Genomic DNA, 57,671 nt, shown 5'->3' with positions numbered 1-57,671 from the left:
TGTGGGCCATATCGACGACATCGCCGTCGGCGAGGCACTCAAGGGCCTGCATCGACGTTGTGAGGATGTGCGGTATTTGGGATCGTGGCCGAGAGGGACCACAGCAGCCGCCGGCGCCAATCCGCCGGTGTTGGACGAGGCGTCGGGATGGCTCGCCGAGACACGGGAAGGGAAGCTGCGATGAGTGGGCGCCTTGTCTTGGTCCGGCACGGGCAGTCCTACGGAAACGTCGAACGTCGACTGGACACCAAACCGCCGGGCGCGGCGCTGACCGAACTCGGATTACAGCAGGCGCGCCTGTTCGCCAAGCGGTATGAGGAGCATGCGCCGGCGATCCTGGTGCATTCGGTGGCAGTGCGCGCCGTGCAGACAGCCGCGAAAATCGCCGAACACCTTGGCGTACAAGCAGAACAGATCGAAGGTCTGCACGAGGTTCAGGCCGGCGAGCTGGAGGACCACACCGATCTGGAGTCGTTCGCCGTCTTTGATCGCACGTATGAGCGTTGGCATTTCGGTGATCTCGACGCCCGGATGCCCGGCGGAGAGTCAGCGCAGGACGTGTTCGACAGGTATCTGCCCGCGGTCGCCGAGCTGCGGCTACGGCACTTGGAGAACGACGCGTCGACCGGCGATGTGGTCATCGTGAGTCACGGGGCGGCGATTCGTCTGGTGGCCGCGACCCTTGCCGGGGTGGATCCGGGCTTTGCGGTGAACCGTCACCTGGGCAACGCGGAAGCCGTTGTGCTGGCGCCGATTACGGACGGACGGTGGAGTTGCGTGCATTGGGGAGATGCGGCAGCGCCGTTCCCGCACCAGGAGGCCGCCAGCGCCGAGGAACTGGCGCAGTCGGCCGACCCGATGGGTTAGACCGCCAGCGGAATTTCGCCCGCGCAATCGCATTGTGCGGCAATACAATCGATGACCAGGCTGTGACGTAGCAGGTACTGACCGTCGCAGTCACGGTCCGTGCACTCGGCATGACGCGAGGAATGCACGATCAGTGTGCCGTGACAGTGGTCGATATCTCGGATGCAATCACGGCATGCCACACCGCAGCTGATGGCGTGCCGCCAGTCCGGTGTTTTCTTCATACAAGTGTTGTAGCACCGGATGCCGACAAGTCCGCGTAACCGCGCGGGGTCTGGCCTTATCTTTTGGCTTCCGCGTCACTTGCGGCGCAGGCGTGCGCCGAGATTGGTCTTGGCCAGGTCGATGAGCTCGTCGCCACGTCCGGACAGCAGGGTTCGGGTGGCCCACAGTGAGAATCCCGCAACTTGTGCGGCGGTGATGGTCGGTGGAATCGACAGTTCTTGACGGGCGGTGACCACCTCCACGAGTACGGGCCCCGGGTGGCTGAACGCTTCCGATAACGCGGCATCCAGCTGATCCGGGCGTTCGACCCGGATACCGTGGATCCCGAGTGCCCTCGCGACATCGGCGAACACCGGATTATCCAGGGCCGTACCGTAATTCACGATGCCCGCCGCCTTCATCTCCAGCTCCACGAAGCTGAGCGCGCCGTTGTTGAAGACGATCATCTTGACGGGCAGCTGCGACTGGGTCAGCGTGATGAGATCCCCCAGCATCATCGTCAGTCCGCCGTCGCCGGAAAGGGTGACAATCTGACGGTCGCGATGTGACGCCTGTGCGCCGATTGCCTGCGGCACCGCGTTGGCCATGCTGCCGTGATTGAACGAGCCGAGTAGGCGACGCCGGCCGTTCATCGAGAGATATCGCGCCGCCCAGATGACGGGGGTTCCGACATCGGCGATGAAGACGGCATCATCGGCCGCCAACTCGTTGATGCTGCGGGCGACGAGTTCCGGGCGCACCGGCGATTGATTGCGGTCGTCCACCGCCAATCGATCGAGCTGAGCCCTCGTGCGCGTGTAGTTCTCCCGCGCACGATCCAGATGCCTGCTGTCCGAATGCGGTGGCAAGACCGAGTTGAGGTGCTGAAGAGTCTCTTTCACCGCACCGACGAGAGGGACGTCGACCCGAACACGCCGGCCGATGTGCTCGCCGCGGATATCGAGCTGGATGACGGTGGCCTTCGGCGGATAGAACTGGCGATACGGGAAATCGGTCCCGAGCATCAGCAGCACCTCGGTGTCCTCGAGGGCGTCGTACCCGGAGCGAAATCCGAGCAGGCCTGTCATGCCGACGTCGAACGGATTGTCATGCTCGACGAATTCTTTGCCGCGCAAGGTATGCACGATGGGCGCCTGCAGGATGCGCGCGGTGGCCAGCAGCTCCTCGTGTGCTCCCTCGCATCCCGCTCCGGCCAGAATGGTGACCGCATGTGATCCGTTCAGCACCCGCACCGCGCGCTCCAGGGAGGCTGTATCGGGTAAACGGGTGCCGATGCCGGCCCCGATGGGGGCTGATGGAGGCGCTATATCGGTCTTGGCGCTGAGGATGTCGCCGGGGATTGTCAGGACTGCGACACCGCGTTGGTCGAGGGCGGCGCGGATGGCGATGTCGAGGACGTACGGCAACTGTTCGACACTGCCGACCAACTCGCTGTACACGCTGCATTCGGAGAACAGGTCCTGCGGGTGGGTCTCCTGGAAGTAGCCACTACCGATCTCGGCACTGGGGATGTGCGACGCGATCGCGAGCACGGGGACCCGGCTGCGATGGGCATCGAAGAGGCCGTTGATCAGATGGAGGTTGCCGGGGCCGCAGCTGGCGGCGCACACCGCGAGGTTTCCGGTCAGAGCCGCCTCGGCCCCGGCCGCGAATGCAGCGGACTCCTCGTGTCGTACGTGGACCCACTCCACGGTGCCATCGCGACGCAATGCCTCGGTGAAGCCGTTCAGGGAATCGCCGGGCAATCCATAAATACGTTGAACACCAGCAGCTTTCACTGTTTCGAGAATGAGCTGAGAGACGGTGCGTGCCATGGTGTGCTCCGAATCGGTCGAGCCGCGTCGGCGGCTGGGATGGATCGGCTCTTCAGTATCGGATGCTAGCGAGCCGGATGACGTGATGCCTTCGCGCCTTTACGTCTCGATACGGCCGCCGAGTTGGTGCACCACGGAATAAAGGTTGGCCACGCCCCAGTGTTCGACGATCCGTCCGTCCCGCACCCGCATCGCGTCGACGGTGTCGAACTGGACGGCGCGGCCCGTCGGTTCGATGCCGAGGAACGCACCGTGATGCGTTCCGTGGTAGGTCTTGAAGGTAGTGACCACATCGCCATCGACTGTCTGCCAATGAATCTCGGGGCGGAAGTCGGGAAATGCGTCGCGCAGCCGCCGATAGAGCACCCGGACGCCTTGTTTGTCAGGGGTCGTTCCCGGTTGCGGGGTGTGGTCCACGAAATCATCCGCGAACAGCGTCTCCAGTAGTGCAAAGTCGCCCTGCCCCTGTACCTGTTCGGTGTTGCGCCGGACGATCTCCTTGGCCCGCTCACGCGCGTCGTTGTCGCTCATGTGTCCGCTCCTGTTCGTAGGCCCGACTGTGGTCGCCCGCACCATTACAACCGGACTGTGGTCCGGATATTCCGAAACGCGTCAGTTGAGGGGACGGGCGGACGGCTCCCGTGTCGGCACGGCGGCCCGTTGATGCACTGGTATTGCGATACAATCTGAATAGCACTACAATTTGTGCTGGCGTAGCGACACCGCGATGCGATACGAGGGAGTGGACAATGGGCAGTCTGCGCGACGATCCGAGATTTGCGGGGACAGTGGAAGAGCGCCGGAGGCGTGACCGCCGGTACGACTTCCTGCTGAAGCTGCACGGAAAGAACGGCAAGAAGGCGCTGCAGATCGCGGAGGCGCCGCGTAAGGATGACGGCTACTTCGGGCTCGATTCACTCAGCTTCAAGGTCTACGAAAACGTCATGGTGGCCGGCATGGGAGCACTGTCCGGGCTGTTCATCTCCGTGCTCGACCCCGACGGTGCCTATGGCGTCGGCCAGCACACCACGTACTACTACGACACGGTGGGGCGAGTCCGCCGGAGCCTGCTGTTCTTCGCGGGAGCCGTCGCGGGAGACACCGAGGCGGCAGTCAAGGTCGGGCGGGACCTGTTTCGCAAGCACTCGCACATCAACGGCGAGATACCATCCACAGGTGAGCTGTTCCGGGCCAATCATGTTGAAACACTGAAGTTCACGTATGTGGTCGGGTGGCCGCACCTGTGGCGCGCCTATAAGAAGTTCGGCGACCCGAACGCGACGTACGAGGACGAGTGCCAGTTCTACGAGGAGCAGGTACGGGTCTGCGAGCTGATGGGAATGCCCGCGGGAGAACTGCCCACGACGCCGGAGGAGGTCGAGGCGTGGGTTCAGAACGCGGAGAAGAACCTGATGGCGTTCACGCGGCCGGCTCAGGAACTCACTGACTTCCTGACGCACAATCCGTGGACGCCGTTGTATCCCAACGCGATTCTGGGGACCGGGATAAAACTGGCGATCTGGGCGGCGATCCCGCTGCTTACCCCTTACGTCCGGGAGATCTGTGGATTGACGACGATGCGGGTGCGGCCCGCCATCGGCACGCTCGCGATCAAGGGTGCGGTGCGTGCCCTGCGGAATCCGATTGTCGAGAAGCTGATCTTGCCGTGGTTCGGATACGAGATGTGGGGCTATATGCACAACGCGATTCGCCATGCGCCGGACGGTGGGACGGTGCCCTTCGACCATCACGTGGGTCTGAAACTGCAGCAGGGCAAGGGCGGAACGTTGGGCGAGAGCGCATGCCCCATGCATGCCCTTGCCGCGGCACAGCCGGCAGAGGCGACGGTATGACGCGTATTGACATCATGGCGAACGAGAGGCTGCTCGACGATCGTCATCACCTGCATGAGTTCCAGGAACTGTGGGCCGACGGCCCGGTGGCGTTCGTCTTCTTACGCCAGTTCGGCAGCTCCTTTGCCGTCCGCCAAGCTCAGTCGCTCAATAGGCATCACGATGAAATCATCGCTGCCGGAGCGCAAGTGGTGTTCATCGGACTGGGAACCTCCATCCAGGGCTTCACCTTCCGCAAGCGCACCCAGACGAGGTCTTTGGTGCTGACCACGCACGATCAGACGCTGTATCGAACGATGGGGCTGTGGCGGTACCGGGCGGGAACTATCGGACCGTCCAACCTGGGAGCATGGCTCAAGCTCATGCGCGAGGGTGTGTATCCGTACCAGCGGACGGGCGACCCGTACCAGCTGGGCGGCGTCTTCGTCACGACGGCCGGGGGTCGGGAAGTCACATGGGATTTCCGGGCGCACAAGGCATCCGACATCGGACCGGCGGAAGAAATAGCCGATGCCCTGGTGCAGGCGGCATTGCGGCACCCCGTTGGTGTAATCACCTAGCTACGAGGTCCGTCCGTGTCCCGAGCAACGACCATCGAGTCGACCACGACAGCTCGATATACTGCGAGCCGGTCGGCTACAGCCGGGAATCGGAAGATGCGCGCGCGGGCGCACGGACTAGCGAGCGGGGTGTCAATGCCAAGGGCGCTGACCCGCGAAGAGCTCCAAGCGCAGACTCGTGAGCTCGTGCTCTCCGCTGCCGAGACAGTCTTTCTGCAACGAGGATTTCACGCCACCACGGTTGCGCAGATCGCCGCCGAGGCGGGCCGGACGCAAGGTTCGATCTACAGCAATTTCGAGAGCAAGGATGCGTTGTGCCAGCATCTCCTGCGTATCCATTACGAAGGGTGGCTGGCGCAGGTTGCGATGGCGGTGATGGCAGCCGACGACGCCGCGGCCAAACTTGCGATCGTTGAATCCAAGTGGCGTGTTCTGAGCGCCGAGACCGACTGGATCGGGTTGACCGCGGAGTATCTGCTCGCTGTCCGACATGACCTGGAACAGGCTGAACGGATTCGTGAAAACGTCACTGGCCTGCAGGCTGGTGTGAAGGCCGTGTTTCTGGGGCAACTGCAGAGCGAGGGCGTCGAGGTGGCCGACGGTCCAATTCTGGACGACGCGGTGGCCGCGATCGTTGCGACGGGTATGGGGTTGGTTGTCAATCACACGATGGGTCTGGTCGAGCTCGATCAGTCGACCAGCGTGTTCATGCAGACCCTCGAGACGTGGCGAGACCGGCTGACTTCGTCTGGCTAGCGTTGGTGAACTGGTAGTCGGTGAATGGGAAATACCGGTTCTGTAAGCGCATCTCGGTATTGGTTGACGGTCGGTAGGCGGCTGCGTCGCCCTGGTAGTTGATGTAATAGGTGTTCGAGCCGGCGCATAACGGCGTAGGTAGATGGCTCTTCGCCGCACGCGACAGCATCTGCTGCCAGTACTTCTCGTGCGGCTCCTGGCGCACCTCGCAACGGGTGGCACCGCGCCGCCGCGCCTCTGTGATGGCCCGCACGGCATGCGCGACAGTCGATTCAAGCAAGACAAGATAGGACCCGGGGGAGTAGGCCCATGGTCCGATCAGCATGTAGGCGTTGGGCCAGCCCGGAATCGTCACCCCTTGGTAGGCCTGATAGCGGTTCTCGTCCCACCACGTGTTGAGGTCCACCCCGCCGCGGCCCAGGCACGGGAACGGAGGTGTCGCATCTTTTTCCATGACCTTGAAGCCGGTGGCACAGACCAGGACATCGATCGTGTGCTCGGTGCCGTCCGCCGTGATCACCGAATCCTTGGTGATGCGCTCGATCGGCTCGGTCACCAGGTCGACGTGTGGCTTGGTGAATGTGGTGAACCATTCGTTGTGCATCGACGGCCGCTTGCAGCCGAACGCGTACGTGGGGGTGAGCTTCTTGCGTAGCTCGGGGTGGCTGGGCAGTTGAGTCCACATCCACCCGCGCAGTGCCAGTCCCACACCCTCCAACACAGCCTTGTACAGCCGCTCACCGAGCAGCTGCCCACCGAGTAGCGCACCGCCCAGCCCGAGCTCAACGAGCGCCATCCCGATACCGCGCAAGGGGGCCCGCAGCAGACGATTACCGAAGACGAACCGGCTGACGGGACCCGTCTTGAAATCGAGCTTCGGGGCGACCCAGATCGCGGTGCGCTGAAACACGGTGAGGTGACTGACCTGATCGGCGATTGCCGGAACCAGTTGCAGTGCTGTCGCACCTGTTCCGATGACGGCGACCCGCTTACCGGTGAGGTCGTAGTCGTGGTCCCACGCCGTGGTGTGTTGGAGCTTGCCCGCGAAGGTATCGATACCGGGAATGTCGGGAAGATTGGGCACCTCCAGACCGCCGATCCCCACGATCACATGGCGGGCGGTGATCTCTCCACGATCGGTCTCGACATGCCAGATGTCGGTGGCTTCGTCGAATCTGCTGCCCAGCACGGTTGTTCCCAGCCGTAGCTTGTCGCGCAACCCGTGTCCGTCGACGACGTCCTCGGCGTACTGCTGCAGTTCCTCGCCCGGCGCGAACAGTCGACTCCAGTTGCCTGTCTGGGCGAAGGAGAAGCTGTAGATGAACGACGGAATATCTACCGCCACACCGGGATACTTGTTGATGAACCAAGTACCGCCCACCGACGGATGTTTGTCGACGATGACGAAATCTTCGACACCTGCCTGGCGCAGCTTGACGCCGGCGGCTATGCCGCCGAATCCAGCGCCTACCACGAGAACCTCATGCTGGGGGAGGGTGCGAGTGCTCACGATGTGCCTGCCTTGAGATTGTTGGGATCAGAGACTCCGCGGATGAATTGCGCCATGTCGGCAATGGCGGCGCGCGCGTCCGGCAAGATGTCGGCTGCTATCTGGAAGTCGTGGACGGCGTGATTCCACACCTGAACTGTGCATGGCACATGTGCTTCGGCGCAGCGCCGGGCGAGCAATTCGACGTCCACCAGGAGTACCTCGTGTGAGCCGACCTGTATGAAAACCGGTGACATACCCGCGAAATCGTGATTCACAGGAGACCAGGACGGGTCGAGCGCGCCGTCGCGAGCCATACCCAGCTCACCCGGAACGGACAGGATGAAGCCGGACAGCATCGCGTCGTGCGCTTCGTTCGGATGAGCCCGCTTTGCCGAACAATCCAGATCGGCCCACGGTGAGATGGCCGCGATGCCGCCGGGCATCGGTAGCCCGCTATCGCGCGCGGCCAGAGCCGCGCTGAAAACTAGGCCGCCACCGGCCGAATCGCCGGCGAACACGATGCTGTCGGCTGCGTAACCGCTATCCAGCAGGTAGCGATAGGAATCTACCGCGTCGGCGACGGAGTCGGTGATATGCGCCAGTGGTAGTTGGCGATAGTCGACGACGAGAACGGGTGTCCCCGCCGCACGCGCAAGGCGTGCGGCCATGCGTCGGTGACTGTGCAGCCCGCCCAATATGAACGCGCCGCCATGGAAGTACAGGATCGCACCCCCCGATGTGCTCTCCGGTTCGGGAAGAGTCTTGTCCCACAACCACTCTGCGCGAAATCTGGGAAATGTCACGATGCGGCGCCGGGTGCCCAGACTAGGACGCAATGGGTAGGCCGCCAGTTCGACAAAATTGGCGGCCCGGAATCCGCGCGCTCTTGCCCGGGGATAGCGGGCCCCGAGCCGCGCCAGTGCCTCCAATGTGGGGCGCAGGATCATCCGTGCCATGGCGTGGGAAGACCGTTGCAAGGCTGAATCGCTGCCCTTCGTGTCGAAGGTGACCGCGCCATGGGGGGTGGAGCTGTGTACTGGGTCGTTCATACGAATGCCTCCGCCGGATGCTTTTCGTAGAGATAGTCGCCAAGGGGGAACTCACGGGTGCTGCGACGTGCTTCGAAGAAGCCCGCGGGCCGCAGATACGTGCTGTCGCCCTGGGAATTCCGATAGTAGGTCGGGACATGTCCGTTCAGCTCGGCCAGGTAGTAGCGCATAGCCTCGGATCGCCGCCGTACCGTGTGGTGGTAGGCGTCGGCGATCTCCTTGCGTACTTCACAGTGATCCGCGCCGCGCCGATTGGTCTCGGTGATCGCGCGTACCGCATGATCCGATGTCATCTCCATGAAGGCATGCCAGCCGGATCCTGTCCACGAGTACGGTCCGCACAGTGTCCATCGGTTGGGCAGCCCATGTACAGCGACGCTTTCATACGCCTGGAGTCCGTGTTCGGCGTAATACTTGGCCAAGTCAAACCCGTTGCGGCCCAAGACGGCCCCGGGCCTGTATGTTTCCGGGTCCGAGAACACCTCATAGCCTGTGGCGAGAATTAGTACGTCGAATCGATGTTCGACACCGTCGTGGGTTCGAACGCCCTTCTTGGTTATCCGCGCGATCGGGTCGGTGATGAGCGCGACGTTGTTTCGGTTGTAGGACTTGAGGTACCCATTGGAGATCGTCGGGCGCTTGGCAAGTGGCCCAAAGTTCGGGGTGAGTTTCTCGGCGGTCGCGGGATCGCGCACCACCCAGCGGATATACCGCCGGTACGCGGCGATACACGCCGCATCGAACCGGTCCATCACCGGCCGCGACCAGCGCAATGGGGCCTTACTCAGCGAGCGGAGCAAGATATCTGCCAGCACCAATACCGCGCCATTGAGCGCCGATTGCACGCCGGGTGCCGCGTATAACGGGCGCAGGATGGGCCCCACGGTGAGATCCGGTTTGGGTAGTGACCACACGGGTGTGCGCTGGAAGACAGTGAGATGTGAGACCTGCGGCGCGATGGTCGGAATGATCTGCACGGCACTGGCACCCGTGCCGATGATTCCGACCGATTTGCCTGCCATGTCGAACTCGTGGTCCCACTCGGAGGGGCGTTGCACCTTGCCGCCGAACGCGTTCGCACCGGCGATGCCGACATCGGCCTTGGGACGCACAAAGGCACCGATAGCACTGATCAAGAATCGTGCCGTCACGACGGAGTCGTCGCCGGTGTGCAGTTTCCAGAACCCGTCCTCGTCGTCCCACTCTTCCCGGTCCACGTTGGTGTTGAAGCGCACACGCTCGTAGACGCCGAAGCGCTTGGCCACGTCGACGTGGTACTGCTTGACCTCGGCGCCCTTCGGAAAGATCCTGCTCCACTGGGGATTCCGTGCGAAGGAGTACTGGTAGGCGAAGGACGGAACGTCCACGCCAAGGCCGGGATAGTGATTCTCGTGCCAGCTGCCGCCCACATCGTCGGCTCGTTCCAGCAGCACGATGTTTCTGATGCCTGCCTGCAGTAGCTTGACGCCAACCGCAATACCGCCGGGTCCGGCGCCGATCACGGCGACCTCGTATTCCGGTTGGCCGGTACTCATTTCTCCACCCGATTCAGTAGGGGCTGCAGCCGGGACATCACACCGTCGGCCAATTCGAATGATCCGATACCCGTGACGACCCGGCTGAAGCTGGGCGACAAGCGATAGAGGCCGTAGATGAACCAGGATTCGGGATTGACAGGTACGACGGCCCAGTTGTGCCGTACAGATCGCTCGATGGCACGCGCCACCTTGTCGGGGCCCGAGTAGCTGATTGCCTGGATCTTGCCTGCCTGCGCATGCCAGCGCTGCTCGTCGTCCTCGCTGATGCCGGCGCGATGACCGTTGGCGATCAGGTTGGTGTTGATGACGCCCGGGCAGATGGCGCTCACGCCGATGCCGTGTCGGCGCAATTCCACCCGGAGTGACTGTGATGCCATGAGCACCGCCGCCTTGGCGGTCCCGTATGCGGCAATCATCTTGTGCGGCAAGAAGGCTGCACCCGAGGAGATGTTGACGATGTGCCCACGAACCCCCGCGTCGATCATCTGTTGCGCGAAGATCCGTGAGCCGTAGATAACGCTCATCAGGTCGATGTCCATGGTGCGCTGCCACTGCTCCGCGGACATGTCGACAAATCCGCCCCAGTCCATGATCCCGGCGTTGTTGACGAGTAGGTCCGCGGCGCCGTATTCGGAGTCGACCCACTTGCCGAAGGTCTCCCACTGCTGTTCATCCGCGACATCCAGTTGATATGCCACGGCCTTGCCTCCGGCGGTGACTATTTCGCCGGCGGCATCCTCGGCGGCATGGATGTTGATATCCGCCAGAACGACCCGATGTCCGCGAGAAGCAAAGAGGCGTGCGGTTTCTCGCCCGATACCCGACCCGGCTCCGGTCACAATCGCTGTTTTCATCGCTTTCCTCCGATACCCAGGGTGGTGAGTGCGCGTGAGCTCAGATCAACAGCGCGCTCGGCCAGTGACATCTGTGCGACGCCCAGGACTCCACGCATCAGGCCCGGCGACAGCCGATACAGGAACCATCCGAGCCAGGCCTCGAATCCGACCGGGACAGTGGACAGATTCCAGCGCATGGACCGTTCGACTGCCTCCGCGACGTGGTCGGCCGAGCGGCCGAAGAAGTGCTGACCGCGATTCAGCTTGTCTGTCCAGCCGGTTCCGGCTTGCTCGTCGACGCCGCTCCGTGTTCCGTTGGCCGAAAGGTTGGTATCGATCAGTCCTGGGCAGATCGCGCTCACGCCGATGCCGCGACAACCGAACTCGGCGCGCAACGCCTGCGTGCCAAACCAAGCTCCTTGTTTGGCAACAACATACGAGGGCGCTAGCGGAGTTGGCATGAATGCTCCTACGGAGCAGATGTTGGCGATGTGGCCCTGGGCACCGGCCTCGACCATGCGTTGCACGAACAATCGTGAGCCGACCAGGGGGCTCATCATGTTGATCGAGATCATGCGACGCCAGTCCGCACCGGTCTGCTCCAGGAAACCGCCCGCGATGAGGATGCCGGCGTTGTTGACCAGCAGGTCGGGAGGGCCGTATTCCTGGCACACCCAGTCGGTGAATCGTTCCCAATCGTGCAGATCGGCGACATCCAGGCGTCGGAACACCGCGGTTCCGCCACCCTGCGTGATGCGATCCACGGTCTCGGCTCCGGTGGTCTCGTTGATGTCGGAGACCACAACGGCCCAGCCTTTACGGCCGAAGCGCTCGGCGGTCGCCCGGCCGATGCCGCTGCCCGCTCCCGTGACAACCGCTACCGGCATCGTTGGCACCTCGGTCTGATCGCGAACGGGAAGGGTGCTGCGTCCATGCGGACTCCTCTGCATTGAGAACTGTGATTCAGATAATATGATTATCTGAATCACAGATGCAATGGCTGCGGCGGGGAAAGTGGAGAAGCGCGCGGTGTGTCGGGGACCTCCCGTGCGCCGGAGCGCTGGATGAGCAGAGAAAGTTAGCTAACGACAGCCGCGTGATGTCGCAGATCGGCAATCCAAAGCCGCAGCGTGCGCGTCAACAGGTCGACATATTGCTGTTGATCGATGCTTCCCAGTGTGCGACCCAACGCCAATCCGGCGGCGGTCGCGAGGACAGCGGTGAGCGCCGCGTCTCGATCACCATCGGATACGTCGTGTGGAAGAGCGTTCGCGAGCACCGCCCCCAGGAGGCTGCGGCCCATCTCGATGTGGCCCTGCGAGACCGCCAGTTGTGCCTTGTCTTTGTGTATGGCCAGCGCGTACTCCGCGGCCAGTGCTACCAGGCCCTCATCGCCGCCAAGTGTTGCCGACCATTGGGCGAGTTCGGCGATCTGCTCATCAACTGAGGAGGCCGATTGGATGAGCCTGCCCGCCACCTCGGAGAAAGTCCGCATGTAGCAGCGCAGCAGTACCTCGGCGCAGAGGTTCTCCTTGCTGGAGAAGTTGGAGTAGATCGCTCCGACGGTGCGGCCGGCGGCATCGGCGATCTTGGTGACCGTTGTTCCGCCTAGTCCGTTCGCTAGGAACAACTCCTCGGCCGCGTCCAGGAGTTCCTCACGTGTGCGTTGCTGAGATTCGGCGCGGCTGACCCGCTGTCGCTGGCCGGACACCGCCACCTCCTGAGATCTCCCACGTGGTGCTTAAGGCAGGCGCACCTGAGGCATATAGCTTCGCATACTGCCGTTATCCCGAGCGTGTTAGGCGGGAGGAATCTATTCCAGGCCGAGGCTCTTGAGCGCGTGTGTCATCCGCTGCGGTGTCGCGGGAGTCAGCGTCGCCCACAGTGCACCGTCGGTAGAGGTGCTGGGGGTGGCCATGATTCGCCCGAATGCTGTGTCGTACACCGCAACTCCGCCGGGTGCACGGTCAGTGATGCCGTCGACCCGACGAATCGCGGTGATCTCCGTCATCGCACCGCGGCGGGCCATTGCCTTAGCGACGGTGACCGCATCGGCCTTGGTGGCGCCGAGGGACATGAGCTGTCGTGCCATATCCGCGGGCTCGGAGTTGAGGGCCAGCGCCAGCTGCTCGGCGGGTGCGTTGATCGACCCGAACTTCAGCGGGGTGGCATCCCCGAGATAGCGCCACAGTTCGGCGCCGAGTGAACCGGTCACCGATCGCATGGCCACACCCTCGCCATCATTGACCAGCAGCACGTACGCCTCACCGTGCTCGACCAGGCACAAGCGCAGCATCTGCGATCCCGCCCAGCGGCGCACGGCAACCTGGCCAGTGGCCTTGCTGGCAGAGGTCAGCATGTCGCGCAGGGTTGGGTGAAGGTCTTCGCCCTTCAGCAGGTTGCGTTCCTTGAGCCGGGTACGGGCACTCTCCAGGGCGTCTCGATGCTCGACTTCGTCCTCGTGGCGGGGCCCGGCGGCCAGCACAACCGGCAAGAGGTCATTGCCGGTGATCTCGCGGGTCAGCTCCAGCTCGTCGAAGTCCAGGCGGACGGTCACAGCTCCGCGCTCGCGCCGAGGACCGGAGGCGCCACTGCTCCCTTGGAGCCGCCGCGCTCGAAGAGCGATGAGGCGTCAACGTTTTCGAAGTCCGGAACCTTGTCGGTACCCGACTTGTTGGTGAGGATGTCCGGCAGTTCGACAGGCTTGCTCTCGTCACCCATGAAGACGCCGGTGGCGCCGATGGCGGTGAGATCCTTGTCGTCCTCGTCCTCATCCTTCTTGTTGACACTGCCGCCGACCTTGATGCCCTTGCCGGCGGAAGCAGCAAGTGCGCCGCCTGCCATCATCCCGGCCATCGGGGCACCCATACCGCCCATACCCACACCGGAGCCGCCGACGGCGGCCGGGTTGCCAGCCATGGAGATGGCCGCCGCGCGGGCGCTCTGCACACCGGGGACCGAGTCGGGGCTCAACGGGCTCGGGCCCATCTCCGACAGGCCGACGCCGGCAGCACTGACACCGGTGTTGCCGCTGTTGGCTTCCGACTTCTCTTCGGGGTACTTGATGACTTCCGGAGCCGGCGGGAACTCGACGACCTTGGCCGCGGGCTCGCTGGCCGACTCGTACGTTTCCATGGCCTTAGCTGCCTGAAGGTCCAGGCCCTGCTCCATGCCCTCGGTGGTGGCGTGGAGCCCGAACAGCGCTCCGCCTGCCGACAACGCCTCGGCCTTGGCCTTCTCCAACTGCGCCAGGTCGTTGATGTGCGGCATGTCGAGAACCGCGGTGCCATACGACTCGGCGTAGGTGTTGGAGGTGTCACTGACCTGTTGGGTCAGCCCGGCCATCTTGTCGAGCCAATCGGTGAACGGGTTCAGCTTGGTCAGCGCCTCCTCGGCGCGAGGTCCGCGGTATCCCTCCATCAGCTTCTCGCCGACCCGAGTGCTGTTTTCGTGTACCTCGGCAAACGCGGCACTGATCTCCTGCCAGGCCAGCGCGCTGTCGACGACATGTGTCGGACCTGCACCAGTGGTCAGGTCAAGGGCCAGCTTCTTCGCTTTGCGGGCCACCCAGTTGACGCCAGTGAATCCGGTCATGATCTATTCCCCCACACCATTGATACGGGCGGCGTTGTGGTGCTCGAGGTCCACGAACGCCTGCGAGTTACGCCGCAGGGCTTCGGCGATGCGCTTGAGCTGCTCGATGCCGTCCTTGGCAACCTTCTCGAAATTCTCGTTGGTCTTCGCCGAGGCGTGCGCCACCGCGGTGGACACCTCGTCGCGGCCCGCCGAGCCGAACTTGGCGGTCTCCAGCTGCTTGTCGAGAGCTTCCTGCAGTCGCTGCGCCATCGCGTCGTACTCGGTGGCGGCATCCTTCATCACATCCGGATCGACCTGCAGAACAGTTCCCGGCTGGTTAGCCAGGTCCCAACGGATCTCCTCACGCTGGGCGGGCGCCGGTACGTCAGCCATCTTCTGTCCCCTTTCCCCCACTTGTCTCACGTCGTCCTAAGGGCAGTTTTGCCCTTTCACTAGAGATGGACGGCGGATCCCTCTATTTGGTTCCATCATTCTCCAAGATTTTTGGATTTTTTTCCAGCAAACCTCAGCCGCCCCTTTAGCCCCAGCCCAGCTGGTGTAAGCGGTCGTCGTCGATACCAAAATGGTGGGCGATCTCGTGGATCACTGTGATCGTGACCTCATCGATCACCTGATGTTCGCTGGAACACATTTCCAGCAACGGTTGGCGGTAGATCGTGATGGTGTCCGGCAGCGCCCCAGCATAGAAGCTGTCGCGCTCTGTCAGCGCGATCCCCTCGTACAGCCCGAGTAGCTCGGGATCCTCCGGATGGCGGTCTTGGACCAGCACCACCACATTGTCGATGGCGGCGGCGAGCTTCGGTGGCACGGCGTCAAGAGCATCGGACACCAACTCTTCGAAACTTTGCTCGCTCATTTCGACGGACATCAGGCGGCATCCGATGTCGGCACGGCTAGGCCGGCCCGGGTGGCGGCGCCCCCGCAGGTGCCTGGCCCGGAGCGGGGCCTTCCATGGGCGGACCGTCCATAGGCGGACCAGCCGGCGGCGGTGGGGGCCCCGCACCTGGAGGCAGCGTCGTCACGATGGTGATGCCCGGAGGGTTACCGGGGTTCGGCACGGCGGACGACGTCGTCGGCGCAGAGCTCCTTGTCGGTTGTTGAGTCGGCTGTTGAGTCGATTGTTGGGTGGGTTGCTGAGTACGCGTCGGCTGCTGTGTATACGTGGGCTGCTGCGTATAGGTGGGTTGCTGAGTCTGGGTCGGCTGCTGAGTGGGAGCCGGTGCGGTGGTGAGAGGGATCGGGGTCAGGTTCAGCCGGTCGGCGGGGATGTCCGGCGGCGGTACCGGCGGTTGGCCGTTGATCAACAGCTGCCCGCTCTTGGCGCTGTTGACCAGAGTCGACCACGCACCATTGCCCAGTGTGGAGCCGATATTGCAGCTGACCTGACGGCTGCCGGCGGTCCAGCTGGGCAAGGTGATCGTGTTGTAGGACAGCGTCAGCGTGGTGGCCCGGAATCCGTCGGGATTACCCATGTATTCGTTGGTCAACCGGGTGCAGTTGTCCTTGATGAACACGTCCTGGTCGGGCTCGGGCGGCACCGAACCCGGGAACTGCTCTGCCAGGCTCACCGTTCCGGTGATTTCCATGGAATGAGCCTTGTCGCAGTCCACGGGGAGTTCGGTGGGCAGATTTGTTGTCGAGTCGATGCCCAGGCAGGTGCCGGCGGGCCAGACCTTCGATTGATCCTGCTCGGCTACCTTCCCGTGGAACAGCTGTTGCTGGTTGTCGGCGCCGGGGAGCTGCAGCCCGCACAGCACGCGACGTTCGCCTGCCTCGGTCCAGCCCTTTTCGCCTGGCCACAGCATGCCCATGGTGAATCGGCTGTTGGGGTCGTAGCGGTCGCCAAGGTAGCGGTTGATGGCAACCTGGCACTGCTCCTGGCTGATCTCCTGGATGCGTCCGACGGTGGGTGGTCGTGAGTTCGGCCCGTACTCCGTGCCGGGGAATGTGCGTAGGTCGATGGACTCGGCGATTTCGAAACGATGGTCGTTCGCGCAGTCGACGATGTTGACGTCGTTGGTGGAGGCGGGCGCGGGCCAGTTGAGGCACTCACCGGCCTTCGCCGAGTTGAAGGTGCTGTTACCCGGGGCGCCGGTGCTCGGCACCGGGTTGGAATCGATCCTGTTGACCAGGCGATCTGCGGAGGTCCAGCCGTCCGGCAGTGCCTGGGTGATGCCCGCGATGAACAATCCGCCGAAGGTGACGAGGAGCAGCGCACGGTGGGTAGAGCGCTCCTTGAGCCCTTCCTTCAGGCCGGCCCACCAGTGAGGTTTGGCGGACTTAGGGGGTTCGCCCTGGGATTCCCCGGCGACCGGCGCGTCGGCATCCGCGGTGTCGGGATGCTCGGTGTCGGGATGCTCCAGGGTTTCCGTCTGCGGCGCCTCTGCGGCGTCGGCGGACTCGGTGGCGGTCTCGGCATCGACCGCAGGTGAGGCGGCAGTCTCCTGCGATTCCGCGGATGGCGTGGCAGAGTCCGGCGACTCGACGTCGGAGTCTCCGGATGTGTCGGTGCCCAGCTCGTCCTTGGCGGATTCTTCCGGGGTGGAGTCGTCCCGCTCGACCTTCGGCGTGGGTTCGGCTTCGTCACTCATACTGCAGTCATTGTTACAGGTGACGGTGTGGCTTAGCCGAGCGATGCTGTCCGCATGCGCCGCTAGATTGAACACTGTGACAACGATGGAACCTGACCGTGACAACCCGGAGGATCAGGCGGGGGAAGCCGAGCATCAGGCCCGTGTTGCCGAGCAGGTCGCGGCGCTCGCCCATGAGCTGTTCGATATGGCTCGGGAGGGCAATGCGTCGACCCTGGCCGCGTACCTGGATTCCGGCGCGCCGGTGGATCTGACGAATGCGGCAGGCGACACCCTCGTCATGCTGGCCGCCTACCACGGGAACACCTCGACGGTGCGTTCGCTGATAGCGCGCGGAGCCGACGTCAACCGCGCCAATGACAAGGGGCAGACTCCGCTGGCAGGAGCGGTGTTCAAGGGCTCCGACGACATCGTCCAGATCCTGGTCAACGCGGGCGCTGATCCCACCGCGGGAACACCCTCCGCGCTCGACGCGGCGCGGATGTTCGGCAAGGACGAGTACCTGAGCCTGTTCGGCGCCTAATGGGTTGGCCGGGGATTCCGGCCCCCACGTAAGGTTCAGCAGGTGATCGACCTGAAATTCCTGCGCGAAAACCCCGACGCGGTGCGTGCCTCGCAGCGTCTCCGGGGCGAGGATCCGGCACTCGTCGAGGTGCTGCTTGACGCCGATACGGCACGACGGGCGGCAATATCAACAGCCGATACGTTGCGTGCCGAGCAGAAGACCGCCAGTAAGAAGGTAGGCCAGGCGACGCCCGAGGAGCGCCCGGCGCTGTTGGCAGCCGCCTCCGAACTTGCCGCGCAGGTCAAGGCGGCCGAGGCCGAGCAGGTGGTCACCGAGGCCGCGTTCACCGAGGCGCATAAGGCCATCAGCAATGTGGTGATCGACGGTGTCCCCGCCGGTGGCGAGCAGGATTTCGTGCTGCGGGAGTTGGTGGGTGAGCCGACCGCCATGGAGAACCCCAAGGACCATGTGGAATTGGGTGAGTCGCTGGGTCTGTTCGACATGGAACGCGGGGCCAAGGTCTCCGGCGCACGGTTCTACTTCCTCACCGGATACGGCGCGCTGCTGCAGCTGGGCTTGCTGCAGTTGGCGGTGCAGACCGCGGTGGCCAACGGGTTCACCCTGCTGATCCCGCCTGTCTTGGTCAAGCCCGAAATCATGGGCGGCACAGGGTTTTTGGGTGCACACGCCGATGAGGTGTACCACCTCGAAGAGGACGATCTGTACTTGGTGGGGACCTCGGAGGTGCCCATCGCCGGCTATCACTCCGGTGAGATCCTCGATTTGAACGAAGGCCCGTTGCGTTACGCGGGGTGGTCCAGCTGCTTCCGCCGTGAGGCCGGCAGCTACGGCAAGGACACCCGCGGCATCATCCGGGTGCACCAGTTCGACAAGGTGGAGGCATTCGTCTACTGCAAGCCCGAAGACGCCGAGACCGAGCATGCCAAGATCCTTGGCTGGGAACGGGAGATGTTGGCTCACATCGACGTGCCGTACCGCGTGATCGATGTAGCGGCAGGCGATTTGGGCTCATCGGCGGCACGCAAGTTCGACTGCGAGGCATGGGTGCCGACACAGCAGGCGTACCGCGAGTTGACCTCCACCTCTAACTGCACCACGTTCCAGGCGCGGCGGCTGGCCGTGCGCTACCGCGACGAAAACGGTAAGCCGCAGACCGCTGCCACCCTCAACGGCACCCTGGCCACCACCCGGTGGTTGGTGGCGATCCTCGAGAACCACCAGCAGCCTGATGGCAGCGTCCGCGTGCCCGCGGCGCTGGTGCCCTTCGTTGGAACCGAAGTGTTGGAGCCCAAATGAGCAAGATGTTCGACGTCGAGTTGAACGAACTGCGGGGCTGGTTCGGTTTTGGGGTGGCAGGGAACTTCGCCGGTCATCTCGAACAGGCGGGGGAGTCGGCAGATTTCGTGAACGTCGCCTCAAATGGTCTCGCGCCCAAGGGAATCTTTCCTTGGTACGTGCCGGGCGACGAGGGATTCCTGGGACAGTTCCCGCTGTCGCAGGACGAGACGGTGCTGCCCCAGAGTGACTCGCCGCTGAACCTGCAGATCGAACCCGAGGTGGGCTTGGCGTGCCGGGTGCATTGGCGCGGCGACGTCGTCGCCTCGCTGGAGCCGTTTGCGCTGGGCGCCTTCAACGATTGCTCGATCCGTCGGCCCAATGCCCCCAAGATCAGCCACAAGAAGAACTGGGGTGAGGCATCCAAAGGTGTTGCGCGACAGTTCTTTGAGATTGGTGACCTGACTCCTGATGGACCTACCGCCACCTTGCGGCTCAACTGCCACCTGCACACCGCCGATGGCCAGGAGCACGCGTATGGCGTCGACAGCCCGTTGCTCGGATACTCGTACTACGGCGAGGTGCTGTTGGACTGGATCACCGAGCGCCTGGACAACCAAAAGGGTTCCCCGGATACGCCGCTGGAAGATGTCGGTGCGCTGATGGTGGCCGCGGGGCACCCCGAGCACGTGTTAATCGGTATCGGGGCGACCAAGTACACGGCGCTGGGTGAATCCACATACCTGCAGGCCGGCGATGAGGCTGTGGTGCGGGTGTACGGTACCGACTCCGACGAGGCGTCCGAGCTGCGACAGCGGGTACGAACGGTCCGCTAGGCGGGACATGTGGAGTCGCGCCGCCGACTGCGCGCTAGCGTCGGGGCATGACCGAAGGCGTGACCTCGGATACCTACCGGGAACTTTCTGAAAACGGTGTGCAGAAACACAACAACCGAATGATCCGACTGCTCCGCGAGAACGGCGGCAAGCTGCCTGGAGTGTCCGATGACGAGATGCCGGTACTCATCGTGACCATCACCGGCGCGAAGTCGGGGATCGAGCGGCAGACACCCCTGGGGTACTTCGAACATCGACGGCGCCGGTTCATCGTGGGATCCAACGGCGGACAGGAACGGCCACCGGCATGGACCTTCAACGTGCGTGCCCATCCCGAGGTGATCGTGGAGGTAGTGCCGAACATCTACAATGCTGTTGTGCGCGAGCTGAATTCAGAAGAACGTGACGAGATGTTCTCCGCGCTGGTGGCCAAGCATGCGTTCTTCGGCGACTACCAGACGCGCGTCGACAGGGTCATCCCGATGTTCGAGTTGGTGCCGCGCTAGCCCAGCTTTTTGGACCGCAGCTCGTGACCTTTGGAGGTCAAGCAGCGGCCGGTCTCCAGGTTCCAGTCCCACCCGTGCAGGTTGCAGGTGAGGGTTTTTCCTTCCACCACACCGAATTTCGATAGGTCGGCCTTCAGGTGCGGGCAACGGCGCTGGATTTCCCAGCCGTCGAGCGTGATCGAGGCGCTGTCGTCATGGGCCTCGGCGAACCAGCCGTCGGCGTAGGCGATGCGCTCGTTGGTGAGGCATTTGAAGAAGGTGTAGAGATACTCGTTGTAGCCGCCCACGCGCCAAGCCTTGAAGCGGGTGGACAAGAAGATGGTGTTCACCCAGTCGGGCTCGTCATCGCGGAGCACCGTACGCACCAACTCAGGCGCGATCCCGAAACCGTAGCGGAACTTCTCATTGGGAATCGGTTCACGGACAATGCGTTTCGGAAAGTCGAGGGCCACCGTCTCGTCGCCCATGCGCAGCTCGACGGGATAGCCGATGCCGTCGCAGATTTGATCGGTTTGCGCCATGATCGGTTCGAATTTGGCGCGTAGCGCCCCGAGTAGTGGTTCGCCCTCGGCGGGTGCCCAGGCCGCTTTCTCGGCGGCCAGTACGGGAGCCATTCGCTGGGCGTATTCCTCGATGTAGGCGGCCTTGCCTGCGCCGAAGATGTGTTCGGCCTCCTCGTCGGACACCGGATGTTCCAGCGAATTCAGTTCCGAGCCAGTGAAATCCGCGACTGTGCCGGGAATCATCAGCAGGCCCTTGTCGTGGCCGTGCTGGCGCATCTGGTCCAGGAACACCAGCTGGTCCGGGAAAATGTTCGCCGGATCGCCATGGTCGTCGTTGAGGTCGCGCAACTCCGCGTCCAGGAAACACGGCGGCCCGGCGGATGGGATCACCCAGGTGGCACCCACCTGCGCGATGTACTGACGGCACCGATCCATTCCGCGCTGTCGCTTCTGGGTGCCGAAGGCCTCCTTGGCGCGGGCCGGCATGTCGTAGACCATCGGGTACCAGATGGCCCCCGAGTACTGCAGCATGTGCACGTCGACATGCCCAAACTCTTGGGCCAGCACATCGAGGTCGACGGGGCGGGCGTCGTTCATATTGAAGCAAGTGGTGGAGCCGTCCGAAATGACGAGGCCGGAGTCACCGATCGGTCCGTCTGCCGGTGCCCGCAGCGCGATGATCATGATGTCCAGATCACCCTTGGGGCCGCTCACTCGATGCTTCACCGAGTCCTCGGTCTCCACGAACGTGTGGAATCCCAGTCCTTCGAGCTCACGTTTCAGATCGGGCACCGGGTAGTCGGGCAGCAGCACCACCGCGTCCTTGTTGACGTGCTCGGTCAGGTTCTTCGGGTCGTAGTGGTCCTTGTGTAGGTGCGATACGTAGAGGTAGTCGCAGTTGCCGAGCCGGTCCCAGTCAAGGGTGCTGTTATCAGGGAACGGAAACCAGGAGGCGAAGTAGGCAGGATTGACCCAGGGGTCGCAAAGGATGCTGCCCGCCGCCGTCTCGATGAAGAATCCGGCGTGGCCGACACTGGTGACTCGCATGGCCCCAGCCTATCGAGCTGCGATTACCGTGCAAAAAGGTGCGTAAGCCGCAGGAAAATACGCCGTAATGCCCTTGTATAGAAAACCTACGTAAAATTGATTGTGTGTCCACCACCGATGGCGTCACTGCCGACGTTCTTACCGTGATCGCGCGGCTCAACCGCTGGGTGTCCAGCCACGCCGAGCTGCCTGTGCCCACCGGGCAGGCCCGGCTTCTCGCGCTCGTCGGCGAGATGGAGGACGCCCGGATCTCAGACCTGGCGCAGGCCGACCACTGCAGCCAGCCCACGATGACGGTGCAGTTGAAGCGGTTGCAGGATGTCGGGTATGTCGAGCGCCGGGTCGACCCCACCGACAAGCGTGCGCAGCGCATCAAGCTGACCGGGGCGGGCCGCGAGGCGCTCGTCGCCATGCGTGCGCAGCGGCAGAGTGTGCTCGATCCGTGGCTGAGCACGTTGCCGACCGACGAGCAGCGGACCCTCGTCGAGGCCGCCAGGATTCTCGAGGGCCTTACTCGCCGGATGGCGGCGCAATCCGGCAGCGCCTAGCCGGCGAGGAATCTACGCAGGATCGATGGGCGCATCAGGCGCGCTGGTGGATCGATGAGTTGCTGCGTGCGCAGGACCGCCTCGGCCGCGGTGATGTCCTTGGCCACGGCAGAGCAGATCCTGTCGAACCAGCACCGCCACAGCCATTGCGGAGCGGCCAACCATCCCTTTCTGTCAAAGACTGCCCAGTCGAACTGTAGATACGAAACCCACAGGGGCTGAATAACTTGTGTGGTCTGGCGAAAGAATCGGCGGGCGAGATCATCGACTCCGCCGTTGAGGCATTCCTGTAATGCCACGGCTTCACATGCCGAAACGGCCATGCCCTGTCCAAAGATCGGGTTGAGACTGCAAATGGCGTCTCCCACGGCCAGTAGCCCCCTGGGGAACCGTCGCAGTCTGTCGTATCGCTGCCATCGCGGCCCGGGGTGGCGATGGCGTACGACTTGGGTGAGTGGCTCTGCGTTTAGTAGCGCTTGCGTCATCTCCGCAGGAAACAGTTCTCCCGCGTAGGCGAGAACGCCATCGTGATCGGTAGGCGGGTTCTCTCCGGCGATACTGACGACGGAGAGAACCCAGCTGTTGTTCTCGGCCTGTTGGAGGGCCGCGCCACGGAAGTGACCGGGACGGGGATGCTGGTAGCGGAGCTTCTCACGCACCGTATTCGGAGACATCTGCAACCATTGGCTGGCATAGCTGAATGGCCGCTGTATTTGTTGGAGTCGTGGTCGCGGGTAACCGTGCTTCTCGAGCAACAGCGGCAGACGTGAGCCCTGGCCGGTCGCGTCGACGACCAGATTGGTGTGCAGGGTCTTCTCAATACCGTTGCTACGTATCGCGACTAGAACACCGGTGACGCCATCCGCGGAATCGGTAACCAAATCCACCACATCGTGTCCATCGAGGACTGAGATGTTTTCGATGTTGGTAACACGTTGGCGGATAACATATTCCAACATAACCCTGCTTGGAAACCACAATGTGAGTGCGTCGGGATCGGAGAAGCGCCCTGACCGATTCAGTTCGTGTCCGCGCATCCAGAGTGAGACGCGGGAGAGATCTCCCTCGTCGCTGACTGCGACACCCGCGGCGCGTAGCTCCCCGTCCAGCCCCGGGAAGAGTCGTATCAATGCCTGCATGCCGCCGACGAGCAGTCCGTGCAGGTGCCGCGCCTGGGGCACTCCGCGCCGCTGTTGCGGACCATCCGGCATCAGGTCACGTTCAACTACCGTGACCTGATCGTAGAACTCCGAGACCACCCGCGCCGCGGTGAGGCCGGCGATACCTGCACCAAGTACTACGGCATGCGTACCCAATCGCTCCATTGGAGACTCCTGTCCACCCCGACCTCCCGGGTGGAGTATTCAGGGATCCGCACGTGGTCGACGAGAGCTTGCGTCTCGATTGGATTGCGACTCCCTAAGAAGGTCCTTAGCTGGGCCGTTGGACGCAGTCCCGTCGATTCACTCGGCCGCGAACAGGTGCCGTAGATAGGCGTGCGGATCGGTCAGGAATCGCTGCCAGTGGCCGACCATCTCCAGATCGTCCCAATCACGTTGCTGCACACCGTCTTCACCGAATTCCAGGATGGTCGCGCCTGGGAATGCCGCCAGCACGGGGGAATGGGTGGCCATGATGACCTGAGATCCGGCGGCGACTACACTGTCGAGCATCGCCATCAGCCGCAGCGACGAGGTGAAGGACAGTGCGGCCTCGGGCTCGTCGAGGATGAACAATCCCCGCTCCATGTCCCGCTCGGCGAGGAAGGCCAGAAACGACTCGCCGTGCGAGCGCTCGTTGAGCCTGCCGTCGAAGATCTGTTCCGGGGTGCGCCCGTCGACGGCTGTGAACAGCTGATGCATTGCTTCGGCACGTAAGAAACATCCCCCGCTGGGCCGGGGATGCTCGGCGTCGAGAGTGAACGTCCAGTGCAGGTCGGTGTCTTCACCGCTGGGGCGTGCGCCCCAATGTTTGACCGCGGCGGGCAATTTCCAATGCCACGAGGATGCCAGCGCCTCCAGGAAGGTGGACTTGCCCGAGCCATTCTCGCCGACGATCACGGTGACACCGGCGGTCAAGCGCAGCGGCTGGGTCGCGAGTTGGGCTATCGCGGGAATCTCGAAATACCAAGCATCTGGCTGCTTTTCACGATTGATCGCGATCTGACGCAGGATCACTTCTCGATGGTATCGGGAAGTAGTGTTCTCAAAAATCGGGATCTTGAGTGATAAGAATTCTTAATTAGAGAACGCTGCTATCGTTAGAAACCGTTGGACCTGCGGTTTCTCTTGATTCTACGGTTGAGGCATGACCCTGAAAACACGGCTGACACACCACTTCGGCATCGAGCATCCGGTGGTTCTCGCGCCCATGGACGACGTCGCCGATGCGCGTCTCGCCAGTGCCGTCAGCGCCGCGGGTGGGCTCGGGCTGCTCGGCGGCGGCTACGCCAACGAGGCGTGGGTTCGCGAGCAGTTCGAGCGGGTGACCGCTGCGGTGGGGTGTGGATTCATCACCTGGACCCTGCGGGGAAACGAACACATCCTGGACCATGCGCTGCAACAAGATCCCGCCGCGATCTTTTTGTCGTTTGGCGATCCCGCGCCGTATGCACCTCGCATCCGGGCGGCCGGTGTGCCGTTGATCTGCCAAGTGCACAACGTTCAGCAGGCGCAGCGGGCCATTGACGTGGGCGCCGACGTCATCGCCGCTCAAGGAGGAGAAGCGGGGGGACACGGGGAAGGGCAACGCGCAACGTTCACCCTGGTGCCCGAGATCGCGGACCTTGTCGCCAGTACCGCGCCACAGGTGCTGGTGTTGGCGGCGGGCGGAGTGACCGATGGGCGCGGTGTGGCGGCATCGCTCGCGTTGGGCGCCGACGGTGTGCTGGTCGGGACCCGGTTCTGGGCCGCACAGGAAGCGGCGATCTCCCGGGCGGCCCAGCAATACGCCCTTCGGGTCGATGGCGACAGCACCATCCGCCAGCACGTCTATGACATTGTGCGCGGCAAGGACTGGCCGCGCCCGTACAGCGGCAGGGTGCTGCGCAACGACTTCGTCGAGAAGTGGCGCGACCACGAGGCCGAGCTCGCTGAGCATCTCGACCAGGCCCGGTCCGATTACCAGGTGGGTGTGGCCGCCGAGGATTACCGCGTCGCCAATGTGATCGTCGGCGAAGGCATCGGGCGAGTACGTCATATCGAGAGTGCCGCCGACATCGTTCATTCCATGGTGGCGCAGGCCGCCGCCATCAACCCGACATATCAAGGAGCCAAGACATGCCACTAGTACGCATCGAGCTGACCTCGGACCGGTCCCGTGCGGAGCAACGCGCCATTGCCGACGCGGTGCACGACACGTTGGTGACGGTGTTGAAAATCCCTGCGCGAGACCGGTTCCAGATCATCACCGCCCACGATCCGGCGGACATCATCGCCGAAGACGCCGGGCTCGGATTTCAGCGGTCGAGCCGGGTGGTGATCGTGCACATCTTCACCCAAGCCGGCAGGTCGACGGAGACCAAGCAGAGGATTTTCGCCGAGCTGGCCAAGAGGCTGGCCGCCGTCGATGTGGACGGCGCCGATCTGTTCGTGGCAATCAGCGAAAACGGGCCGCAGGATTGGTCTTTCGGTTTCGGGTCGGCGCAGTACGTCACCGGCGAGCTGGCCGTGCCTGCCGCGGCGAGCGCGTGATTGACTCCCGATATGGAGCTCAGTGACATCACGCATTTTCTCGCGGTCGCCGAGGCCGGGGGTATCTCACATGCCGCGAAGCAACTTCACACCGTGCAATCCAATGTCAGCAGCCACATCAAGGCACTGGAAGACGAGCTCGGCGTCGAGTTATTTCGGCGGCATGCCCGGGGCATGACACTGACCAACGCGGGCGAGGCTTTTCTGCCGTACGCCGAGCGGATCACGGCGCTGCTGAGAGAGGCAACCCAAGTGGTCGGTGACGAGGCCGAACCCACCGGGACGTTGGCGATCGGATCCATGGAAACCACGGCCGGTCTGCGCCTGCCCGGCGTCCTGGCGGCGTACGCGGCGGCTTACCCACGGGTGGACTTCACCCTTGCCACGGGCACCACCGCCGAGTTGATCGATATGGTGATCGATCGTCGGCTGGACGGCGGATTTGTGTGCGGACCCGTCGAAAACGAGGTGTTGACAACCGATTTAGCCTTCGTGGAAGAACTGGTTCTGGTCACTGCCCAGCGCCACACGGACGTTCGCGATGTCTTCGGTACGTCCACGCGGATGCTCGTCTTTCGCAATGGCTGCTCGTATCGCACCCGGCTGCACGAGATCTTCGTCGACCAGGGCATCGCCGATCCCCAGGTCCTTGAGTTCGGCAGCCTCGAAGGAATTTTAGGCTGTGTCGCGGCCGATATGGGTGCGACGCTGCTACCGATAGGGGTCATCACGGCCTCGCAGCGTGCCTCGCTGCTGCGCATGCATCCGCTGCCGCCGATGCGGTCCCGCGTGGAAACAGTGTTTGTCCGGCGTGCGGATTCGATTGTTTCTCCGGCGATGTCGCAGTTCCTGCGTCAGCTGCAGCGCGCCGATACGCCGGTCATGCTGCGGTCGGTAGCGCCGTGATTACTCGTAGCGGCCGTACCCGGTGATACCCGCATCGTCGGCCGCCGCGTAGGTCGACAACCCCACGCCGCGGCCCTCGCCGCCGCCGACGGTGGTGAGGGTGCCGTTGTCGTTGATGAGCACGATGTTCACGTGTTGCCCCTTGGGACTCGGTTCGTCATACAACACCATGTCGCCGGGCTTGGGCGCGTAGCCAGGAGCCTCGTAACGCCCGTCCTCCTTGAGATAGGCGGTCAGCGTCAGCACCCCGGGGATGCGCCAGTGTCCCGAGTTCGGGTTGGCGAACGGCTTGCCCGACGCACGCATCACCCAGCTGGTGAAGTCGGCGCACCAGGGCTCGTCATTGCCCTCGGAGTACTTCGACATCCCGGCCTGGGTGGCGTACTCCTCCCCGAGGATGCGCACCACAGCGGCTCGTCCCGGGGACAACGCCGAGGTGTCGACGACGGGAAAAGCCGGCGTGGCGGTGCGAGAACGGTAAAAGCCGAGGGCGGCACCGGCCACCACGACGAGAGTTGCGGCGAGCGCTACCAGCAGCAGAGCCCGGCGGGTCGTAAGACGCATGCGATCCAGATTACGGAAACTCGCCGACGAACCACTTCCAGGCAGGATCAGTCTTCGGAGTCCCAAAGACGGCGGTAGTAGGACACGCGGTCGGGGTCCGCGGGCACGCCGTAGGCCTCGAAGAAGGTGGCGTCCCAGCCCCCGCCGTAGTTCCATTCCAGCGACCAGCTGGCGACCGCGAGGTCGGCCCAGCGGTCCGCGACCCCAAGCTCACCGAAATCCACATGCCCGCACCAGTTCCCGTCGTCGTCGAGCAGGGTGTTGGGCGCGCAGGCGTCGCCATGGCATACGACCAGGTGATCGATCGGTGGGTGCTCCGACAGTCCGTCAGGGTTGGCCACGCGGGCGATGCGGTCGGCCACCGACCAGCTGTACGGGCAGTCGCCGACGGGTAGCAGGTCATGCAGCGAGCGCAACCCGGATCCGATGGCGCGCACGGCCGGTTCGGGATCGTCGATCCAGCGTGGCACCACCGCACTATCGCCTGGGATGCCCGCGGTGTGCAGCCAGTGCAGGGGGCCGTCGGTGTTGACCGCCAGCACGGCGGGCACCGTCGCGTAGCGGCCCGCCCAGGTGAGCTTCTCGGCCTCGGCGCGCAGGTCAATGGCCGGGTGAGGCGCGGATACCTTCACGAACTCCCGGCCCCGCCCGGCGCCGAGCTGAAAGGTATGCCCGCCAATTTCGTTGTCCCACACCGGCAATATCGGACGCCCGGCCGCCAGCTGCGTGGCGATCTCAGGGATGGTGGCCGGCTCGGTCGGAATCGTCACCGTTCCAGTCTGCCCCGCGCCGTCAACCGAATAGAGTGCCGAGCGTGAACCTCAATGACTTCCAAGCGCTCTACGACCTGTCGGGGCGCACGGCCATCGTCACCGGCGGCACCCGGGGAATCGGGTACGCGATCGCCGAGGCCCTCGGCGCCTGCGGGGCTTCGGTGGTGGTGTCGAGCCGCAAGGCCGAGGCCTGTACGGCCGCGGCGAAGGAGCTGCAAGACAAGGGGTATCGAGCGCTGGGCGTGCCCGCCCACATGGGTGACCTCGGCGATATCGACGGCCTGGTGGCCGCCACGGTCGACGAGTACGGCGGCGTGGACATCGTGGTCAACGCGGCCGCCAACCCGGTGGCGCAGCCCATGGGCAGCTACACACCCGAGGCGCTGGGCAAGTCGTTCGACGTCAACGTGCGCGGACCCGTGTTCCTGGTGCAGGCCGCGCTGCCGCATCTGACCGCCAGCGAGCACGCCTCGGTGCTCAACGTGGTGTCGGTGGCGGCATTCCAGTACGTGCCGATGCTGTCGATGTACGCCGCGATGAAGGCCACGCTGATGTCCTTCACCCGGTCGATGGCGGCCGAATACACCGGTCGTGGCATCCGGGTGAACGCGCTGGCCCCCGGCACGGTCGACACTTACATGCTGCAGCAGAACCCGCAGGAGGTCATCGACGCGATGGCTGCGCAGTCCTTCATGGGCCGCGTGGCGCACACCGACGAGATGATCGGCCCCGCGCTGCTGCTGTTGTCGGACGCGGGTTCATTCATCACCGGCCAGGTGATCGTCGCCGATGGCGGCGGTGGGGTGCAGCGCTAGCCGGGTATCGAGTGTGCAAGCCGGACCGCCAGCGCTAGGCTCGTCACGTGGAGCCTGTTTATGGAACGGTGATCGGGCTTGCCCGCACCGTCTGGGCCATTCAGGGCCTGAAATTCACCGTCACCGGTATCGAGAACCTGCCGACCGAGGGCGGGGCGGTGGTGGCGATCAACCACACCGGATACATGGATTTCACCTTCGCCGGGCTGCCGGCGTTCCTTCAGAAAAAGGGACGCAAGGTGCGCTTCATGGCGAAGAAGGAAACCTTCGACAACAAGATCACCGGCCCCATCATGCGAGGCTGCCGGCATATCTCGGTGGACCGCGTCGACGGCGCCGCGTCCTATGCCGAGGCGGTCGAGAAGCTCAAGGCGGGTGAGCTCGTCGGGGTGTACCCGGAGGCCACCATCAGCCGTAGTTTCGAGATCAAGGAATTCAAGTCGGGGGCCGCGCGGATGGCCATTGAGGCCGGCGTGCCGATCGTCCCGCACATCATCTGGGGCGCTCAGCGCATCTGGACTAAGGGGCATCCGAAGAATCTCGGGCGCACCAACACCCCGATCTCGATCGCCGTGGGTCCGCCGATCCAGCCGACGCTGCCGGTTTCGGAGCTCACTGCGCTGCTACACGCACGCATGCAGCATCTGCTGCTGGAGGTACAGGACGACTACGGCCAGCACCCGGCCGGGGAGTACTGGGTGCCGCATCGGTTGGGTGGGTCGGCGCCAACGCTGGCCGAGGCCGCCCAATGGGATGCGCAGGACGCTGCCGAGCGCAAGGCACAACGCGCCGCCCGCGAGGCAGAAAAGCAGGCCCAAAAGGATGGGGCACAGAAAGAAAGCTAGATGGAACCGGTTTACCGACTCCTCGAAATCACGGCCAACACGGCGGTCTTCCTCACCGGGGCCAAGATCAGATATCGAGGCCTGGAGCAGGTTCCATCCGGCGGCGGTGCGGTCATCGCGATCAACCACACCAGTTACGTCGACTTTCTCCCGGCGGGTCTGGCGACCGTGCGCGCAGGACGGCGACTGAGGTTCATGCTCAAGGCAGAAATGCAGGAAGTGCCCATCATGAACTTCCTGATCAAACACGCCAAGGCGATTCCGGTGGACCGCAGCGCCGGTCACGGTGCCTACCAGGCTGCGGTGGACAGCCTGCGCAGCGGTGAGATCGTCGGGGTGTATCCGGAGGCGACCATCAGTCGCAGTTTCGAGCTCAAGGAGTTCAAGAGCGGCGCAGCGCGGATGGCCCACGAGGCCGCGGTGCCGATCGTTCCGCTCATTGTCTGGGGCGCTCAGCGCATCTGGACCAAAGACCATCCAAAAGACTTGAGGTACAGCAAGATACCGGTGAGCGTCGCGGTGGGTGCGCCCCTGCACGCCTCCCCGGACTGTGAGCGCACCACCGCCGAATTGCATGATGTCATGGAGCAGTTGCTGATCCAGACACAGCAGGACTATCCCGGTGAACCCGGTGCATACTGGTTACCGAGGCGTCTGGGTGGCAGCGCTCCCACACTGGAGGAGGCAGCGGTGCTTGAGGATGCGGAACTGGCCGAACGCGCGCGTAAGAAAGCCCAGAAAAAGACAGATCCGGGGCGCGCGTGACTCCTCCCGTCCTTATCGCGTCCGACGTGGACGGGACGCTCATCGATTCCGACGAGGTCCTGTCCGCGCGCACCCGTGCGGTCATTGCCGCAGCGGTCGACTCCGGTACCACGTTCGTGCTCGCCACCGGGCGTCCACCCCGCTGGATCACCCCGATCGTCGATGCTCTTGGTTTCGCGCCGATCTCTGTGTGTGCCAACGGGTCTGTGTTGTACGACGCCGCCAATGATCGGATCATCTCGGCCGCCACGCTCGCGCCGGCAGAGCTCGCGGTACTCGCCGAGGTGGCGCAGGCGGCCATTCCCGGGGTGGGCCTGGCGGTGGAGCGGGTGGGCCGCAGCGCACATGATGCCGCCACACCACAGTTCGTCAGCTCGCCCGGCTACGAGCACGCCTGGCTGAACCCCGACAACACCGAGGTGTCCTTGGAGGACCTGCTGAGTTTTCCGGCGGTGAAGTTGTTGGTGCGTAAGGCCGGAGCACGAAGCTCGGAGATGGCCGAGGTACTGGCGCCCTTGGTGACCGAGGCGGGCGCGGCGATCACCTACTCCACCGACAATGGGCTCATCGAGGTCATGCCTACCGGGATCAGCAAGGCCAGTGGAATCGCGGTGGTGGCGGAACAGGCTGGGGTGCAGCCGGACTCAATCATCGCCTTTGGCGATATGCCCAATGACGTGGCGATGCTGCGCTGGGCCGGTCACGGGGTGGCGATGGGTAACGCGCATCCCGAGGCACGTGCCGCCGCCGACGAGGTGACCGCCACCAACGACGACGACGGGGTGGCCAAGGTTCTCGAACGCTGGTGGGGCTGAGACAGTAAGGCCTCTCGCTGCCCCCCGTCTTGTTAGGCGGCGGGTGCGAACTGCTCGACAGGCGGCGGTGGCGGCGGCGGAGCCGGCGCGGGGGGTGGCGGTGCGGCAGGGGCTGCGGGGGCTGAGAACTGTTCGGGCAGAGCGTTCTGTGCCACCGGAGCCACCCCGAGAATCTCGCGGGTCTCGCCGTTGATCACACTCGATACCCGGCCGCTGGCCCGGTCATAGATCAGCGAACCGTTCTGGAAGTTCTGCACGATGATGTTCGGCTCGCCGATTTCATCGCTCGTCGGCAATCCCAACGGTCCACGCTCGAAATTGGTTTCGGCCCAGGCGTGGTAGATCGCACCGATGACGGGGTGGGCTCCGGTGCCGGGCGAGAAGTACATCGCGCCGTTGCGGAAGGTGGCGAAGCGGGCATCCCCGGCAGCCTGTTGTTCGACGGAGGTGGGCGCGCCAAGGTCACTTTCGGTGCTGCCGAGCCGCATCCAGGTGTCGTAGATGGCGCCGCCGCGAATGGAATCCACCAGATCTGGGGGCTCGCCGTTGGCCGCGCCTGCGGCAATGTCACGCAGCCGTGGCATCAACCGGTAGGCGGCCTCACCGGGGCATTCGGTGTTGCCGACGTCGCGGTGCGTGAAAATCGTTGGCAGCGTGACGACTTTTCCGCCGGGCACGGTGGTGAAGGGTCCGCCCTCTGAGGCCAGTTCTACCTGTCCGCGCGGGTCCACCCCGGCCAGTCGCAAGCGCCAGCCCAGCATGCGGCCGGCGGCCTGCAGCATCGCGGGTGAGGGTTCGTCGCGGGTGAAGTCGCCGATCAGTGCGAGTCCCCAGCTGTGCTCGTTGAATCCGCCGGTGTGTGCGCCCTGCACGTTGTTGGTGATACCGCCGAAGCGGCCCTCGAAGATCTGACCGTACTTGTCCACCAGGACGTTGTAGGCGATGTCGCACCACTTGAGCGTTTTGGTGTGATACGCGTAGATCGCCCGGATGATCGCGGCGGAATCGTAGGGCGAGTAGTTGTTGCTCCCGGCGGTGTGGTGGACCACGCCCGCGCGCACATCCCGGTTGTAAACCGGTGGGCAGCGGTCCGATTCGTTGGCACCCCACTGTGCGCGGGTGATGATTCGTGGGCCCGCTTGGGGCAGTGCCACCGGCGCAGACCAACGCTCCTCGAACCGTGCCCCGTCGGCCGGTGCCAGTTTGGGGCTGATGAGGATGGCGTCGAGCCCGGTGGTCAGCGGCTGTTCGATGCTCGCGGGCCGGTAACCCAAACCGGGGCCGTTATCGGCTTTGGGCGACTTCACGTTCTTGCCGTACTTCGGCTGCACCGCGACCTGGGCGGAATGGGTGGAGCCGACGAACACGGGTTCCGTCGCGGCGGGGATCGCCTTGTTCTGGGCCACCGGATCGCCCGATTCCACGGGGTCGAGCTCGTACCACTGCCCCCAGCTGCCGTCGGTCTGCTGCGCACGCACGGAGAGGTCGACGGAGCCGAGGTCTGCGCCGCGGACGGCGATAAGGCTGAAGGAGTCGGCCTGGTGGATGTCGTGGACGGTGGCCGGGGTGCTCGGGCCGGGGATTCCGACGTCGGAGGTCAGGACGTCGTGGGTCGCGGCGTTCTGCAAGGACTGCGAGGTGATGGCAGTCTCTTCGGCCTTGTCGGACTTGATGTGATCGACGACGCTGACGGTCATCACCGTCGCGGTGGCGGCAACGGCCATCGCCAGCTGCCGTCTCATCGGCATCTTGCTGACTCGTATGGGCACGTCGTCTCTCCTGGATCACATCGGACGTGTCGCACGGAGCGACACGACCACCAGGGATGTTACGTATGGGACAAATGTGACTAGTGATTCGACACGCGCCAAATGTCGATCTTGGTGTTTGACGCGTTGATCACACGCAACGACACCGCAGAGCCTCTGTGCCCTGCGGTGCCGTTTCGCTACCTAGCTTGTGTGTCTGACTTAGCCGGCCGGCGGAGCCGCCGCGGAGGCGGCCGCCGGAATGGCACCCTTGATCAGGTCAACCGCCTGGGTGATGCCCAGCTGGTTGACGGCTCCCATCGCGTCACTGATCAGGCTGCTGCCGCCGCCCAATCCACTGCCGCCACCGAGGCCGCTGGGCGAACCGAGGCCCGCCAGCGAGGGATCGGCCAGTGCCGGGTTGGTCAGGCCGGTGCCCAGTGCGGGGTTCGTCGCGCCCGTAGCGGGGGAGGTGAGTCCCGCGGCCGGATCGGTCAGCGCCGGGTTCACGCCCGTCGCGCCGGTGCCCGCGGCGGGAGTCAGTCCCGGGGTGGTGGCGGGAGCGGCCGGGTTGGTGAGACCGGGGTTGGTCAGCGCCGGGTCGGTAAGACTCGGTGTGGTGGCACCACTCGGGCTGGTGAGGCCCGGGCTGGTCAGTGCGGGGTTCGTCAGTGACGACGACGGGCTGGTCAGACCGCCCGGCGTGGTGAGGCCACCGGGGGCGAGCGCCGGGTTGGCGCCGCCGAGGCTGCCGAGTCCGCCACCACCCAGACCGGGGATGTTCAGACCGGACAGCCCGGGGATCTGCACGCCGAACTGTGATGTCATCTGTTGAACTGCACCCATGAGCTCACCGGGCAGGTCCGACACGATCGCGGCCTGTACGAACTCATGCTGTACGGGTGCGGGCGCGGCTGCCTGGGTCATGTTGGTCGCGAGGGCAATGGCAAACGGACTTGCAACGGCCAGCGCGGCGACCGAGCTCAAGGCTGTCGAAAGCCGGCGGCGGCGACTGTTAGGCACGGAAGTCTCCTCAATATCGGGTCGATCACTTATGTTGTTCTGCGGTTTTGCGTGTGCTGTCGCAGGTTTTCCCGCGAGTGTCGGATCGGTGGATCGGCACCGGAACCGACGTATTCGATGGTAACCAGAGTTACTGGTGTTACTAGTGGGACGAAATCAAATCGTGAGCCAATCGCGACCGGATCCGTACCTGCGAACCCCGGGGCACTCGTTCTTCCCGGGGCGGATGTCGCTGTCAGGGGCTTGCGATGCCGGTCCAGTACCCTGACTGCACGTGACCGGAGAAAACCAGCAGTTCGACCTGATCGTCGTCGGATCCGGGTTTTTCGGCCTCACTATCGCTGAGCGTGCCGCGACCCAACTCAACAAGCGGGTGCTGGTCGTCGAGCGCCGCCACCACATCGGTGGTAACGCCTACTCCGAGCCGGAGCCGCAGACGGGTATAGAGGTACACAAGTACGGCGCCCACCTGTTCCACACCTCCAATAAGAGGGTCTGGGATTACGTGCGGCAGTTCACCGAATTCACCGGCTACCAGCATCGTGTCTTCGCGATGCACAACGGGCAGTCCTACCAGTTCCCGTTGGGTCTGGGGCTGGTCTCGCAGTTCTTCGGCCGCTACTTCACCCCCGACGAGGCTCGCGCGCTGATCGCCGAGCAGGCCGCCGAGATCGCTACCGAGGACGCCACCAATCTCGAGGAGAAGGCGATATCGCTGATCGGGCGCCCGCTGTACGAGGCGTTCGTCAAGGCGTACACCGCCAAGCAGTGGCAGACCGACCCCAAGCAGCTTCCTGCCGGGAACATCACCCGGCTGCCGATGCGCTACACCTTCGACAACCGGTACTTCAACGACACCTATGAAGGCCTGCCGGTCGACGGGTACACGGCGTGGCTGCAGAACATGGCGGCCGACGACCGGATCGAGGTGCGCCTGGACACCGACTGGTTCGAGGTCCGCGAAGACCTCCGTACCGCGAACCCGTCCGCCCCGGTGGTGTACACCGGACCATTGGATCGCTACTTCGACTATGCGGATGGCCAGCTGGGCTGGCGCACACTGGATTTCGAGGTGGAAGTACTTGACACCGGCGATTTCCAGGGCACCCCGGTGATGAACTACAACGATGCCGACGTGCCCTACACCCGAATCCACGAGTTTCGCCATTTCCATCCGGAACGGGCCTACCCGACGGATAAGACCGTGATCATGCGGGAGTTCTCGCGGTTCGCCGAGGGGAACGACGAGCCGTATTACCCGATCAACACAGAATCCGATCGGGCCATCCTGGCCTCCTATCGCGCCCGTGCGAAGCAGGAAACAGCGTCCGCCAAGGTGCTGTTCGGCGGCAGGCTGGGTACCTATCAATATCTCGACATGCACATGGCGATCGCCAGTGCGCTCAGCATGTACGACAACGTGCTGGCGCCGCATCTGGCCGACGGTGCACCCTTGTCCGGAGGTGACGACAATGAGTGATATTCCATTCGGCCCCATCGATTCGACCGAGTCGCACGCGGTGAGCCTGCTGTCCCGGGTGATCCTGCCCCGGCCGGGCGAGCCGCTCGACGTGCGCAAGCTCTACATCGTCGAATCCGAGACCAATGACCGGCGTGCGCACGCGCCCACCCGCACCACGCTGGAAATTGGCTCGGAGTCCGAGGTCTCCTTCGCCACCTACTTCAACGCCTTCCCGGCGAGCTACTGGCGTCGCTGGTCGACGCTGGAGAATGTGGTGCTGCACCTCGAGCTGACCGGCTCCGGCCGCGTCGACGTGTACCGGACCAAGGCCACCGGGGCGCGAATCACCGTGGGCGGCACTCAGTTCAGCGGAGAGAGTGCGGTCATCGAGTTCGAGATCGGTCTGGACGCCTTCGAAGACGGTGGCTGGATCTGGTTCGACATCACCAGTGACAGCGAGGTCGCGCTGCACAACGCGGGCTGGTACGCGCCGATCGCCGCGCCCGGCCGGGCCAGCGTCGCCGTCGGCATCCCCACCTTCAACCGGCCGAGCGACTGCGTGAACGCGCTCAAGGCACTTACCTCGGATCCCTTGGTGGACGAGGTGATCACGGCCGTCATCGTTCCCGATCAGGGCACCAAGAAGGTCAAGGACCACCCCGAATGGGCGGCCGCTTCGGGTCCGCTGGAGGGTCGACTCCGGGTGCACGACCAGCCGAACCTCGGCGGTTCGGGCGGCTACAGCCGAGTCATGTACGAGGCGCTCAAGAATACCGACTGCGAGCAGATCCTCTACATGGACGACGACATCAGGATCGAGCCGGACTCGATCCTGCGGGCGTTGGCGCTCAACCGATTTGCCAAGTCGCCGATGCTTGTCGGCGGTCAGATGCTCAACCTGCAGGAGCCGTCGCACCTGCACGTGATGGGCGAAGTGGTCAATCGGGACAACTTCATGTGGACCAATGCGCCGTTCGCCGAGTACGACCATGACTTCGCCAAGTTCGCGCTGGACGACATCGATGAGGAGCGCAGCAAGCTGCTGCACCGCCGCATCGATGTCGACTTCAACGGCTGGTGGATGTGCATGATCCCGCGCGCTGTCGCCGAGGAACTGGGGCAGCCGGTGCCGCTGTTCATCAAGTGGGATGACGTCGAGTATGGGCTTCGCGCCAACGCGCATGGTTACGGCACCGCTTCGATGCCGGGAACCGCGATCTGGCACATGGCCTGGAGCGACAAGGACGATGCCATCGATTGGCAGGCCTACTTCCACCTGCGCAACCGGCTGGTAGTGGCTGCCCTGCACTGGGACAACAGCATTCGCGGGTTGTTGGCCAGCATGGTCAAGGCCACCATCAAACACCTGATGTGCCTGGAGTACTCGACGGTCGCTATCCAAAACCGGGCGATCGACGATTTCCTGGCGGGCCCCGAGCACATCGCCTCGATCCTCGAGTCGGCCTTGCCCGAGGTGCGCGGCATGCGCCAGGAGTTCCCCGACGCCGTGGTGCTGCAGACCGCCACCGCGCTGCCCGCGCCGTCGGGTCGCCGCAAGGTGCACAAACCGCCGGTGTCGTTGCCTGCCATTGGTTTCCGGCTCTCCCGAGGGGTGATCCATCAGCTCAAGAAGGAAAACCCCGCGCATCACGTGCGCCCGGAGCTGAATGTCGCGACTCAGGATGCCCGCTGGTTCCTCCTGTGCGGGATGGACGGCGTCACCGTCACCACCGCCGACGGGCGGGGTGTGGTGTACCGCCAGCGCGACCGCACCAAGATGTTCGCGCTGCTACGCGCGTCGCTGCGTCGCCACCTGCAGCTGATGCGTAGTTTCAACAAGATGCGCAAGACCTACCGCAAGGCGCTGCCGACGCTGACCAGCAAAGAGCAGTGGGAGAGCATCCTGGGGATTAGCAAGGACAACTCGGCGTCCCAGCCCGTGAACCCCGGGGTGAGTGCATGACAGGTCCGCTGCCAGGCGAGGTCACCGCACCTCAGGGGGAGACCGCGGTTCTCGTCGCCGTGCAGTCGGCTCTCGCCGGGAAACCCGGTGTGCTCAGCACCGCGCGCGGTCTCTCGCATTTCGGTGAGCACAGCATCGGATGGGTGGCTGCCGCGCTGATCGGCGCCGCCGTCGATAAGCCCCGCCGCCGCAGCTGGTTGGCGGCGGGCGCCGGCGCATTCGGTGCCCATGCCGCCTCGGTCATCATCAAACGCCTGGTGCGCCGGCGTCGTCCCAGCCACGAGGCGGTCCGGGTCAACGTCAGCACCCCGAGCCGGCTGAGCTTCCCTTCCTCGCATGCCACCTCGACCGCGGCGGCCGCGGTGCTTTTCGCGCCGCTGACCGGGCTGCCGCTGCCAGCGCTGTTGATTCCACCGATGGCATTGTCGCGGTTGGTTCTTGGCGTGCATTACCCCACAGATGTGGCCGCCGGCGCCGCGCTCGGTGCGCTGATCGGTGCGGCCGTCCGCCAGGCGGATTCCCGCCTGGCGTCCAAGGAGGAACAGCGATGAGTGAGGAAGCGGCTCCGACTGCGGGCCCACCGAAGAACCTCGCCTCGGGGATCATCAAGGCCGTGCGCCCGCGTCAGTGGGTGAAGAACGTCCTGGTCTTCGCGGCGCCCTTGGCTGCTCTCGGTGACATCCCGCCGCATGATTACCGCGGAGTCTTCATCCGGGTCGGTGTCGCGTTCGTGGTCTTCAGCATGGCCGCCTCGTCGATCTACCTGATCAATGACGCGCGCGACGTCGAGGCCGATCGGCAGCATCCGACCAAGCGCTTCCGTCCGATCGCCGCGGGCGTGTTGCCAATCCCCGCCGCGTACGGGCTTGCGGTCGTTTTGGCCGCCGGATCGCTAGGCATTGCGTCGCAGGTCAATCCGAACCTGGTCGTCGTCATCGCGATATATATCGCCATTCAGCTGGCCTACTGCTTCGGCCTGAAACACCAGCCCGTGATCGATATCTGCATCGTGTCTTCGGCGTATCTGATCCGCGCCATCGCCGGTGGCGTGGCCGCCGGGGTATATCTGTCGCAGTGGTTCCTGCTGATCATGGCGTTCGGCTCATTGATGATGACCGCGGGCAAGCGATACGCCGAGCTGCAGATCGTAGAGAAGACCGGTGCCAAGATCCGCAAGTCGCTCGAGGGCTACACCGCGAGCTACCTGAGATTCGTGTGGACCTTGGCGGCAACGGCAGTAGTGGTCTGCTACGGGCTGTGGGCGTTCGAACGCGATCATCGCGCCGGATCTTGGTTTGTGGCTTCGATGATCCCGTTCACCATCGCGGTCCTGCGCTACGCGGTGGACGTCGACGGGGGCGAGGCGGGGGAGCCCGAGGAGATCGCTTTGGGAGACAGGGTGCTTCAGTTCCTGTTCGTCGCATGGATCGGATCGCTCGGTGCGGCCTTCTACTTCTCCTAACACGGAGCGGACCCGGGCGCAGGGTCCTAGCAATGGGCTGACCCGCTTCACGGTGTGGGTCAGCGTCTTCACCGTGACCGTGTTGTTTGGTTGGGGTGCCTGGCAGCGGCGCTGGATCGCCGATGACGGCCTCATCGTGTTGCGCACCGTGCGAAATCTGCTGGCGGGCAATGGGCCCGTGTTCAACAAGGGCGAGCGGGTAGAGGCCAACACCTCGACGGTGTGGACCTATCTGACGTATCTGGGCGGTTGGGCCGGCGGCGGTATGCGCCTGGAGTACGTGGCGCTCACCTTGGCATTGGTGCTGAGCCTGGTCGGTGTGGCCCTGGCCATCCTGGGCACCGCACGGCTGTACGCGCCCCTTCTTGCCGGGCGCGCGGCCGTCATGGTCCCGGCCGGAATGCTGGTCTACATCGCCATTCCCCCGGCCAGGGACTTCGCTACCTCCGGTCTCGAAAACGGTTTGGTGCTGGCCTATTTGGGTGGGCTGTGGCTCATGATGGTGATCTGGGCGCAGGCGGTGCGCACACCGGTGACCCTTGATCGGCGCGGTGGCCCGCATCAGCCGGTGGACCCCCGGATCGTCCACGGTGCCCAGAAGAATGCCCGGGGGAACCAGACAGACGTTCTCAGTAGGCGGTTCACCATAGGGCTGGCCTTCCTGGCAGGCCTGAGTGTGCTGATCCGCCCGGAGCTGGCGCTCATCGGCGGCGGCTTCCTGGTGATGATGCTGATCGCCGCCCGTGGCTTCATGAGCCGGGTGTGGATCGTGGTCGCTGGCGGCGCACTGCCCGTGCTGTACCAAATTTTCCGGATGGGCTACTACGGACTTCTCGTGCCCAGCACCGCGATCGCCAAGGACGCCTCGGGTTCCAAGTGGGGGCAGGGCTTCGTCTATTTGCAGAACATGAACTCCCCGTACCTGATCTGGATCCCGGCGGTGCTGCTCATCGCCCTCGGCGTGGCCGCCTATCAGGCCCGGCGCGGGCAATGGTGGGTACGTCAGGTGGCGGCTCCCGGCTACGGCTGGTTGGCGCGTCTCGTGCAAAACCCAACGGCAGTAGTCATTTTCATGCTCGCGAGCGGATTCATCCAGGGCGTGTATTGGATACGGCAGGGTGGCGACTTCATGCACGCCCGGGTGCTGTTGACCCCAGTGTTCTGTCTGCTGCTGCCGATCGCGGTGGTTCCGCTGGCGGCTCCGGACAGTGCGGCGTTCAGCCCGAGGCGGGCCCGCCTGCTCACCGCGGCCACCGTCGGGCTGTTCGCCGGTATCGCGGGCTGGTCGGTGTGGGTGGCCAACTCGCCGGGTATGGGGGGTGACGGCACCAAGGTCACCTACAGCGGCATCGTCGACGAGCGGCGTTTCTATGCGCAGGCGACCGGTGTCGCCCATCCCTTGACCGCCGCGGATTACCTGAACTACCCGCGCATGCGGGCGGTGCTGGTGGCGATCGACAACACGCCGGACGGGGCGCTGCTGCTCCCCTCGGGGAATTACGACCAGTGGGACGTGACACCGGCCATCCCACCACCGCCCCCGATCCCGCCCGGTTACCGCGGGCCGCACGCTGTGCTGTTCACCAACCTGGGCATGCTCGGCATGAACCTGGGTCTGGATGTGCGGATCGTGGATCAGATCGGCTTGGCCAATCCACTGGCCGCGCACACCGCGCGCATCACCGACGGACGCATCGGCCACGACAAGAACCTGTTCCCGGACTGGATGATCGCCGACGGCCCCTGGCTCAAGCGTTATCCCTACATCCCCCGGTACATCGACCAGGACTGGGTGGCCGAGGCGGTCGAGGCGCTCAAATGCCCGCAGACGGACGCGATGCTCAGTGCGGTGCGCAAACCGCTGTCACCGCGGCTGTTCCTGTCCAACCTGCTGCACTCGTACGAGTTCACTACCTATCGCATTGACCGTGTTCCGCGCTTTGAACTGGAGCGATGCGGTCTACCGATGCCGAAACTGGACACGCCCCAGTACACTGGGCTTCCGGCAACCGGCCCTTAGCGCGTTCTCGTCCGAACCCTCGAAGCGGCCGTTCTGTATCCGATTTGAGATCCCAATTAGGTAACGCCGCGGCCCCGTCACGGCGATACGAAGACGACCTTGTCAGACACTTCAGGCGCAACGTTGCGTGACAGAAGTGGCCAATGTGACTTCTGTGATTTCCTCGATATGAAACGGATGGACCCCAGATGAGCGTGCGCGTGAGAGCCCGCCGCGTGCTGTCGGCCCTGTTAACGGCATTGGTTGTCCCGGCAGTGGTCGTGGCCGGCCTATCGATCAGTCCCGCCGCCGCGCATGCCTTTTCGCGTGACGGACTCCCGGTCGAGTACCTGGACGTCTACTCCAATTCGATGGGACGCAACATTCGCGTGGAGTTCCAGGGTGGCGGACCGAAGGCCGTCTATCTGTTGGACGGGCTGCGCGCACAGGATGACTTCAACGGCTGGGATATCAACACCGCAGCGTTCGAATGGTTCTACCAGTCGGGGATCTCGGTGGTCATGCCCGTCGGCGGGCAGTCGAGCTTCTACACCGACTGGTACTCGCCGTCGGCGCTGAACAAGCAGCCCTACACGTACAAGTGGGAAACATTCCTCACGCAGGAACTGCCCGCCTACCTCGCCACCAACAAGCAGATATCGGCCACGGGTAACGGTGTGGTGGGACTGTCCATGAGCGGCGGCGCCGCACTGATCCTGGCCGCCTTCCACCCGGCTCAGTTCAGATTCGCCGGCTCGCTGTCCGGGTTCCTCAACCCGTCAACGATCTTCATGACCAACGCGATCCGGGTCGCGATGCTCGACGCGGGCAGCTACAGCGTCGACAACATGTGGGGACCGCCGTGGGATCCGGCATGGCGGCGCAATGACCCGACCGTTCAGGCCCAGGCGTTGGTCGCGGCCGGCACCCGCCTTTACGTCTATTGCGCTCCTGGCGGTTCGACACCGATCGACGACAACACCGACGCCGGTGTCGCTCTGAGTGCGAGCAGCTTGGAGTCGCTGGCTGTGGCGGGGAACAAGGCATTTCAGCAGGCGTATGCCGCCGCCGGTGGCCGCAACGCCACGTTTGTCTTCCCCGCGTCCGGGAATCACTCCTGGCCGTATTGGGGACAGCAACTGCAGGCCCTCAAGGGTGATCTGATTGCCACGCTCAACGGCTAGGGTCCCGGGGCACCTTGAGAGAAGGTCCGCAGGCGCACATTGTGGGAAATCGATTGAGACAGATAGGAAAACGAAGTAAATGAAGCTCTTTTCGAAGATGCGTGGTGCCTTGGCGCGTCAGTCGGCGCGCCGCATTGCGGTAGTGGCCACGGCCGCGGCTGTGCTGCCGGGTGTCGTGGGTATCGCCGGCGGTGCCGAGCTGAACCCGGTTGCGAACGCCTTCTCGCGTCCCGGGCTTCCGGTCGAGTACCTGCAGGTGCCCTCGGCGTCGATGGGCCGTGAGATCAAGGTTCAGTTCCAGCCCGGTGGCACCAAGGCTGTCTACCTGCTGGACGGGCTGCGTGCGCGGGATGACTTCAGCGGCTGGGACATCGAGACCACGGCGTTCGAGGACTACTACCAGTCCGGTATCTCCATGGTCATGCCCGTCGGCGGTCAGTCCAGCTTCTACACGGACTGGTACAACCCGGCAAAGGGTAAGGACGGCGTCTGGACCTACAAGTGGGAAACCTTCACCTCTCAGGAGCTTCCGGCGTATCTCGCTGCGAACAAGGGCATCTCGCAGACCGGTAACGCGGTCGTCGGGCTGTCGATGGGTGCCTCTGCCGCGCTGACGCTGGCGATCTACCACCCGCAGCTGTTCGTCTACGCGGGAGCGCTTTCCGGCTTCCTGAACCCGTCGGACATGAAGTTCCAGATCGGCCTCGCGATGGGTGATGCCGGCGGCTTCAGCGCCTCGGACATGTGGGGCCCGGACAGCGATCCGGCGTGGCAGCGCAACGACCCGTTCTTGAACATCCAGAAGATCATCGACAACGGCACTCGCCTGTGGATCTACTGCGGTACCGGTGATTCCACCGACGTGGACGCGACGCGCAATGGTTTCGAAAACTTCACCGGCGGTTTCCTCGAGGGAATGGCCATCGGTTCGAACAAGAAGTTCGTCGAGGCATACACCGCGGCCGGTGGCAAGAACGCTCACATCGAGTTTCCTCCGGGCGGCATCCACAACTGGACCTACTGGGGCCAGCAGTTGCGGGCCATGAAGCCCGACATGGTCGCCTACCTCCAGAGCCACTAGGCATAAGCAGTTGAAAGAGCGGTGGTCACCTCCTCGTACGACGGGTGGCCACCGCTCTTTCGTCTTCGCCGGGTTGTGTCTCAGGAACACATCGGTCCGGTTGCGGAGGGCCAACAACGGCGACGGAATGTGTTGACAGGCGCCCTGATGTGGTTGACTACCTCGGGAACCCCAGGGATGTCTATCGGGATGTCCATCGGCCTGACATGTGTAACGCCGATTGAAGCAGACGGGATACTGAGGTAATGAAGCTCTTTTCACAATTGCGCGGTAAGACCGCGCGTCGACTTGCTACTGTGGCCGCCGCTGCGGCCGTTCTACCTGGATTTATCGGTGTTGCCGGTGGTTCTGCGGTAGCCAATGCGTTCTCGCGCCCGGGTCTGCCGGTCGAGTACCTGCAGGTGCCGTCGGCGTCCATGAACACCACCATCAAGGTCCAGTTCCAGAACGGCGGCGCGAAGTCCGTCTACCTGTTGGACGGTCTGCGCGCACGCGACGACTTCAACGGCTGGGACATCGAGACCACCGCGTTCGAGGACTACTACCAGTCCGGCATCTCCGTGGTTATGCCCGTCGGCGGTCAGTCCAGCTGGTACACCGACTGGTACCAGCCCGCCAAGGGCAAGGACGGCGTCTTCACCTACAAGTGGGAGACCTTCCTGACCCAGGAGCTGCCCGCGTTCCTGGCCAACCAGGGGCTGTCCAAGAACGGCAACGCTGTCGTCGGTCTGTCCATGGGTGCAGCCTCCGCGCTGAACCTCGCGAACTACCACCCGCAGCAGTTCGTGTACGCCGGTGCGCTCTCGGGCTTCCTGCACCCGGCTGACATGAAGGGCCAGATCGGCATGGCCATGGGCGACGCCGGTGGCTTCAGCCCGCAGGACATGTGGGGCCCGGACAGCGATCCGGCCTGGGTTCGCAACGACCCGTTCCTGAACATCGACCGGACCGTGGCCAACGGCACTCGCCTGTGGATCTACTGCGGTAGCGGCGACGCGACCGACCTCGACGCCACGCGTAATGGCTTCGAGAACTTCACCGGCGGATTCCTCGAGGGAATGGCCATCGGCTCGAACAAGCAGTACGTCGATGCCTACACCGCCGCCGGCGGCAAGAACGCCCACGTGGAGTTCCCCCCGGGTGGTCTGCACAACTGGACCTACTGGGGCAACCAGCTCAAGGCCATGAAGTCTGACATGGTCGCGTACCTGCAGAGCCACTAGGACATAACGAACGATCGCGACGGCGGCGGCCACTTCGGTGGTCGCCGCCGTTGTCGTTGGCGGGGGCTGACGGCCACAATCACGTAACGAATTCTGTGCTGTGGCGATCATTTGCGCAGGTGTGAGGCGCACCGGTTCGGTAGCCTCGCTCGAGGTTGCCGGTACCTTGGAGCAAGCTAGTGCACGCTGCGAGACCGCACGTCAAGAACGGCCAGGAGACACATGCCCAAGAGCTCGAACAGTAAACGGCACCGGATTCTCGGTTTGGCCGCGGCGCTGGCCGTCGCCGTCGTCGTCATTCTGGTGATCGCGATCGTCGTCGTCATCGTCCGCAGGCCTGACGATGTCACGCCGGGCGCCCAGGTGCCCGTGACGACGACACCGGCGGTGACTCGCCCCGGCCAGAAGCCCAGGCCGGCCTCGCAGAGCGCTGATTGCCCCGATGTGCAGGCGCTCATCATTCCGGGCACCTGGGAGTCGTCGACGACCGATGATCCGCTCAACCCGACGCAGTTCCCGCGCTCGCTGCTGCTGAACGTGTCCCGGCCCATCACCGAGAAGTTCGACAAGGCCCGGTTGCAGACGTGGACGGTGCCTTACACCGCCCAGTTCCACAACCCGTTCGCCAACGACAACCAGATGTCGTACAACGACAGCCGTAAGGAAGGGACCGATCGGGCGGTCAAGGAGCTCACCGAGATGTACGACCGGTGCCCGCTCACCAGCTACGTCATCGTCGGTTTCTCGCAGGGCGCGGTGATCGCCGGTGACATCGCCAATCAGATCGGCAACGGCCAGGGTCCCGTCGACCAGGACCTGGTGCTGGGCGTGACGTTGATCGCGGACGGTCGTCGTCAGGATGGGATCGGACAGTCGCCCGGACCCAACCCGCCCGGGCAGGGGGCCGAGGTCACTCTCGGCGATCTCGGGGTGCTGGATTCATTCGGGCTGAAGATGTCGGGTCCGCGTCCCGGCGGATTCGGTGAGCTCAACGACCGCACCAACCAGATCTGCGGGACCGGGGACCTGATCTGCGCGGCGCCCCCGGACGCGTTCAACATCTCGAACCTGGGCAAGACGCTGGACATCCTCTCCGGTGGCGCCGGCGCCCCCGTGCACGCGCTGTACGCCACCCCAGAGTTCTGGCAGATCGACGGCCGGCCCGCGACGGAATGGACCACCAACTGGGCTGAGGGGCTCATTGAGAACGCGCCCCACCCGAAGCACGGATGAGCGTCTTGCGTGAAGACCATGCGCTCGGGATGAGGTCTCCGACAAGCGTTGATGTCATCTTCACAACAGGCCGCCTAGATATTTGGCGGGCGCGGTACGCTCACCTAAGATTAAGAGAAAAATAAGACTGTAAGCCGTTCGCGGGACTGAGTGATTTTGGCTGGCCGCCGCCGACCGATAATCTCGTCGCGAATGGCCGCCTGAGCTGCCGTAGTACGCGATTGCCTCTCGGTACGATCATCGAGGATTTGACGTTCGCCCCGATGTCATATCGGCGTGCACGAACTGTTCAGGCCCGCGAAACGCGCACCATGCGCTGTCAGAGGAGAGAAGCACACATGGCGTTCGACAATCCGTTCCTCGATTCGGCGGGCCACATCAAGTTCCCCGAGGACGGGAGCATCGTTGGTCACGTCGAAGGGTGGGCGGAGTCGCAGGGCGACAGCCTGGCGTACCGGTTCCTCGATTTCTCCACAGAGCGCGACGGCGCCTATATCGACATCACCTGGTCGGAGTTCGGCGCACGCAACCGCGCGGTCGCGGCCCGCCTGCAGCAGGTGACCAAGCCGGGCGACCGTGTCGCCATCTTGGCGCCGCAGAGCCTCGACTACCTGGTCGCGCACTTCGGCGCCCTCTATGCCGGCGCGATTTCGGTGCCCTTGTTCGATCCCAGCGAGGCCGGCCATGCGGGCCGTCTCCATGCGGTGCTCGACGACTGCCAACCGTCCGCGGTGCTCACGACGACCGAATGCGCCGAGGGTGTACGGAAGTTCTTCCGGAACCGTCCACCCAAAGAACGCCCCCGTGTGATCGCCGTCGATGCCATTCCGGCGGACGTGGGGCAGACCTGGGTGGAGCCGGTGGCTACCAAGGACACCATCGCCTACCTGCAGTACACCTCCGGCTCGACCCGCGCCCCGGCCGGTGTGCAGATCACCCACCTGTCGCTGGCCACCAACCTGCTGCAGTTGGTCGACGCGTTGTCGCAGCAGGAAGGCAAGGATGGCCAGCCCGGTCACCGGGGGACCACCTGGCTGCCGTTCTTCCACGACATGGGCCTGATCACGGTGATGGTGCCGTCCATGATCGGCGAGCACATGACGGTGATGAGTCCGGCGGCGTTTATTCGCCGCCCGCTGCGCTGGCTGCGGGAAATGGCGGTCAAGGGTGACGACCGCTCGGGAAGCTTCTCGGCGCTGCCCAACTTCGCCTTCGAGCATTGCGCGCTGCGTGGTGTGCCCAAAGAGGGCGAGCCGCCGCTGGACCTGTCGAACGTGTACTCGATCATCAACGGTTCCGAGCCGGTGTCGACGGCCTCGATCAAGAAGTTCTGCGACGCCTTCGAACCCTATGGTTTCGACCCCAGGGCCATTCACCCGTCCTACGGCATGGCCGAGGCCACGCTGTTCGTCACCTCGACCATCTGGAACACGGACAGGGCGCGCGTGCTGCACGTGGATCGCACCGAGCTGAACGCCGGGCGCATCGTGCAGGTGGAGCCGGGTGCCGAGAACTCGGTGACCCAGGTGTCCAGCGGGCGGATGGCCCGCGACGAGTGGGGCGTCATCGTGGACGGTGAGACCGCCTCTGAATTGCCCGACGGTCAGATCGGTGAGATCTGGCTGCACGGCAACAACATTGGCTCCGGCTACTGGGGCCGCCCGGAGGAAACCCGCGAGGCGTTCCAGAACACTCTCAAGTCGCGGATCTCCGCGTCGCACGCCGAGGGCGTGCCGGACGACGCCAACTGGCTCAACACCGGCGACCTCGGCGTATGGGTGGACGGCGAGCTGTACATCACCGGCCGCGTCAAGGACCTCATCATCGTGGACGGGCGTAACCACTACCCGCAGGATGTGGAGTTCACCGCGCAGGAAGCCAACAAGGCACTGCGTCCGGGATACGTCGCCGCGTTCTCGGTGCCGGCCAACCAGCTGCCGCAGGTTGTCTTCGACAATCCGCATGCCGGCCTGAAGTACGACCCGGAGGACTCCTCCGAGCAGCTGGTCGTCATCGGTGAGCGCAGCGTGGGCGCCCACAAGTCGGATAACCAGGCGGTGGGCGACGATGTGCGCGCCGCAGTCGCGGTGCGCCACGGTGTGACGGTGCGCGATGTACTGCTGGTTCCGGCCGGCTCTATCGCGCGGACCTCCAGCGGCAAGATCGCCCGGCGTGCCGCCCGGACCAGCTATTTGGACGGCAGCCTGCGCGGCGGCTACCAGCAGACCGCATTCCCCGACGACCGGCAGTAGGCGATCGAGTATCGCCGCCGCCATCCGATACCCGGAGATAGGCCTCGAAAATGACTGATACGCAACAGGATTCGACACCAGAGACCAAGGCTCCGGAGGTGGCGGTACCGGAGAGTGGTGCCCAACTGACCGTTGCCGAGATGCGTGAGTGGCTGCGCAACTGGATCGCCGCGGCCACCGGAGTAAGCCCCGATCGCATCGACGATTCGGCGCCGATGGTCGAGATGGGTCTCTCCTCGCGTGACGCGGTGGCGATGGCGGCCGATATCGAGGACCTCACCGGGGTCACATTGACGGCGACCGTGGCCTTCCAGCACCCCACGATCGAGTCACTGGCCACCCGCATCATCGAGGGCGAGCCGGAGTTGCCGGACGCCGGCGACGAGGACTGGTCGCGCGATCCCAAAGCTGCCACAGGCGAATTCGATATCGCGGTGATCGGTCTTGCCACCCGTCTGCCCGGTGATGTCAATACCCCGGCGCAGCTGTGGGAGGCGCTGTTGGAGGGCCGCGACGCGATCACCGACCTGCCCGAGGGGCGCTGGGAAGAGTTCACCAGTGAACCGCGAATCGCCGAGCGCGTGGCGCAAGCCGCCACCCGTGGCGGATACCTCAAGGACATCAAGGGATTCGACGCCGAGTTCTTCACGCTCTCCAAGATGGAGGCCGACAATATCGATCCGCAGCAGCGGATGGCCCTCGAACTCACGTGGGAGGCGCTGGAGAACGCGCGGATCCCGGCGTCGAGTCTCAAGGGCGACAGCGTCGGTGTCTACATCGGCAGCTCCAACAATGACTACGGTTACCTCTCGGTGGCCGACCCGACCGTCATGCACCCGTACGCCATCACCGGCAACGCGAGTTCGATTATCGCCAACCGGGTTTCGTACTTCTTCGACTTCCGCGGCCCCAGCGTCGCCGTCGACACCGCATGTTCTTCCTCGCTCGTCGCGGTGCACCAGGGCGTGAAGGCCCTGCGCTCCGGTGAGGCCGATGTGGTCTTGGCCGGTGGCGTCAACGCGCTCATCACACCGCTCGTGACGGTCGGTTTCGACGAAGTCGGCGGCGTGTTGGCCCCGGACGGCCGCATCAAGTCCTTCTCGCAGGATGCCAACGGCTACAGCCGTTCCGAGGGCGGCGGCATGCTGGTGCTCAAGCGCCTCTCCGATGCGCGCCGCGATGGTGACCCGATCATGGCGATCATCGCCGGGTCCGCGGTCAACCACGATGGCCGGTCCAATGGTCTGCTCGCGCCAAACCCCGACGCCCAGGCCGAGGTGCTACGCAAGGCCTACAAGGACGCCGGTATCGATCCCCGCACTGTCGACGTCATCGAGGCGCACGGCACCGGCACCATCCTCGGTGATCCGATCGAGGCCGACGGCCTGGGCCGGGTGGTGGGCCGTGGTCGTGACGCCGATAAGCCGGCACTGCTGGGCTCGGCCAAGTCGAACTTCGGGCACCTGGAGTCCGCGGCCGGCGCCGCGAGCCTGTCGAAGATCGTGCTGGCCCTGCAGAACAACAAGGTTCCGCCGTCGATCAACTACACCGGCCCCAACCCGTACATCGACTTCGACGCGATTCACCTGAAGGTTGTCGACCAGGTCTCCGACTGGCCGCGCTACAGCGGGCACGCCATCGCCGGTGTCTCCGGATTCGGTTTCGGCGGCGCCAACGCCCACATCGTGGTGCGTGAGGTGCTGCCGATCGACCTGGTGGAACCCAGTGAGCCGTCCGAGTCCGACGTGGACGCAGATTCCGATGTCAACGGCAAACACGCTGGGGCAGAGGCAGATACCGAAGAAAGCACTGATTTCGACGCATCTCGTTTCGACGAGTATGGCGAGTTCATGGGCGGTTACTCCGATGGGTCGCAAGAACTGCCCGGGCTGACCGACGAGGCCAAGCGCCTCAAAGAGGAGGCGCTGGCCGCGCTTTCTGCCGAAGAGCCGGTGACTCCCGTTATCCCGCTTTTCATCTCGGGCTTCCTATCCTCCCGTAAGAAGGCTGCCGCGGCCGCGCTGGCGGACTGGATGGAATCCGAAGAGGGCCAGTCCTACTCGCTGGAATCCATCGGACGATCGCTGTCCCGGCGCAACCATGGGCGCTCGCGCGCCGTGGTGCTCGCCCACGATTTCGACCAGGCCATCAAGGGTCTGCGCGCTGTCGCCGAGGGCAAGCAGAAGCCGTACGTCTACTCCGTGGATGGTCCCGTGACCAGCGGTGCGGTGTGGGTGATGGCCGGTTTCGGTGCGCAGCACCGCAAGATGGGCAAGAGCCTGTACCTGCGCGATCCGATCTTCGCGGAGTGGATCGACAAGGTCGACGCGTACGTGCAGGACGAGCGTGGTTACTCCGTCGTCGAACTGATCCTGGACGACTCGCACGAGTACGGCATCGAAACCAGCAACATCGCCATCTTCGCGATCCAAATCGGGCTGGGTGAGGTACTCAAGGCGCATGGTGCCAAACCCACCGCGGTGATCGGGCAATCGCTGGGCGAGCCAGCGTCGGCTTACTTCGCGGGTGGGCTGTCGTTGGCCGACGCCACGCGCGTCATCTGCTCGCGCGCGCACCTGATGGGTGAGGGCGAGGCGATGCTGTTCGGCGACTACATCCGGCTGATGGCGCTGGTCGAGTACTCGGCCGACGAACTCAAGACGGTGTTCGCCGACTTCCCGGACCTCGAGGTGTGCGTGTACGCCGCGCCGTCGCAGACCGTCATCGGTGGTCCGCCGGCGCAGGTCGACGCGATCGTGGCCCGTTGCGAGGCCGAGGGCAAGTTCGCGCGCAAGCTGCAGACCAAGGGTGCCGGTCATACCTCGCAGATGGACCCGCTGCTCGGTGAGTTCGCGGCCGAACTGCAGGGGATCGAGCCGATGGCTCCGAAGATCGGGATCTTCTCGACGGTGAACGAGGGCACGTTCATCCGCCCAGGCGGTGACCCCGTGCACGATGTCGACTACTGGAAGAAGGGGATGCGGCATTCGGTGTACTTCACCCATGGCACCCGTAACGCCGTGGATGCCGGATACACCACCTTCCTGGAACTGGCACCGAATCCGGTGGCGCTCATGCAGGTTGGGCTCACCACCATGTCATCGGGACTGCCCGACGCGCAGCTGATCGCGACTCTCGCCCGTAAGGAGGACGAGGTCGAGTCCATGGTCAAGACCATGGCGCAGCTCTATGTGTACGGCCACAGCCTGGACCCGCGGACGCTGTTCACCGCGGCAACCAGGTCGGCGGATTACGCGCCGATTCCTCCGACCGAGTTCAAGCGCAAGGAGCATTGGCTCCCCGCGCATTTCAGCGTTGATGGCGCAACCCGGATCCCCGGTACCCACGTATCGCTGCCCGATGGCAAACATGTGTGGGAATGGAGCCTCGGAGCCGCAACGCCGGCGACATCGGACGCGAGCGGTGTTTCGGCTCTTCTCCCCGAGTTGGTGAAAGCGGCTGCGGTAACGGTCCTTCCGGATGCCCAGCTCACAGCGTTCGAGCAGCGGGCGATCCCGGGCGAGGGTTCCACGCTCGTGACCACGCTGTCGCGGCACCCGGGCGGGGCCACCGTGCAGGTGCACGCCCGCATCGGCGAATCGTTCACCCTCGTCTACGACGCGGTGGTATCCCGGGCCGGTCAGGGCGGCGCACTGCCGTTCGCGACCGCTGCGGGTGTCGCCACCAACGGTTCGGCGACGGCGCCGTCGCAGGCGGTCGCGGTCGTGGCGGACGAGGTGCCCGAAGAGATTCACGACAACCTGCTCTCCGGCGCGGGTGCGGGTGCCGACTTCAAGAAATGGAGCAAGGAGTCCGGCGAGCCGGTCATCGAGCGTCTGGCCGCGATCGTGTCGTTGGCCATGGGTTACGAGCCCGAGGACGTGCCGCGTGAGGTCCCGCTCATCGAGCTGGGGCTGGATTCGTTGATGGCCGTGCGCATCAAGAACCGTGTCGAGTTCGACTTCGACTTGCCGCCCATTCAGCTGCAGGCCGTGCGCGACGCCAACCTGCTCGACGTCGAGCGGCTGGTCATCTACGCGTTGGAGAACCCCGACGCCGTGCACGAGCTGCACGACTACCAGCAGACCGACGAGTTCAAGGAGGCCGCGCCGACCGGCGGTGTCCTGTCGAAGGCCGATCTGGAGAAGGCGCTGACGGCGGGTGCGGCGGAGGCGTCCGTGCCGGCCGAGGAGCCTGCCCTTGCCGAGAGCGCTCCCGCTGCGGAGCCGGTCATTTCGGCGGAGACCTCTGAGCTGGCCAAGGCCGCCGCCGCGATGAACCAGGAAGCCATCGCCGAGGCGCTGAATGCCGATGTGCCACCGCGTGATGCGGCCGAACGTGTCGCCTTCGCGACGTGGGCCATCGTCACCGGTGAGTCGCCCGGCAGCATCTTCAACGCGCTGCCGAAGATCGATGATGAGACGGCGGCCAAACTCGCGGAGCGTCTTTCGCAGCGGGCCGACGGTGAGATCGGCGCCCACGAGGTCAAGCTCGCGCCGACCATCGAGGCGCTGGGCGAGGTGGTTCGCAGCCGGCTGGAGGCGGGCAAGATCGACGGCTTCGTGCGAATCCTGGCCCCCAGGCCGGAGGGTTCGACGACGGTCCCTGTCTTCGTGTTCCACCCGGCGGGTGGATCGACGGTGGTCTACGAGCCCCTGCTGAAGCGGCTCCCCGAGGGCACACCGATGTTCGGCTTGGAGCGGGTCGAGGGCACCATCGAGGAGCGGGCCGCCCAGTACGTGCCCAAGCTGATGGAGCTGCACAAGGGCCCGTTCATCCTCGCCGGATGGTCACTCGGTGCGGTGCTGGCGTATGCCTGCGCGGTCGGTCTCAAGGAGGCCGGCGCCGAGGTCGCGTGGGTCGGCAATATCGATGGGGTACGCCCCGGGACGCCGATCCTGACGACCACGGAGGAGACGCGCAAGCGCTGGGATCGCTACGCGAAATTCGCGGAGAAGACGTTCAACGTGCAGATCCCGGAGATTCCCTACGAGCAGCTCGAGGAGCTCGACGACGAGGGACAGGTGCGGTTTGTGCTGGAGGCCGTCAAGGCCGCCGGCGTGGAGATCCCCGGCGGCATCATCGAGCACCAGCGCACGTCCTACCTGGACCAACGGGCCATCGACACGTCGACGCCGGTGCCCTTCGACGGGCATATGACGCTCTACATGGCCGATCGTTACCACGATGATGCGATCACCTTCGAGCCCGCGTACGCGACCCGCCAGCCCGACGGCGGCTGGGGCGAGTTCGTATCCGACCTCGAGGTGGTTCCGGTCGGTGGGGAGCACATCCAGATCATCGACGAACCGATCATCGCTAAGGTCGGTGCACATATGAGTCAGGCGCTGCGTTCGATCAACGCCACCACGGACCAGCAGGCTTAGGAAAGGTCAACACCGTGCCACCACACACAACCGCCGAGAAGCTTGCCGACCTGCGTGAGCGGATGGCCCTGACCAAGGAGCCGGGCGATCCGAAGGCCATCGCCAGGCGCGACAAGAAGAACATCCCGAGCGCGCGGGCCCGTATCGACTCACTGCTCGACAAGGGCAGCTTCATGGAGCTCGATGGGTTCGCCCGCACGCCCGGCGATCCCAACGCGCCGTACACCGATGGTGTGGTGACCGGCTTGGGTCGCATCGACGGACGTCCGGTCGCGGTCTTCTCGCACGACCAGACCGTGTATCAGGGCAGCGTCGGCGAGATGTTCGGCCGCAAGGTCGCCAAGCTCATGGAATGGGCGGCCACCAACGGCTGCCCGGTGATCGGCATCAACGACTCGGCGGGTGCCCGCATCCAGGACACCGCCACCTCGCTGGCCTGGTACGCCGAGCTGGGCCGTCGCCATGAATTCCTGCGGGGCTACGTCCCGGAGATCTCGATCATTCTCGGCAAGTGCGCCGGTGGTGCGGTGTATTCGCCGATTCAGACCGATCTCCTGGTCGCAGTACGCGATCAGGGCTACATGTTCATCACCGGGCCCGACGTCATCAAGGACGTCACCGGCGAGGATGTGAGCTTCGACGAGCTCGGCGGCGCCGACGTGCAGGCACAGCGTGGCAACATCCACAAGGTCGTCGAGGACGAAGCGGCCGCGTTCCAGTATGTGCGCGACTACCTGAGCTTCTTGCCGTCCAACACCTTTGATTATCCGCCGATCGTGAACCCCGGCCTGGAACCGGAGATCACCGAGGATGACCTGTTCCTCGACACGTTCATCCCTGATAGCGACAACCAGGGCTACGACATGATGGAGATCCTGCTGCGGATTTTCGACGATGGCGATGTCTTCGAGATCTCCGATCAGCGCGGCCCGGCCATGATCACCGCGTTCGCGCGCGTCGACGGGCACCCGGTGGGCGTGGTCGCAAACCAGCCGATGCAGTTGGCGGGAGCGGTCGATACCGACGCCTCCGACAAGGCGGCTAGCTTCATCCGGTTCTGCGACTCGTACAACCTGCCGTTGGTCTTCGTCGTCGACACCCCCGGCGCCCTGCCCGGTGTGGCGGAGGAGAAGAACGGCATCATCAAGAAGGGTGGCCGCTTCTTCAACGCCGTGGTGGAAGCCGACGTGCCGAAGGTGACCATCATTACCCGCAAGGCCTACGGTGGCGGATACGCCGTGATGGGTTCCAAACAGCTCTCGGCCGACCTGAACTACGTCTGGCCGACGGCGCGTATCGCCGTGATCGGTGCCGAGGGCGCCGCGCAGCTGCTGGTGAAGCGCTTCCCGGATCCGACGGCGCCCGAGGTGCAGAAGATCCGTGCCGACTTCATCGAGGGTTACAACAAGAATTTGGCGACGCCGTGGATCGCCGCAGAGCGTGGCTACATCGACGGTGTCATCGAGCCGCATCAGACCCGTTTGCTGATTCGCAAGTCGCTGAAGTTGTTGCGGGACAAGCAGAATTTCGGCAAGATGCAGCGCAAGCACGGTCTGACGCCGATCTAATCAATCTGCCGAACAAACGTAAAAGCCCCCGACACGCCGAGTGCTCGGGGGCTTTTACGTCTGTTCGCGTCTTGGGGCGGTCGGTCAGTCGCGCAGCACGAGGGCGCGGCTGCCCGCGTGGGCCCACACCATGGCGGCACCGATCGAGATGACCACCGTCACCCAGGAGAACCAGGTGACGTCGACGCGCGGCCCGGAGACGAAGCTGTCCTGTACCGCCGGCCAGTAGGTCGGCATGAGGTGTACGTAGCCCAATCCGAGAACGCTGGCGCTGCCGACTATCACGGTGGCCTCCGGGGCGTGCTTGCGGTGGCGCAGGATCATCGTGACAGCCACCGCGATGAGAACCGCGTGGGTGGCGGCGAGATACGTGAGACTGGGCGGTGCCGCTGTGAAACCGCGCCGTAGGTGGTCGATGGCGTCGAGGCCCCAACCAATCACGAACGCGATGGTGGCCGTCCGCAGAAACGCGTCGGCTCGAGTCGCTAACTCTGCCATCGTGACCTCCGCTGGTCTACTACAACCGATAGTAGATACCTACCCCTTGCTCGGCAAGGAGTTGTCCTCTGCCCGGTATGGCTCTCCATGAGGGTCGAGGCAATGCGTAGAGGCCTCTGCGCCTTCGTGGTCGACCTGCAACGTGGTGTGGTCGATGTCGTACCGCGTATGGAGTAACTCCTCGATCTCACGCCGTATTCCGTGGCAGTCCGAATTGGGGACCACCAAGATGTGCGCGGACAGCGCGGGCTGTCCGGAGGTGATCTGCCAGATGTGTAGGTCGTGCACCTCGGTCACGGATTCCACGGACGCGAGCTGAGCTCCGATGGTGTCGGGGTCAAGACCAACGGGAGCGGCCTCCAGGAAGATCCGTCCCGATTCGCGGACCAGACCCCAGCCCGCCTTGAGCATCAGCGCGGCGACGACGAGAGCGGCGATGGCATCAGCGCGGGTGAAGCCGGTCAGCCACACCACGGCGCCGGCGATGGCGGTGGCGATGAAGGCGTACAGATCGTTGAGGATGTGCTGGAAGGCGCCCTCGACATTCAGGCTGGAACGGTTGGCCTTGCTGATGCACCAGGTCGCCGCGACATTGACGACGATTCCCGCGAGCGCGGTGACGAACACCAGCAGACCCGAGACCTCGGGGGGAGTGATCAGTCGGCGGATGCCCTCATAGATGAAGAAGGCGGCGAGGAGGAACAGGGTCACGCCGTTGGCCTGTGCCGACAGGATCTCTGCCCGCTTGAGCCCGTAGGTGTAGCTGCCGCGGGCAGGGCGCGAGGCGAGTCGAATGGCGATGAGTGCCAACACGATCGATGCCGCATCGGTCAGCATGTGTCCGGCGTCGGAGATCAGCGCCAGTGATTGGGCGATGACGCCGATGACCACCTCGACCGCCATGAAGCCACCGATCAGGATCAAGGCGATGGTCAGCCATTTCCGATCGGCGTTGGCGCTCACCCCGTGCCCATGTGAGTGTCCGGATCCGTGCTCGTGTGTGTCCGCAGCCATGTCCGCTCCTTCTGAATCATTCATGCAAACATATGCATGCTAGCATTTGTTATGACAAACGTTCAGCTCCTGACGTGTCCCCAGTGTGAGTCGCAGATGCTCTCGACGAAATGGTTTGGCGTACGCACATTCCAATGCACAGGATGTGCCGCCGTACTGCTGGAGCAGGAGAGTCTGCAGCAGTTCGTGGACGGCGCCGCGCGCTTCGGGCCGTCGGCGCATATCGACCAGCCGCCGGCCGCGCAGCCGTATCCGCCCGCGCCGCCCCAGGATTACCGCGGCGTCATGGGCGGACTGTTCGGTGGTGGTGGCCACGGTTATCGCCGCCGCGGCCACCACTGATTTCGCTAGGCGTTCTCGAGTGTGCGAATCGTGTCGACATAGCGCCGGAAATCGACACAATCCGCACACTCGACGCCTATGGCTTGATCCGGATCTGGTTCGGCTTCCACAGTCCGCTATGCACTTGTGAGCCGTACTCGATCTGTGCGGGTTGGGCATCGACGATGGTGTCGAGCTTGCGTAGCGAGCCCCAGTCCCTGCCCCAGTCCTTGGACAGATAAGTGGGCATCACGTGTGCCCGCAGCAGCAGGTCGGTGATGCCGAGTAGGCCGCCGTTCTCGCCGTCCTGCCAGGTGTCGGTGTCCTTGCGCTTCTGGTCGTAGTCCGGCGTGATCCGGAACTCGGGGACCTCGGTGATCCCGTACTGATGCAACATCGGGTGCTGGCAGGGGAAGACCAGGCCTACGGTCCAGTCCAGGAGCACCGGCCTGGTGCTGCCCACATACTCCTGCAACGACTTCAGCTCGGGCACTCGGGGCGGCGTGAAGGCCAGCCAGTCGCCGGGGGTCAGTGATCCGTCGATGGCCACGATGCGTACGGCGGTCGCGGTGTCGGGGATATCCGATCGGGCGAAGCGCAGGTTACGCCACGACGGTGCGGGCCCCAGGTCATAGGGCGTCAGACGCCCGGCCGGTGTG

Annotated in this window: 54 protein-coding genes (2 of these 54 only partly in view); 30 read left to right on the top strand and 24 right to left on the bottom strand. The window is 64.3% G+C overall.

The features are described from left to right. Nucleotides 1-184 carry the 3' end of a prephenate dehydratase gene (gene pheA, locus BKG76_RS10325; RefSeq protein ID WP_070937572.1) on the top strand. The gene continues 743 nt to the left of window position 1, outside the view, so only the last 184 of its 927 coding nucleotides appear in the window; its start codon lies beyond the left edge, outside the window; the stop codon is at nt 182-184. Then, nucleotides 181-867: a histidine phosphatase family protein gene (locus tag BKG76_RS10320; protein WP_070937571.1), complete on the top strand. Its 687-nt coding sequence runs from the start codon at nt 181-183 to the stop codon at nt 865-867. Before pheA ends, BKG76_RS10320 begins: the two co-directional genes overlap by 4 nt. Here the strand turns inward: BKG76_RS10320 and BKG76_RS10315 are convergent. From BKG76_RS10315 to BKG76_RS10305, 3 genes are all read right to left on the bottom strand, one after another. Further along, on the bottom strand, nt 864-1,091 hold the full coding sequence (locus BKG76_RS10315) for a hypothetical protein (protein ID WP_070937570.1): 228 nt from the start codon (nt 1,089-1,091) through the stop codon (nt 864-866). The genes BKG76_RS10320 and BKG76_RS10315 overlap by 4 nt on opposite strands. A 75-nt stretch (nt 1,092-1,166) precedes the next feature. Beyond that, on the bottom strand, nt 1,167-2,906 hold the full coding sequence (poxB, locus tag BKG76_RS10310) for a ubiquinone-dependent pyruvate dehydrogenase (protein ID WP_070937569.1): 1,740 nt from the start codon (nt 2,904-2,906) through the stop codon (nt 1,167-1,169). Between the two features lie 99 nt (nt 2,907-3,005). Then, nucleotides 3,006-3,437 (bottom strand): ester cyclase, encoded by a 432-nt coding sequence (locus BKG76_RS10305; RefSeq protein WP_070937568.1) that lies wholly within the window; start codon nt 3,435-3,437, stop codon nt 3,006-3,008. A gap of 218 nt (nt 3,438-3,655) precedes the next feature. Between BKG76_RS10305 and BKG76_RS10300 the strand changes: the two genes are divergently transcribed. From BKG76_RS10300 to BKG76_RS10290, 3 genes are all read left to right on the top strand, one after another. Next, nucleotides 3,656-4,759 (top strand): oxygenase MpaB family protein, encoded by a 1,104-nt coding sequence (locus BKG76_RS10300; protein WP_070937567.1) that lies wholly within the window; start codon nt 3,656-3,658, stop codon nt 4,757-4,759. Further along, nucleotides 4,756-5,319 carry a peroxiredoxin-like family protein gene (locus BKG76_RS10295; protein ID WP_070937566.1) on the top strand — a complete coding sequence of 188 codons (564 nt, stop codon included), beginning with the start codon at nt 4,756-4,758 and terminating at the stop codon, nt 5,317-5,319. The genes BKG76_RS10300 and BKG76_RS10295 overlap by 4 nt, the downstream gene beginning before the upstream one ends. A gap of 129 nt (nt 5,320-5,448) precedes the next feature. After that, the gene (locus BKG76_RS10290) at nt 5,449-6,075 is read left to right on the top strand and encodes a TetR/AcrR family transcriptional regulator (RefSeq protein ID WP_070939104.1); all 627 of its coding nucleotides are present in this window, start codon (nt 5,449-5,451) and stop codon (nt 6,073-6,075) included. On the opposite strand, the gene BKG76_RS10285 is transcribed toward BKG76_RS10290, so the two are convergent. From BKG76_RS10285 to BKG76_RS10235, 11 genes are all read right to left on the bottom strand, one after another. Continuing rightward, the gene (locus BKG76_RS10285) at nt 6,026-7,585 is read right to left on the bottom strand and encodes a flavin-containing monooxygenase (protein WP_070937565.1); all 1,560 of its coding nucleotides are present in this window, start codon (nt 7,583-7,585) and stop codon (nt 6,026-6,028) included. The genes BKG76_RS10290 and BKG76_RS10285 overlap by 50 nt on opposite strands. Beyond that, a complete protein-coding gene (locus BKG76_RS10280; RefSeq protein ID WP_070937564.1) occupies nt 7,582-8,616 on the bottom strand; it encodes an alpha/beta hydrolase in 1,035 nt (344 codons plus the stop codon). The genes BKG76_RS10285 and BKG76_RS10280 overlap by 4 nt, the downstream gene beginning before the upstream one ends. Beyond that, the gene (locus tag BKG76_RS10275) at nt 8,613-10,151 is read right to left on the bottom strand and encodes a flavin-containing monooxygenase (protein WP_070937563.1); all 1,539 of its coding nucleotides are present in this window, start codon (nt 10,149-10,151) and stop codon (nt 8,613-8,615) included. Before BKG76_RS10275 ends, BKG76_RS10280 begins: the two co-directional genes overlap by 4 nt. Then, nucleotides 10,148-11,008, bottom strand: a complete 861-nt coding sequence (locus BKG76_RS10270) for an SDR family NAD(P)-dependent oxidoreductase (RefSeq protein WP_070937562.1) — start codon at nt 11,006-11,008, stop codon at nt 10,148-10,150. Before BKG76_RS10270 ends, BKG76_RS10275 begins: the two co-directional genes overlap by 4 nt. Further along, nucleotides 11,005-11,877 (bottom strand): SDR family NAD(P)-dependent oxidoreductase, encoded by an 873-nt coding sequence (locus BKG76_RS10265; protein ID WP_070939103.1) that lies wholly within the window; start codon nt 11,875-11,877, stop codon nt 11,005-11,007. Before BKG76_RS10265 ends, BKG76_RS10270 begins: the two co-directional genes overlap by 4 nt. A 191-nt stretch (nt 11,878-12,068) precedes the next feature. Next, the gene (locus tag BKG76_RS10260; RefSeq protein WP_070939102.1) at nt 12,069-12,701 is read right to left on the bottom strand and encodes a TetR/AcrR family transcriptional regulator; all 633 of its coding nucleotides are present in this window, start codon (nt 12,699-12,701) and stop codon (nt 12,069-12,071) included. A gap of 102 nt (nt 12,702-12,803) precedes the next feature. Further along, nucleotides 12,804-13,547, bottom strand: coding sequence for an ESX secretion-associated protein EspG (locus tag BKG76_RS10255; protein WP_070937561.1), 744 nt, complete (start codon nt 13,545-13,547; stop codon nt 12,804-12,806). Further along, nucleotides 13,544-14,584, bottom strand: a complete 1,041-nt coding sequence (locus BKG76_RS10250) for a PPE domain-containing protein (RefSeq protein WP_070937560.1) — start codon at nt 14,582-14,584, stop codon at nt 13,544-13,546. The genes BKG76_RS10255 and BKG76_RS10250 overlap by 4 nt, the downstream gene beginning before the upstream one ends. A gap of 3 nt (nt 14,585-14,587) precedes the next feature. Continuing rightward, entirely contained in the window at nt 14,588-14,959 is a 372-nt protein-coding gene (locus BKG76_RS10245) for a PE family protein (protein WP_070937559.1), read from the bottom strand. A 145-nt stretch (nt 14,960-15,104) separates the two neighbouring features. Beyond that, on the bottom strand, nt 15,105-15,455 hold the full coding sequence (locus tag BKG76_RS10240) for a metallopeptidase family protein (RefSeq protein WP_070937558.1): 351 nt from the start codon (nt 15,453-15,455) through the stop codon (nt 15,105-15,107). A gap of 25 nt (nt 15,456-15,480) precedes the next feature. Continuing rightward, nucleotides 15,481-17,178 carry a septum formation family protein gene (locus BKG76_RS10235; RefSeq protein WP_070937557.1) on the bottom strand — a complete coding sequence of 566 codons (1,698 nt, stop codon included), beginning with the start codon at nt 17,176-17,178 and terminating at the stop codon, nt 15,481-15,483. Between the two features lie 85 nt (nt 17,179-17,263). Between BKG76_RS10235 and BKG76_RS10230 the strand changes: the two genes are divergently transcribed. The 4 genes from BKG76_RS10230 to BKG76_RS10215 are packed head-to-tail and all read left to right on the top strand — an operon-like array spanning nt 17,264 to nt 20,321. Then, entirely contained in the window at nt 17,264-17,701 is a 438-nt protein-coding gene (locus tag BKG76_RS10230; RefSeq protein WP_070937556.1) for an ankyrin repeat domain-containing protein, read from the top strand. 42 nt (nt 17,702-17,743) lie between these two features. Further along, nucleotides 17,744-19,000 (top strand): serine--tRNA ligase, encoded by a 1,257-nt coding sequence (serS, locus tag BKG76_RS10225; protein ID WP_070937555.1) that lies wholly within the window; start codon nt 17,744-17,746, stop codon nt 18,998-19,000. A gap of 5 nt (nt 19,001-19,005) precedes the next feature. Continuing rightward, nucleotides 19,006-19,815, top strand: a complete 810-nt coding sequence (locus BKG76_RS10220; protein WP_070939101.1) for a DUF5718 family protein — start codon at nt 19,006-19,008, stop codon at nt 19,813-19,815. A gap of 47 nt (nt 19,816-19,862) precedes the next feature. Beyond that, nucleotides 19,863-20,321 (top strand): nitroreductase family deazaflavin-dependent oxidoreductase, encoded by a 459-nt coding sequence (locus BKG76_RS10215; protein WP_070937554.1) that lies wholly within the window; start codon nt 19,863-19,865, stop codon nt 20,319-20,321. Here BKG76_RS10215 and BKG76_RS10210 read toward each other — a convergent pair. Beyond that, on the bottom strand, nt 20,318-21,871 hold the full coding sequence (locus BKG76_RS10210) for an MBL fold metallo-hydrolase (RefSeq protein ID WP_070937553.1): 1,554 nt from the start codon (nt 21,869-21,871) through the stop codon (nt 20,318-20,320). The genes BKG76_RS10215 and BKG76_RS10210 overlap by 4 nt on opposite strands. A gap of 104 nt (nt 21,872-21,975) precedes the next feature. Between BKG76_RS10210 and BKG76_RS10205 the strand changes: the two genes are divergently transcribed. After that, on the top strand, nt 21,976-22,419 hold the full coding sequence (locus tag BKG76_RS10205; RefSeq protein ID WP_070937552.1) for a MarR family winged helix-turn-helix transcriptional regulator: 444 nt from the start codon (nt 21,976-21,978) through the stop codon (nt 22,417-22,419). On the opposite strand, the gene BKG76_RS10200 is transcribed toward BKG76_RS10205, so the two are convergent. Both BKG76_RS10200 and BKG76_RS10195 read right to left on the bottom strand, forming a co-directional pair. Further along, nucleotides 22,416-23,744: an FAD-dependent oxidoreductase gene (locus BKG76_RS10200; protein ID WP_070937551.1), complete on the bottom strand. Its 1,329-nt coding sequence runs from the start codon at nt 23,742-23,744 to the stop codon at nt 22,416-22,418. The two genes, BKG76_RS10205 and BKG76_RS10200, sit on opposite strands and share 4 nt — an antisense overlap. 138 nt (nt 23,745-23,882) lie before the next feature. Beyond that, on the bottom strand, nt 23,883-24,596 hold the full coding sequence (locus BKG76_RS10195) for an AAA family ATPase (RefSeq protein ID WP_070937550.1): 714 nt from the start codon (nt 24,594-24,596) through the stop codon (nt 23,883-23,885). Between the two features lie 130 nt (nt 24,597-24,726). Here BKG76_RS10195 and BKG76_RS10190 point away from each other — a divergent pair, with 130 nt between their 5' ends. From BKG76_RS10190 to BKG76_RS10180, 3 genes are read left to right on the top strand one after another with little or no spacing between them, the layout of a single operon-like run. After that, a complete protein-coding gene (locus BKG76_RS10190; RefSeq protein WP_070937549.1) occupies nt 24,727-25,707 on the top strand; it encodes an NAD(P)H-dependent flavin oxidoreductase in 981 nt (326 codons plus the stop codon). Further along, nucleotides 25,698-26,111: a tautomerase family protein gene (locus BKG76_RS10185; RefSeq protein ID WP_070937548.1), complete on the top strand. Its 414-nt coding sequence runs from the start codon at nt 25,698-25,700 to the stop codon at nt 26,109-26,111. The genes BKG76_RS10190 and BKG76_RS10185 overlap by 10 nt, the downstream gene beginning before the upstream one ends. A 12-nt stretch (nt 26,112-26,123) precedes the next feature. Next, on the top strand, nt 26,124-27,017 hold the full coding sequence (locus BKG76_RS10180) for a LysR family transcriptional regulator (protein ID WP_070937547.1): 894 nt from the start codon (nt 26,124-26,126) through the stop codon (nt 27,015-27,017). Here the strand turns inward: BKG76_RS10180 and BKG76_RS10175 are convergent, their stop codons facing one another. Beyond that, nucleotides 27,018-27,581, bottom strand: coding sequence for a CHAP domain-containing protein (locus BKG76_RS10175; protein WP_070937546.1), 564 nt, complete (start codon nt 27,579-27,581; stop codon nt 27,018-27,020). A gap of 47 nt (nt 27,582-27,628) precedes the next feature. Next, the gene (locus BKG76_RS10170; protein ID WP_070937545.1) at nt 27,629-28,351 is read right to left on the bottom strand and encodes an aminoglycoside 3'-phosphotransferase; all 723 of its coding nucleotides are present in this window, start codon (nt 28,349-28,351) and stop codon (nt 27,629-27,631) included. Nucleotides 28,352-28,395: 44 nt separating this feature from the next. On the opposite strand from BKG76_RS10170, the gene BKG76_RS10165 reads away from it, so the two are divergent. Genes BKG76_RS10165 through BKG76_RS10150 form a run of 4 tightly spaced genes read left to right on the top strand, consistent with a single transcriptional unit; the run spans nt 28,396 to nt 31,594 of the window. Continuing rightward, nucleotides 28,396-29,169 (top strand): SDR family NAD(P)-dependent oxidoreductase, encoded by a 774-nt coding sequence (locus tag BKG76_RS10165; protein ID WP_070937544.1) that lies wholly within the window; start codon nt 28,396-28,398, stop codon nt 29,167-29,169. Nucleotides 29,170-29,216: 47 nt separating this feature from the next. Further along, the gene (locus BKG76_RS10160; protein WP_070937543.1) at nt 29,217-30,014 is read left to right on the top strand and encodes a lysophospholipid acyltransferase family protein; all 798 of its coding nucleotides are present in this window, start codon (nt 29,217-29,219) and stop codon (nt 30,012-30,014) included. After that, nucleotides 30,015-30,779 carry a lysophospholipid acyltransferase family protein gene (locus BKG76_RS10155; RefSeq protein WP_070937542.1) on the top strand — a complete coding sequence of 255 codons (765 nt, stop codon included), beginning with the start codon at nt 30,015-30,017 and terminating at the stop codon, nt 30,777-30,779. After that, nucleotides 30,776-31,594: a Cof-type HAD-IIB family hydrolase gene (locus tag BKG76_RS10150; protein WP_070937541.1), complete on the top strand. Its 819-nt coding sequence runs from the start codon at nt 30,776-30,778 to the stop codon at nt 31,592-31,594. The genes BKG76_RS10155 and BKG76_RS10150 overlap by 4 nt, the downstream gene beginning before the upstream one ends. Nucleotides 31,595-31,626: 32 nt before the next feature. Here the strand turns inward: BKG76_RS10150 and BKG76_RS10145 are convergent, their stop codons facing one another. After that, a complete protein-coding gene (locus BKG76_RS10145) occupies nt 31,627-33,363 on the bottom strand; it encodes an N-acetylmuramoyl-L-alanine amidase (protein WP_070937540.1) in 1,737 nt (578 codons plus the stop codon). Between the two features lie 201 nt (nt 33,364-33,564). After that, nucleotides 33,565-34,365, bottom strand: coding sequence for a hypothetical protein (locus BKG76_RS10140; RefSeq protein ID WP_070937539.1), 801 nt, complete (start codon nt 34,363-34,365; stop codon nt 33,565-33,567). A 274-nt stretch (nt 34,366-34,639) separates the two neighbouring features. On the opposite strand from BKG76_RS10140, the gene glf reads away from it, so the two are divergent. The 12 genes from glf (at nt 34,640) to BKG76_RS10080 (ending at nt 55,179) form a co-directional block, all read left to right on the top strand. Next, the gene (glf, locus tag BKG76_RS10135) at nt 34,640-35,845 is read left to right on the top strand and encodes a UDP-galactopyranose mutase (RefSeq protein ID WP_083337996.1); all 1,206 of its coding nucleotides are present in this window, start codon (nt 34,640-34,642) and stop codon (nt 35,843-35,845) included. Further along, nucleotides 35,838-37,790, top strand: coding sequence for a glycosyltransferase (locus tag BKG76_RS10130; RefSeq protein ID WP_070937537.1), 1,953 nt, complete (start codon nt 35,838-35,840; stop codon nt 37,788-37,790). Before glf ends, BKG76_RS10130 begins: the two co-directional genes overlap by 8 nt. Further along, the gene (locus BKG76_RS10125; protein WP_070937536.1) at nt 37,787-38,341 is read left to right on the top strand and encodes a phosphatase PAP2 family protein; all 555 of its coding nucleotides are present in this window, start codon (nt 37,787-37,789) and stop codon (nt 38,339-38,341) included. The genes BKG76_RS10130 and BKG76_RS10125 overlap by 4 nt, the downstream gene beginning before the upstream one ends. Then, a complete protein-coding gene (locus BKG76_RS10120) occupies nt 38,338-39,252 on the top strand; it encodes a decaprenyl-phosphate phosphoribosyltransferase (RefSeq protein ID WP_070937535.1) in 915 nt (304 codons plus the stop codon). The genes BKG76_RS10125 and BKG76_RS10120 overlap by 4 nt, the downstream gene beginning before the upstream one ends. Then, the gene (zomB, locus tag BKG76_RS10115; RefSeq protein WP_407937648.1) at nt 39,230-41,272 is read left to right on the top strand and encodes a flagellar motor control protein ZomB; all 2,043 of its coding nucleotides are present in this window, start codon (nt 39,230-39,232) and stop codon (nt 41,270-41,272) included. Before BKG76_RS10120 ends, zomB begins: the two co-directional genes overlap by 23 nt. 188 nt (nt 41,273-41,460) lie before the next feature. Beyond that, nucleotides 41,461-42,435, top strand: coding sequence for an esterase family protein (locus BKG76_RS10110; RefSeq protein WP_070937533.1), 975 nt, complete (start codon nt 41,461-41,463; stop codon nt 42,433-42,435). Between the two features lie 79 nt (nt 42,436-42,514). Further along, nucleotides 42,515-43,516, top strand: coding sequence for an esterase family protein (locus BKG76_RS10105; RefSeq protein ID WP_070937532.1), 1,002 nt, complete (start codon nt 42,515-42,517; stop codon nt 43,514-43,516). Between the two features lie 245 nt (nt 43,517-43,761). Then, nucleotides 43,762-44,739: an alpha/beta hydrolase gene (locus tag BKG76_RS10100; RefSeq protein ID WP_070937531.1), complete on the top strand. Its 978-nt coding sequence runs from the start codon at nt 43,762-43,764 to the stop codon at nt 44,737-44,739. Nucleotides 44,740-44,961: 222 nt separating this feature from the next. After that, entirely contained in the window at nt 44,962-45,972 is a 1,011-nt protein-coding gene (gene culp6 / locus BKG76_RS10095) for a carboxylesterase Culp6 (RefSeq protein ID WP_070937530.1), read from the top strand. Between the two features lie 338 nt (nt 45,973-46,310). After that, the gene (gene fadD32 / locus BKG76_RS10090; protein ID WP_070937529.1) at nt 46,311-48,224 is read left to right on the top strand and encodes a long-chain-fatty-acid--AMP ligase FadD32; all 1,914 of its coding nucleotides are present in this window, start codon (nt 46,311-46,313) and stop codon (nt 48,222-48,224) included. Nucleotides 48,225-48,274: 50 nt separating this feature from the next. Continuing rightward, nucleotides 48,275-53,611 (top strand): polyketide synthase Pks13, encoded by a 5,337-nt coding sequence (gene pks13 / locus BKG76_RS10085; RefSeq protein WP_070937528.1) that lies wholly within the window; start codon nt 48,275-48,277, stop codon nt 53,609-53,611. A gap of 14 nt (nt 53,612-53,625) precedes the next feature. Continuing rightward, nucleotides 53,626-55,179, top strand: a complete 1,554-nt coding sequence (locus BKG76_RS10080; protein WP_070937527.1) for an acyl-CoA carboxylase subunit beta — start codon at nt 53,626-53,628, stop codon at nt 55,177-55,179. A gap of 84 nt (nt 55,180-55,263) precedes the next feature. Here BKG76_RS10080 and BKG76_RS10075 read toward each other — a convergent pair whose 3' ends face one another. Continuing rightward, nucleotides 55,264-55,677, bottom strand: coding sequence for a hypothetical protein (locus tag BKG76_RS10075; RefSeq protein WP_070937526.1), 414 nt, complete (start codon nt 55,675-55,677; stop codon nt 55,264-55,266). Nucleotides 55,678-55,716: 39 nt separating this feature from the next. After that, a complete protein-coding gene (locus BKG76_RS10070) occupies nt 55,717-56,691 on the bottom strand; it encodes a cation diffusion facilitator family transporter (RefSeq protein WP_070937525.1) in 975 nt (324 codons plus the stop codon). Nucleotides 56,692-56,787: 96 nt separating this feature from the next. On the opposite strand from BKG76_RS10070, the gene BKG76_RS10065 reads away from it, so the two are divergent. After that, entirely contained in the window at nt 56,788-57,033 is a 246-nt protein-coding gene (locus BKG76_RS10065) for a hypothetical protein (RefSeq protein WP_070937524.1), read from the top strand. A 76-nt stretch (nt 57,034-57,109) separates the two neighbouring features. Here BKG76_RS10065 and BKG76_RS10060 read toward each other — a convergent pair whose 3' ends face one another. Continuing rightward, on the bottom strand, nt 57,110-57,671 hold the 3' portion of the coding sequence (locus tag BKG76_RS10060) for an arabinosyltransferase domain-containing protein (protein ID WP_070937523.1). 2,645 nt of this gene lie beyond the right edge of the window; the window shows 562 of its 3,207 coding nt (coding positions 2,646-3,207); its start codon lies beyond the right edge, outside the window; it ends in the stop codon at nt 57,110-57,112.

Source organism: Mycobacteroides franklinii (genome assembly GCF_001853795.1).
Taxonomy (GTDB): domain Bacteria; phylum Actinomycetota; class Actinomycetes; order Mycobacteriales; family Mycobacteriaceae; genus Mycobacterium; species Mycobacterium franklinii.
The sequence above is the reverse complement of the archived record's forward strand: the minus strand, read 5'-3'. Positions and strand labels throughout refer to the sequence as shown.

Excerpts from the sequence above, each read along its gene's own strand:
- BKG76_RS10065 (WP_070937524.1), top strand. The coding sequence starts at position 56,788 with ATGCTCTCGACGAAATGGTTTGGCGTACGCACATTCCAATGCACAGGA.
- BKG76_RS10280 (WP_070937564.1), bottom strand. The coding sequence starts at position 8,616 with ATGAACGACCCAGTACACAGCTCCACCCCCCATGGCGCGGTCACCTTC.
- BKG76_RS10215 (WP_070937554.1), top strand. The coding sequence starts at position 19,863 with ATGACCGAAGGCGTGACCTCGGATACCTACCGGGAACTTTCTGAAAAC.
- BKG76_RS10110 (WP_070937533.1), top strand. The coding sequence starts at position 41,461 with ATGAGCGTGCGCGTGAGAGCCCGCCGCGTGCTGTCGGCCCTGTTAACG.
- BKG76_RS10155 (WP_070937542.1), top strand. The coding sequence starts at position 30,015 with ATGGAACCGGTTTACCGACTCCTCGAAATCACGGCCAACACGGCGGTC.
- BKG76_RS10180 (WP_070937547.1), top strand. The coding sequence starts at position 26,124 with ATGGAGCTCAGTGACATCACGCATTTTCTCGCGGTCGCCGAGGCCGGG.
- BKG76_RS10270 (WP_070937562.1), bottom strand. The coding sequence starts at position 11,008 with ATGAAAACAGCGATTGTGACCGGAGCCGGGTCGGGTATCGGGCGAGAA.
- BKG76_RS10105 (WP_070937532.1), top strand. The coding sequence starts at position 42,515 with ATGAAGCTCTTTTCGAAGATGCGTGGTGCCTTGGCGCGTCAGTCGGCG.
- pks13 (WP_070937528.1), top strand. The coding sequence starts at position 48,275 with ATGACTGATACGCAACAGGATTCGACACCAGAGACCAAGGCTCCGGAG.
- poxB (WP_070937569.1), bottom strand. The coding sequence starts at position 2,906 with ATGGCACGCACCGTCTCTCAGCTCATTCTCGAAACAGTGAAAGCTGCT.
- BKG76_RS10175 (WP_070937546.1), bottom strand. The coding sequence starts at position 27,581 with ATGCGTCTTACGACCCGCCGGGCTCTGCTGCTGGTAGCGCTCGCCGCA.
- BKG76_RS10245 (WP_070937559.1), bottom strand. The coding sequence starts at position 14,959 with ATGGCTGACGTACCGGCGCCCGCCCAGCGTGAGGAGATCCGTTGGGAC.
- BKG76_RS10230 (WP_070937556.1), top strand. The coding sequence starts at position 17,264 with ATGGAACCTGACCGTGACAACCCGGAGGATCAGGCGGGGGAAGCCGAG.
- BKG76_RS10315 (WP_070937570.1), bottom strand. The coding sequence starts at position 1,091 with ATGAAGAAAACACCGGACTGGCGGCACGCCATCAGCTGCGGTGTGGCA.
- BKG76_RS10250 (WP_070937560.1), bottom strand. The coding sequence starts at position 14,584 with ATGACCGGATTCACTGGCGTCAACTGGGTGGCCCGCAAAGCGAAGAAG.
- BKG76_RS10275 (WP_070937563.1), bottom strand. The coding sequence starts at position 10,151 with ATGAGTACCGGCCAACCGGAATACGAGGTCGCCGTGATCGGCGCCGGA.
- BKG76_RS10300 (WP_070937567.1), top strand. The coding sequence starts at position 3,656 with ATGGGCAGTCTGCGCGACGATCCGAGATTTGCGGGGACAGTGGAAGAG.
- BKG76_RS10185 (WP_070937548.1), top strand. The coding sequence starts at position 25,698 with ATGCCACTAGTACGCATCGAGCTGACCTCGGACCGGTCCCGTGCGGAG.
- BKG76_RS10075 (WP_070937526.1), bottom strand. The coding sequence starts at position 55,677 with ATGGCAGAGTTAGCGACTCGAGCCGACGCGTTTCTGCGGACGGCCACC.
- BKG76_RS10070 (WP_070937525.1), bottom strand. The coding sequence starts at position 56,691 with ATGGCTGCGGACACACACGAGCACGGATCCGGACACTCACATGGGCAC.
- BKG76_RS10120 (WP_070937535.1), top strand. The coding sequence starts at position 38,338 with ATGAGTGAGGAAGCGGCTCCGACTGCGGGCCCACCGAAGAACCTCGCC.
- BKG76_RS10320 (WP_070937571.1), top strand. The coding sequence starts at position 181 with ATGAGTGGGCGCCTTGTCTTGGTCCGGCACGGGCAGTCCTACGGAAAC.
- BKG76_RS10125 (WP_070937536.1), top strand. The coding sequence starts at position 37,787 with ATGACAGGTCCGCTGCCAGGCGAGGTCACCGCACCTCAGGGGGAGACC.
- BKG76_RS10240 (WP_070937558.1), bottom strand. The coding sequence starts at position 15,455 with ATGTCCGTCGAAATGAGCGAGCAAAGTTTCGAAGAGTTGGTGTCCGAT.
- BKG76_RS10265 (WP_070939103.1), bottom strand. The coding sequence starts at position 11,877 with ATGCCGGTAGCGGTTGTCACGGGAGCGGGCAGCGGCATCGGCCGGGCG.
- BKG76_RS10305 (WP_070937568.1), bottom strand. The coding sequence starts at position 3,437 with ATGAGCGACAACGACGCGCGTGAGCGGGCCAAGGAGATCGTCCGGCGC.
- BKG76_RS10295 (WP_070937566.1), top strand. The coding sequence starts at position 4,756 with ATGACGCGTATTGACATCATGGCGAACGAGAGGCTGCTCGACGATCGT.
- BKG76_RS10235 (WP_070937557.1), bottom strand. The coding sequence starts at position 17,178 with ATGAGTGACGAAGCCGAACCCACGCCGAAGGTCGAGCGGGACGACTCC.
- culp6 (WP_070937530.1), top strand. The coding sequence starts at position 44,962 with ATGCCCAAGAGCTCGAACAGTAAACGGCACCGGATTCTCGGTTTGGCC.
- BKG76_RS10210 (WP_070937553.1), bottom strand. The coding sequence starts at position 21,871 with ATGCGAGTCACCAGTGTCGGCCACGCCGGATTCTTCATCGAGACGGCG.
- BKG76_RS10100 (WP_070937531.1), top strand. The coding sequence starts at position 43,762 with ATGAAGCTCTTTTCACAATTGCGCGGTAAGACCGCGCGTCGACTTGCT.
- BKG76_RS10190 (WP_070937549.1), top strand. The coding sequence starts at position 24,727 with ATGACCCTGAAAACACGGCTGACACACCACTTCGGCATCGAGCATCCG.
- fadD32 (WP_070937529.1), top strand. The coding sequence starts at position 46,311 with ATGGCGTTCGACAATCCGTTCCTCGATTCGGCGGGCCACATCAAGTTC.
- BKG76_RS10220 (WP_070939101.1), top strand. The coding sequence starts at position 19,006 with ATGTTCGACGTCGAGTTGAACGAACTGCGGGGCTGGTTCGGTTTTGGG.
- BKG76_RS10200 (WP_070937551.1), bottom strand. The coding sequence starts at position 23,744 with ATGGAGCGATTGGGTACGCATGCCGTAGTACTTGGTGCAGGTATCGCC.
- BKG76_RS10130 (WP_070937537.1), top strand. The coding sequence starts at position 35,838 with ATGAGTGATATTCCATTCGGCCCCATCGATTCGACCGAGTCGCACGCG.